Raw genomic sequence first — 57,671 nt, 5'->3', positions numbered from 1 at the left:
GTGCGTACTGGTGGTTCTCGATCTGTTCCAGGGTTTGGGTCATGGCGCGCTGCCACTCGTGCGCGGGGACGTCTACCTGGGTTTGGCGCTGTCGTAGATGCTCGACTTCGCTGGTGAGGTGCCTGCCGACATGGTCGAGCGCGAGTGGGGCTACCCGGTCCCACAGTCTCTCGTCTGAGCCGTCGTCGTAGGTTCCCTCGCGGTCAGCGGCGGTGACGCCGTCGTCGAGCTTGGCGATTCCTGGTGGGCGCCGTTCCGGGCGGGCGCTGTAGCCGGCGCCGAAGACCATGACGCCGTCGCGCCATGCCTTCGCGTAGATCTTGGCGTCTGCGACGAGCGCCTCGTGATAGGCAGCCAGTTTGGGCCAGCCTCGGGTGCGGGCTTCTTCTGCTCGCAGGGCGAAGAGAGCCGCCGCGCTGTCGCACTTGGTCGCGTTCTCCTCGTCCGGAACGTACGGGCGGTCATTGATGAGGTCTTTGGTCGCCTGGTAGGTCGGCATGCGCTGAACATCGTTCTGGCGGAAGTAGGTTTTGAGGGCTTCGCGGTGCTCGTCGGTCAGTCGCTCGTACTCGTGATCGCGGGGGCGTCCTTCCTCGTTGAGCAGTCGCGCGAGTTCTTGGACGCTGCGAACAGGGCGTTCGGGCTCGGCTGCGGCCCGCAGTTGTTCGCGCTGTAGGCCGGCGATCCGGTCCTGCATGCGGGTCAAGAAGGCCAGTTGTTTCGATCTGTCAGGGGTGTTCGGTCCGGCGTCGAGGGCGGCCTTCTGCCGATCGAGGGAGTAGCGGGCGCGTTCGGGATCGTGAACTTCAATGCCGCCGTCGAATGGCTCGTAGCCAGCCGACTGGACGTCGGATCCGGCCAGCAGGTACGCGGCAACGACTTGGTCGAAGTTGGCCGCCTTGGACTGCACTCTCGTGGGCGTCCAGGGCCCCTCGTAGGCGCCGGCCGGTTCCGGCATCCGAGCCATGCCGGGTGATGGAGCCGCCGATGTGGCGTCTGCCTCTGCGGGGCGAGTCCCTTGGTCGTCGAGGGAGAAGAGAGTGTCGCTAGCGGCAGCAGCCGTCGTCTCGTCCTCCGCGTCGAGGTGCGGCCCCGGGGCGGGATCCTGCGCGGGCGAGCTATCGTCGGCTCCCGGGTCCGGCGAGGCCGGGTCAGGGTCCTGGTCGGGTTCGTCATCGCGGTTCGAGAGGAACAGCTCCAGGCTGAATCTCCCGTCAGACGTGTGGTTGACGGGGTCGCGGACCGCGTCGGCGATTGCGTTGCGATTGAACGGATGAAGCTCGTCCTGGAGCTGCTCATGGTCGAAGACCGTTGCCCCGTGGGCGTGATACGCCTGCAGCTGTCCGCGGGAGACCTCCCCGAAGACGTCATCCATGATCACGTCGGTGCTGTCAGGCGCCGCCGGCGCGTCAGGCTCGGAGAGCGCTGCTTGTTCCGGCGTGATGGGGTTGCTCTGGTCTCGGTCTTCTGGCTTGGCGGCAGGTTCCGTGGTGGTGGGAACGGGTGGATCGGGGGCGGCAGGGTCGTGGGGTGCGGTGGGTTCTGGGGCGTGCGTGGGCTCTTCGGGCGGTTCTGTCGCGGGGGTGGTGTTGCCTGGGGCTTGTGTCGTCTCGGGTTCGTCCGCTGAGGTGAATTGCAGTGCGAAGGAATTCGGGGTGCTTCCGATGTTCTCTTCTGCTTCTTCGCTTTCCGGTTGTTGGTCGCGTGCAGCTGCCGCGCTCTGGCGGTGTTCGGTCGTGATGCGCCCGTATTCCGCTCGTAGGGCTTCTTTGTCGAGCGGCTCGCCGGCCTCGTTGGTGGTGCGGTCCTCGTTGAGGATCGTGTCGACGAGTTCCTTGCGCTCACGAATACTGCGGAGGGCGGCTGCATTGCGGAAGGGCTTGGTGCGCGTGTCTTCGGCCCGTTGGATCTCGTCGTTGAGCATGTCGATGTCGCGGGTGCTGCGCTGGACGCGGTCGTCGATGCTCCGGGCACGAGACTCCAGCCGCGTGATGAGGCCGAGTTTGTTCTGGTGGATGTCCGGAAGAAGTACCTCGACCGCGTCGATCGGCAGGGGAGCATCGTTGAGGGAAAGCCGCAGTATGACGGCTTTTCCGCCCTTCTTGGCCGTCGTGGTGCTGGCGTTGATGTTAAACCCGGCGAGGATGGCGATGGTCCCCATGCGCCGTTCCTGGATGCCGAAGTGCCCGGACTCGAAGAGCGCCTGAAGCCGTTTGCCCAGGACTTCGGATGCGTCCTTGCGGCTGGTGAGGGTGGTGCCGAAGTCACGGTCGCTGCTCGTCGTCACGCGCATGCTGAAGGCGTCGCCGGAGGTGTCGACGCGCTGTTGCTGGGCGAGGGTGAGGAGTTCGATGCTGGATTCGGTGCGGCGCAGTCGGCTGCGGTACATCTCTGCTGTGGAGTCTGCGTGGGCTCGCTGGCGGGACCAGGCTCGGTGGGCTCGTTCGAGCTTGCGCAGGTCTGCGTCGAGGGTGCGCTGATCCATGACGAGCGGGTCGCCGGATGCCATGCCGACGAGCGTGTCAAAATCGGTCAGCGGGTCTGAGTCGTCCTCGAATTCGATGCCTTTCATGCTGTAGTCGCCGTGGGCGATGGCGTTCAGGCCGCGCTGCTTGTAGGCGGTCATGTCCCAGGTCTTCTCGTCGTGAGTGCGCTGGGTGAGGTAGACGTGGATCTCGATCTCGGGGTTTTGGTTGCCGCGGCGAAGGATCCGGCCTTCGCGTTGTTCGATGTCGGCCGGCTTCCAGGATCCGTCGGCGTGGTGCAGGGCAATGAGCCGGTTCTGGACGTTGGTCCCGGTCCCCAAGGCGCCGGTGGATCCCATCAAGACGGAGATCTGGCCGTTGCGGGCGCGCTCGAACAGTTCAGCTCGGCGCTCAGGTCCCTTGTAGTCCTGAATCCACTCGATCTGGCCAGCGGGCACCCCGCGATCGGCGAGCTGCTGCTTCAGCTCGGCGTACCCGGACCACTCGCCGGTCTTCTTGGGGGTGCCGGAGTCCATCATGACCATCTGGAGGGCACCAGGGATTGGAGACCAGTCTGCGGTGTCGTCCTCAGCTTTGACCCGGTAGCGGGTGTCTTTCATCCGCTGGTAGATGGCGGTGATCTCGTCAGCCATCCGTTCCAGCTTGGGTGAGGTCAGGCTGGAGTCGTCGCGGTCCAGGCCGGCCCAGCTCAGGCCACGCTCGGAGACCATGCGGGGCGAGATTGCGTTGGCCCGGCCGTCGCCGATGATGGCGACGTCGTTGTCGGCGCCCTTCGCCATGCGGTCACGGCCCCGGGGCATGTTCTGGAAGCGACGCAGGAAGGATGCCAGGACCAGTTCTTGCCCCTCGCTGGGCTGGACCACGTGGTGGTTGCGTGATCCGCCTTTGAGCTGAGGGCGGGGGAGATTGAGCATGTCGGCGGTCTTGGTGTCGGTGAAGGTGCGCCAGATCCGCAGGCCGTCGCCGAGAGCTTCGCTGAAGCCCCGCATGCGGACCTTGGATGTGTAGCCCGACGCGGCGGTGTTGACCTCCAGCTTGGCCGAGGCGCGGGCGAATGTCGCGGCCCACTCGTCGAACGTGGCCACACCGTGCTCGTCGAGTAGGTCGGGGCGCAGGAACCGGGTGAACGTGTACATCTCGGCCAGGCTGTTGCTGATCGGGGTGCCGGTGGCAAAGGCTGCGATCCGCGGGTTGGCCTGCCCGGCCTTGATCGAGCGCAGGTACTCCAGTTTCATGTGCATGTCTTGCGCTCGCCCCGAACCTTCGGGCGATGAAACTGCCTGCGAGGTGGTGAAGAAGGACAGGTTTTTGTAGACGTGTGCTTCGTCTGTCATGACGTAGTCGAAGCCGAGACGGGCGAAGTTGATCCCGTCGTCGTCCTTGCGCCGTTCGATCTGGTCGGCGATGGTCTCCTGGGCCTGGGCGAGGTCACGCTCGATCTGCTTGATGGTGCGCTCGTCCTGGCCGTCGGCGAGGGCGGCCTGTTTCTGCTTCTCCAGGAACTCGATCTCCCGGGAGAGGTACTCGACCGCCCAGGCCTCGTCCACGGGAATCGACTCGAAGGACTCATGGGTCATCAGCACCAGGTCCCAGTCCGATGCCGTAGCGCGAGCTGCGAAGGCCTGGCGGCCGTTCTTGGTCAGAGACTCGCTGTCCGCGGCCAGCACCCGGGCACCGGGATACAGCTCACGGATCTCACGAATCCACTGACCCATCAAAGGGTTCGGGACAGCAAGCACCGGCTTGTTGACCAGGCCGAGCCGTTTGAGTTCCATGGCTGTGGCGGCCAGCGTGAAGGTCTTCCCGGCGCCCACCACGTGGTCGAACAGCACCGACGGCTCGCCGAGGGCGCGGCTGACGGCTGCGTTCTGGTGCGGGAGCAGAGTGATGTGCGGGGTCATGCCCGGCAGCGACCGCGCCGGGGCGTCGTCGTAGCTGCGGGGCACCAGCGAACGAAAACGGTCGGTGTACTGAGCGCAGATCTCCGTGGCGATGTCGGAGTTGGACCAGACCCAGTCGACGAACTCGTCGACGATCTCGGCTGCTTTGTCGGTCGCTGCTGCGGAGGCTTCCTCGTCCACCCAGGAGGAGCCGTCCGTCTCCCGGCGGACGATCTTGATCACGTGGTGCTGGTTCTTGAGAATGCGCTCCAGGAGGGCGTAGAAGGAGCGATCGTCTGTGCCCCAGGTCTGATGTTCCAGCACGTGTGAGCGACCGTTACCGCTCTTGGGGGTCTGTACCTGCCAGGTGCGGCCATCGAAACGTACGCGCATCTGGTTGTCTTCGCTGGCCATCAAGCGGCGCCCGAAGCGCTCGACCAGCTCCGTTGAGATCCACGAGGCACCCAGCGTCAGCGGAACATCCGCAATGGTGGCTGTCGGAGGCAGGACGGCCGTCAGTGCCTCGACATTGACGGCGAAGGCAGGATCCGTCTCCAGAGCTTCCTGGGCCTCCCACAGTTTGACCCGGACGTTCCCGGACAGGTACTCCGCGCGAGGCATATTCGTTCCGTCAGGGCTGAGGAAGATGTGACCGGCGAGCTGCTGGCGAGCCTCGTCCACCGGCAACTGCATGATCCGGGCGAGAGTCTCCACGGACGGGTCTTCACCGCGTTCTGCGGCCAGAGCGATCGCGGCCAACGGGTCGCCGGCGTGCTCGGCCACGACCCGATCGCGGTCAATCTGGCGGGTGGTGAAGATGTCGGCCGGCACAGCGGTATTGGTGGCGGGGTCGTAGGTCTTTTCCAGCGCCAGGACGTAGACACTGCCCTCGTCGGTCCGGAACCCTCCCAGACCCGGTCGCCGCCGTGTCGGCTGTCCTCCGGCTTTGCGGGGCGCCGACAGGGTGTAGCGCGTGATCGGCCCGTACTCGTTCACGTAGCCTTCGTAGGCGAGCTTCAGCGCCGCACGGGTGGCCTGGATGCCGTAGTCGTCGTCTCCGTTCTCGCTCTCCTGGTCCAGAAGCGAGGTAACCAGGTCCCGCATGACCAGGAGCTGGCGCAGCTCGGGAGCCTGCTTCGGTGGCACCGGCAGCTCGACGTCGAAGCCGTTACTGATCTGCGAGAAGACCAGCTTGGTGTGGCTCTGCCCATCGTCGCCGATGAAGGTGCTTTCACCGGCGAACTCGATCCGTCCCTCGCGGGTATTGCCCGAAGCCCGCTTGCTGCGTACCAGCACCGCTTCTGCGCCGAGGCTCCCAGCTTCACCCACATCGGGGCCCGGGCCGCTTCCGATGCCGGGCTCGATTCGCTGGGCCGGTTCGGCCCAGACCCTGCCCGATGAGCGGGCAGCATCCGTAATGGTGGACAGGTGGGATCGCAGTCCGATGGTGAAGGCCGGGCCGATGGGCATGTCCGCAAGCGGGGCCACGCGGATCCCGGCATACCCGCCGTCCCGGATCTCTCCCAGGACATGGTCGGGATGCTCCCGGAAGTAGTTGTTGATGTTGTACTGCTCCGGGGGTGACTCGCCACGGGTGATCCCCAGCACCGGGCTGCCGTCCGGGTGTTCGGCAGGGCTCGCGTAGAGCCAGATGGCGTCGGCGGGGGCCTCGTCGGGCAAGCGCTTACGCAGCAGGAGAATGTCGGTCACGACATCGGTGCCGGCGACCGCTCGGTGCGCACTGCCGGGCAGGCGCAGTGCGCCCAACAGGTCGGCCTCTTGGAAGAGCCGTTCCCGCCAGCTGCTGGACGCGGCATCCAGAGTCCAGGACGACGTCACCACAGCGGCAATGCCGCCTGGGCGGGTGAACGCCATGGCCTTGGCGATGAAGTGATTGTGGATCGAGTCCTGACGGCCGGGATTGAACTGAGGATCCCGCAGGGCGAAGCTGCCGAAGGGGACGTTGCCTACGAAGCCGTCGAAGACGTCTGTCCGGAAGGGTGAGCGGGCGAAAGACTCGTGATAGATGTCGGCCTGCGGGTAGAGATGCTTGCTGATGGCCGCGGTGATGGGCTCGACCTCGACGCCCGTCATCGAGATGCCTTCGGGTGCTCTGCCAATGAAGTTGCCCACCCCGGAGCCGGGCTCCAGGACATCGCCCTCGGTCAGGCCGAGGTCGGTGACGGCCTGCCACATGGCCTCGACAATGGCCGCGCCGGTGTAGTGGGCGTTGAGGGTGTTTTTGCGGGCTGCGCGGTACTCGACCGGAGACAGCAGTCGCTGCAGTTCGGAGCGTTGCTGGGCGTACCGCTGGTCTGTTTCGTCGAACACCTTCGGGAGGGCGCCCCAGCCTGACCAGCGGGCCAGTATCTTCTGCTCCGGAGCGAGGGCTCGGCGTCCTTCAGCCTGGATCGTACGAAGAGTTTGCAACGCCTCCAGGTTGGCTTCGACCTTGTCGCCTTCGCGGCTGGGCGGCAGGTCCTGACCCGGGGGCGGCTGGAAGCTTCGAAGACGGGCTGCCGTCCGCGTCGATCCCCGACCGGACCTGGAGGCCCCCTGTCGGCTGCCGCTCACCGGCCCGGCAGGATCCCCCGGGATCGGTGTCGCGACAGCCGTCGCGGCCGATGCAAGGTGCGGCTCTACCTCGCCGGCGTTGTGTGCGGGAGCGGTTCCCAACCCGGCAGGTCCAGGCCCGGGACTCGCAGGTGTTCGGTCCCCGGCTCCGGTTCCAGGTAGACCAGCTCCTGGAGCGCCTGCGTCTCCGCCGTCAGGCGAGCGGTCTTGCGGGCCTCCACCGTCTGCAGGTAGCTGGCTTCCGGCTCCATCGGTGCGGTCTCCTGCCCGGCCACCACCTGATCCGTCACCTGCTGCCCCACCTGCGTGGCCCACGCCTGCGGGTCGCTCATCTGCGCGAACTCCGTCGGGCGATAGGTCCGGTAGTAGCTCAGGGCGATCTGCCCGTACTGATTCATCGCGGTTCCCCATTCCGTGGACGTCGAACTCTGACAGTTGCGCGGTCGGGTAGGAGCTGCCTGCATCCGAGGGCACCGAGTACGGGCTCGCCCCGGTCTGAGCGTCAGAGTCATGAGCACCTGCTGTCGCCTGCGTGCTTGCAGGAACCAGCGTAGGCCCATCCACCGGCTCCTGAGCGCCCGGCCCGGCGCTCACGGCGTCCTCCCGCGACCGGATCCGTTCAGGACGTCAGAAAGGCTGGAATGCTGCTCCGAGTCAGTAGCTTTGGTGGGCGAAAGGTTCTGGTACGGGTTGGGGGTATCGGTGTCGGCCGCGAAATGCTCACCGCGCTGAAACATCGCCGCCGGGGACTGGAACGACTGCTGCCGGGCACGCCCCGGCCAGTCCATGTGCTTACCGTCGCGGCACGAGGAATCCCCCAGCCGATCCCGCAGCCTGTCCAGGAAATACGCGAGGGTGTAGCGATGCCACTCCTCCAGAGCCGCCGGATCAAAGCTCTTTTCGGCGTTGAGCCGCTGGCAGGCCAGCAGCGGCAGCTCATGGGCGATGTGCGGGTGGGCGGGCCAGCAGGCCGGAATCATCTGGGTCGGTCGCCACAGCAGCTGGGCGTTGATCCAGCCGGCGACCAGGTCGCACCAGTGCCAGATCTGTGCACGCAACGGAGCCGGGCACGTACCGGGATCCCAGGGCCGGGGCAGCTGGTGCACGTCGCCGAGGGCTTCGATGACGTCCTGGTCGCCCGCGGCCACCATGGCCATGGCCGCGGCCGTGCGCTCCACGTCCTGGGGCGGTCGGGGGAAGGGCCAGACCATCGGGTCCAGTGCCGGCGGTCGTGAGGGAGTCATGACTTACCTCCATCCCTGGTGGGTGGGTGGGTCGTCTGTGAGGGCTTGTGTTCCTGGCTCGGGTTCCGCTGGAACGCTTGGTGTCAGGCGGGCCTCGCGGGAGTAGGCCAGAGCGCGGGCTGTTTCGACGGCGACGTCGACCTGGACTCGTCGGGCCTGGCCGACTCGCTCTCGTGCGTCGCCGAGCTCGGACAGGAGACGCTGCCCGGAGGATCCGTCGATGCAGCGCGTCAGGCGGGCCACGATCGGTGCGGCGTTCTCGGCGATGACGAGCGCCTGGCGCTCGGGCAGGGTGCGGATCTGCTCTGGCCGCAGGACGGGGACATCCTCACCGGCGTGGGACGTGCCCACTCCTCCCGGTCCGTCCGTGAGGGTCTGCCGGGAGATCCTGGTCGTCCCAACAAGATCGGACACTTCGCGATTGAAGGCGTAATCCTTGCCTCCACCGAAAATGACCAGCACATTGGTCAACCCGAACAGCGATCGGGCTTCGTCCTCACCGTAGGAGACCACCAGCTGCCGCCAGGTCTGAGAGGCGTAGATGAACGACAGTCCGAGCGCCCGTTCGTTCGCCATCCGCACGCGCAGCGTCGGCAACGGCGTCGTCGACGGCAGTTCGTCCAGACAGGCCAGGAAGCTCGGGGCCAGGCGCCCATAGGGGCTGGCGGTAGCCATCGCCAGGGCCGTGTCCAGGACGTGCTCAGCCACGGCGGTCATCAGCGGGGAAGCGGAGGCGTACGGATCCTCTCTGCCCAGAAGGTATATCGTGCCGTTGTTCTCGATCAGCGAGCGGACATCGGTAGCCGGGTTACGGGTTGAGGGAACACACCGCTGCCGGATCGCTGGCTGAAAGAACAGCGACATCGCCTGCTGGGTGGTCGTGATGGTGTTCCCGACCGTGTCCGGCGACCCGTGCAACGCGCCTGCCAACAAGCCGTCCCAGAACCTGGCGGACGCCGGGTGCTGTCGCAAGATTTCCATCGGCTCTTCGGCGGCGACGGGATTGGCCACCCAGGACAGGACGTGCTCGACAGAGCGTCCGGTCAAGGCTGCGGCGTGAAAGAAGCCTTGGAGGACTTTGGCGCTTTCGGCGGCATAGAAGCGGGCGGCGTTGTCGGCTTTTCCGCCACTGACAGCTCCGGACACCGTTCCCGCGGTGAACGCTTTCGCTCGACGTTCGGCGACCGCTGGGTCAACGCATCCGGCGACCGGATCCCACACCAGGGCCGGCAGTCCCGGAGCTTGACCGAACGGGTCCAACACAGCGACCGGGCCGCGACGCTGACGGCGCCCCACGCTCAGCAGAAGATCATCCAGCTTGGTCAACGTCGTGATGGCCGGACCGGGATGATCCAACAGCGCCGGAACCAGCAAGTCCAAGGTCTTGCCCGACCCCTGGGCTCCGAAAACCCCTGCAGTGCGGTCGTAGGGAACCCACAAGTCCACACCGCGGGGAAAGCGGGAACGACCCAGATGCCATCCGACCTGATTCGGCTTCCAGCCCTTGCTGGCCGACCTGCGCACCGTGAGCCTCATGATCGGGAACTCCTCCTCCCAGTTGCACTTCGCGGATCGAGGTCAGACGTGCGGATGGTCGGTTGTTGCGCGTGTCGTGGTGCCTTGGACCGCACGGTCCTGGCGGGGGAATCGCGTGCTGGGCGCTTGCCGGTGAGGTCCGGGCGGATCACCGGGGCGACCTTGCGCAGTCGGGCCAAGCCGAGGACCTGGGCCGCTTCGTGCCGGCTGGCCAGTCCGCGCCGTCCGTCGTTGGGCAGCCGAACCCGAAAGACCACCCAGGCGAATAAACAGGCGGCTGTCGCTGCGAAGAGCTGCCCGAGAATCGCCCCGGTGTAGATCGCTGCGGGCCCCGGCAGCTGGCTGGCCTGGTGCACCTGCCAGCCTTGGTCCGGGTTACCGGTCGCCAGGCCTCGGACAACCTGGACCCCCGCAGCTGAGGTTTCGGGCCAGATCCAGGTTCCGGACGCCAGAAGCGTGACTGCGCTGACTCCCGCCACCGCGCACCACGCACAGGTCAGGACGATGCAGGCGAACACGATCAGGGCCAACTCGCCCTGGCGACCGATCGGGGAAGGGTCACGAGATGGTCGTGCACTCATGAGCGTCCGCCTTTCATGCGATCCGCCGAACGGCCAGGGGCTGCGCCCATTCGCCCGCGATGTCGCTAACTTTGACCACGTCTCCGCTCTTGGGCGCTTGAACAAGGAGGCCGTCGCCGAGGGCCATGCCGACGTGGCGGGGATCGTTCGGGCCGCTGCCGTCGCCCAGGATGAAAATCAGATCTCCAGGGCGGACCTGATCGATCGAGACGGCGGATCCGCTGACTCGTTGCCCGACCGTCGTTCGGGGGATGGTGATCCCTGCGTGTGCGTACGCCTGCTGGAGAAGGGAGCTGCAATCGCAGCGCCCCCAGGGATCACTGCCGTGAGGGTCAGTGCAGTGACCGCCGTACTTGTACGGAGTTCCGAGCTGCTGCAACGCCCAGCCGATCGCCGTCCGCACCGGGGCCGACGTTGACGGCGGAAGCTCATACCCCTCGGGAAGAGCCACGCTCTGACCGAGGTCACTGATGACGGCGGGACAAGCATCCTGACCACTCAGCCGCGCCTGGATCGCCTCGCCCGTGGTGGCACCCTCGGCGGGCCACATGTCGGCTACGAGCTCGGATGCCTGGTCCTGCCACGCGCTGTAGGCCGAAGGGAATGCTGAGCGCTGGACGGCCTGTGCCGCTTGAGCGAGGGGCATGTCCTGCCAGCCAGCGATGTCCATCAGCCCTGGCTGACCGGCCTGACCACCGTGAAAGAACATGTGCGCCGCCGTTGCTGGGTCGGTGCGCTGCTCGGCGGGCGCCCAGGCTCCACGCTGCTGGAACAGCCCCAGACTGTCCCGGTCCCCGTACGTCAGATTGCGCAGACTGGACTCCTGGAGCGCCGTGGCTATGGCGATCCGGGCGGCCAACTGCTGGTCTCGCTCGGGCAGCGGCAGCGCCGACGCAACGCTCACGATCGTCGCGACGTGCGCGCGGACCGTCTGATCGACGCGGATCGACTTCTGCCTGTCCGCGGTACCTCGTGCAGCGGCAGCGTTGGTGATGGCCACATCGCTGGTGCAATTGGCGGTGTTGACGCCCAACGCGACGCCAGCCGCCGTGACGATCAGGAACAGCAGGAACGGGACGGCCAGCACCGGGATCAGGAGCACCGTGGAGGTGGCTCCGGCATCGCTGCTCGGCGGGTACCGTCGATCGGAACGAGCCGGGCGGAGGCCAGTGATGTCAAGGTGGGTCATCGGCGAATCGCCTCGTTGGTGTCGGTGAGGACGATCTCGCTGGCGGAGCGGACGGCGGCGACTTTGAAGGCTCGCTGGCCGACGATCCACAGGGCACGGCCGGGTGCGCCGGTGGCCCAGTGGGTGACGACCTGTTCGGCCATCAGGGAGAGGCCGAGCATGCCGGCGAGGTCTTCGCCGATGCGTTCATCTTGTCCCAGAAGAACTTTGGTGGAGCACAGGTGAATGAGGTCGCGGGCGATCGCCACGGCCTGGGAACCTGCGTCCCCGACGGTGAGCAGGTCGCTGGGCTTGTGGGCGACGATGATCTGGACGCAGCCGTCGCGGCGGGACAATCGCAGGTCGCCATCGAGGGCTTTGACGGCATCGACGCCCAATCGCATGACTTTCCAGGCTTCGTCGCGCACGACGATCATGGGAGCGGAGCCGGGTTCTGCGGCGTCGGTCATGGCGCGACCCCAACTGTTGAGCGCGGCCAAGCCGATGCCGATGGCCTCGTCCCCCAGCGGCTCCAGCCGGGCCAAGGACAGCGACTGCACCGGCGCATCCCAATCGACATCGATGGTGGTGGGTGCGTCGAAAAGGCCGGCCAGGTGTCCTTTGACCAGGGATCCCAGCGCGTCGCGCAACGAGCGGGTCTCGTCGAGCATGTGCTGGCGGTTGCGGTAGCGGGCTGCGTGGATCATGGCGTCGTCGGGATTGTCCAGGGCGTGCCAGACGTGGGGGATGGTGACCTCGCGCAGGTGGGTGCTGCCGTCGGTGTACCCGGTGAGCTGGCGAAGGATGTGCGCGATGGCGTTGGCGATGGATGGCCCGCACACCACGCCCTGGGATCCGATCAAGCCCTGGAGCAGCATCTGCCATCGGGAAAAGATGATCGCTGCCCGGCGCTGTGCCTCTGAGGCGGTGAGGTTTTCCCACCCGGTGGCCAGCGGTCCGGCATCGAGGGGGTTGATCCGTGCGGGCAGTCCAGGGCCGATGGCATGAGGAGCCACGCCGAGGGCCCGGCACATCGGTTCGTATTCGTCCTTGACGTCTCCGAGGACCAATGTGCGGTACCCGTAAGCCATCATGCGCAAGCAGAACGTCTTGATGAGAGAAGACTTTCCGCGGCCGGGTGATCCGAAGACTGACATGTTTGGGTTGGTGACGCCTGCTTCGCCGCTGAGGGTCCAGCCGATCGGGTCAGCGTGAAAGGCTCCCCCCGACAGCCAGTCGATACCCACGAGAGCACCGGTCGCCGGCATCGCGTCGGAGGCGATGAGCGGCCATACGCCGGGGGTTTGGTCGCTGGTCATCTGCCACACCGGTAGCGGGGCGGGTACGGGTGCCCACCCTGCCCCGGCGCGGCGGTGGCCGCGCAGCGGAATCAGCCCGCCGAACATCGACGTCGGCGCTGGTGCCATCGGTGCGCTGGGGAGTGAGGGCAGGTGGTGTCCGAAATCTTCGGCCAGGGCGCTCAGGTCGCGTCCACCATGGCGTCCAAGGTGGCGGCCGGGGCCGTGCCGGCGGTTCGAGCGGGTCATAGCAGGCTCCTGCCGGGAAGGCCGATCCCGAGCGGGATCGCAGCGGCGGCGAAGCCGCTGTCCTGGGCCAGATCCAGGCGAAGGGCGGTGAAACCGGCCGCACGCACAGAGGCTTCCAATCGGCGTCCGTGGTCCTCCACCGGCCAGGTTGAAGGCACGGTCACGCACGCAACGGCTGCGGTTCGAACCAGCGCCCTGCCCCCGGCCAACTGGGCATCGGTATCGGCCACGCGGGAGGCGTCGCGGTGGTGAGCGGCGCGGCTGGTGAAGCCGAGTCGGTGGCGGACTTCTGCGGCGGATGTGGAGGACATGGCGGCTCGGCCGACGAGTCGGTCGGCGTGCTGAGCCTGGATGGGCGCGAAGAAGATGGTGACGCAGCGGCGTTCGCCGATGCTGGTGGGTGTGAGCACCGGCGCGAGTGCTCCCATGACGGCGCCGCGCTGGGGCAGGAGCAGCGCGGACGTCACGCTGGACCAGGCGTCGTGGGTGTAGGAGCGCCACCCCGGTGCCGGGGCATGGGTGGGTCCGGCCGCGCTGATCGGAAACGCTGTCGCTTGATCGTTGAGGCCGGCGCGGTCGCCGGGAGCAAATCCGGTGCGGATCACCGCTGCCAGGGTCGGCGATTCCAGCCATTCGACCTGGGTGCAGCCGATCGCGCCCATGAGCCCGGCTTCCAGTTCGTTCATCAGGGAGGCCAGGACTCGCGCTGTGCCGTCGATGCCGCCGCCGGCGGATTTGACCTGACGGGCGATCTTGCGGTCCTCGACGCGCACGGACACGTAGGTCTCGGTGCGCACGCCGGTGGCCAGCACGCCTGCGCTCAGTTCCCGGTCGATCTGCAAGGCCAGGGCGGGGGCGCTGCGGCGAAGGTTGGAGCGTTGCCACGCGGCACGTTCGGAACCGTCGTCCGGCACCGTCCTCACGTGCAGAGCGATGACCGAGACCAGGTCGGCGGTCATAGCGCCTTCGAGGAGCCCCGCCAGTCCCTCACCCATCCGCTCCCGAGTGCCGGCCTCAGCCATGCCGATCCCGGGGTGGCTGATGCGAGCCACCACGCACCAGGTACGCGCGGCAAGGTCCTGGACCAAGGCCGGACGCCGCAGCATCGGCCCGAACGGTGGGCCGTCATGGACCCTGATGCCGGCCAGGACACCGGGCAGGTCGGCCTGTTCACCGGCCTGTCCGGCGGCGGCCGACGAGCGCCAACTGCTCCAACCCATGGATCCTCCGATCTGATGAAGGGCGACGTCCCGCAACCACTTCGCTGTCACTCGTCCCCGAACGGGAACGCCGATGCCGGTGACCACCGTGAGCCAGCCGAGTAGGCAGAGGGCCGCGGCGCCCCAGTTGCTGGCGCTGATCGCAAGCAACAGCGGGGAGGCGCTGAGCACGGTCAGGACCCACGCCGGGCCGGATAGCCCGAACAACCAACCCCCGCGTTCGGGAGCCCAATCGCCGTACCGAACAACCGGGTTCATTTCCCGCTGCCCTTCTGGCCCGATCCGGTCGAGCCGCGTGAGCCGTGCTGACCACCTGATCCGGGAGCAGGGTTCTGGCCACCCGCTCCGGGAGTTCCCGGGCGCGGTGCGCCGCTGGACTGCGGGCTGACCGCACCACCCGGCGCAGCCGTGGGCGAGCTCGTTCCGCCGGTATCAGGCGCTGGAGGACGCGGCTGCGCGGGAGTGGTCTGGGCCTGCTGGGGTGGGGTGCGGCGGCGGGGTGTGCCGGTGTCGGTGGACGTGGCGGCCTGGTCGGCTGGGCTCATGCTGTAGCCGGGTGAGCCGATTCCGGTCCCGCCGTAGATATCCGCGCTCAGGTCGGCCATCCGCATGCCAGCTCCGGCGACGGTCTTCACTCCGGCGCCGAAACTGCCCAGGGCCGAGGTAATCCGGGACTGCGTGGCGGAGTCGGCTTGGTGTTCGCCACCGGAGCGGCCATCACCGGCAACTGCGGTAGCGGCTCCCGTAGGACCGCCCACGGCTGCCCCAGCTGCTGCCTTACCCAGGGAGGAAGCGTTCTGCGAACCCTCCCCTCCGCCTCCTCCGCCGCTGGCACCGGCGACGGGGTTGCCCAGGATGCGTCCGCTGGCCGATCCCCATGCCTGGCGCAGAGCGGCGCCGGAGGGGGTGCCGGGATCGACCCAGGCCAGGAGCCTGTAGAGCGCCAGTGGGGAGGCTGCGGCGACTACGACGACCCCGGCGGCGATGATGCCGGTCCCGATGGCCTTGGGAGTGCTGGATCCTGCGCCGGCGATGTCGGCGTTGGCGACTTGGACTCCGACGCCCAGGACGAGCGCCTCCGTGGGTGCCATGAGGACGGCGGCCAGACCCCAACGTGCTTGCTTGGCGAAGATCGGGGCGCCCACCTGGGCCAGGAGCCCGGCGGCCGTAATGGGGGTGACCGCGGCCAGCACGATGAGGGCCGCGCCGCGGAACACGGCCATCGTGATGATCATGAAGGTGGCCGGGATGATCAGAAAGACGCTGGTGATGGCCAGGATCGTGGCGAGGGTGGCGTCGGTGATGTCGCGGGGCCAGCTGACCTCGGTGGTGAATCCGGCCAGTCCGTCGGCGTGGAGGGTCTGCTGGAGGATCGCCTTCTGCAGGGAGCTGGCCGAGACCACCAGGGCGGCCCAGACGCTGGTGAAGCTTCCCCACACCAGTGCGTACTGGACGATGCCGAGGAAGATCCGGCCCAGCGACTGGCCGTCCCGGCGGATCAGCGCGACGGTGAGCTGGACCAATGCCAGCAGCGTCGCCAGTGATGCCGACAGCCACAGGGTGGTTCCAAGGATCGAGCGCAGCGGGCCTTCCTGGGACAGGTCCGGGGAAGCGAAGGTGTCACTGATCCGGAGGGCCAGCTCCAGCAGCGTCAGGCTGGCGTTCCACAGCAGCGTCATGACCCAGATGACGGCTTCGGAGACACCCTTCACCAGGCCCTTTCCCAGGATGGAGAGCGGGTTCAGGTCCATCGCCGACCTCCTCGGTGGGTCAGGCGGCGCCTGCGCTCAGGCATCGGCCAAGTCCTTCCAGCCGGCGTCTAGGGCGGCGTCGGTGTCCGGCCAGACGGACTGCGGCACGGCGGGCTCTGGGCCGGGTCCGATCTGCCAGCGGCCCTGGGACCAGACCATGCGCTGGCAGTCCGCGACGGCTGCGGTGGCGTTGCCGTACAGGGCTGTTTCGACGGCGAAGTTCACGCACGCCACGACGTAGTCGTCACCCACCGTTCCCTTGACCATCCCCATCGCCGGGGTGAAGCGCACCGATAGGCGTGGCGAACCCGTGCTGGGAAGCTCAGCGCCGGAGAGCAGTTCGGCCATGGCCTTGCTCGTGGACCAGGACTCGGGCGTTGGCCCGCCCTTCATCGCCCACCCACTGATGACAGCTCGTACGCCTGGCAGGGAGGCGGACTCCATGGCCGCCTGATCGATGGCGGCCAGCTGCGCCACCGCACCTTCGGGGGTCTGTGGGTACCCGGTGCGCACCCCGGTGGCGTCGATGCCGGTCGGTCGGGGCAGCACCATCAAGGGCGCCTGCCGCGTGGTCAGTTCCGAGGGTTCGTGAGCGTAGGGATTGCCGTTGTCCGGCATGGGCCGCTGCGCCAACTCGTCCCGCTGCTTCTGCACGTCCGGCGCGAGTCCGGCGTCCTGAGCAGGATCGGGTTCGATACTCAGCGGCGCCGCGGCGGCGGCCGGTGTGCTGGAGTCGGAGCCGATGTCCTGGAGGGTCTGGACGATGAAGAGGCCAAGGCCCCACAGGAGCATCCCCGCGATGATCAGGACCGAGGCGATGAAGGCCAGCAGGCGAAGTTTGTTGCTGTGCGGCTGATCGCGGTGCAGGCGGCGCACCCGGATGTGTCGGCGCGCCATCACACGCACCCCTTACCGGTGATCCCGGAAACGATCCCGGGCAAGATCACGAAGAGGACAGCCCCGCCGATCACGGCCATGATCACTTCCAGGCCCAGACGCGCACCCTTGGGGTGGCCGGTCAGGCGGCCGAAGACGAGCATTCCGGCGCCGGCCACGGCCGCGATCGCCAGGATCACCAGCACGGCCCACAACGTCCAGGACGTGAAGTCGTCGGCGTATTCCTGCACTCCGGTCGGGGCTTCGGGACACACCTGCGCCGCACGCAAGGCGGCACTAGTGACACGGGTGGACAGCATTAACGGATCTCCTCGGTGAAAGTGGTTGATGAAACGACGGTCTGGCTGGCAGTGCCCGGAAACGGCGATGCTGGGAAAAGGAAGGAAGGCGGAGAGCCGTCGAGCTGGTTTGTCGGCCGCTCCGCCAGGAGTTCCCACACGTGGCGGCCAGCGGCGGAGACGGCGCGCGGGAGCGGCGCTGTGCTCGGCCCGTCGGAGAGGCTGCGTGTGATCGGGAGCCCGATCACACGCTGATCGGCCAGCATCCGGGCCATCACCGGTTCTGCCGCCGCAGCCACCGGCCCGCGCCAGCGCGTTCCCCCCACGCTCACGACGGCCGTGACGAGCTCGAGGTCTACTTCGCTCTGCCGAGCCGTCACGGCGACTGTCGCCATGGGGTGGAGCTGCTGGAGGGTCCGGATGGCTTCCTGCGCGGCGGTGATGCTGGCGACGGTGGGCCGGCAGACGAGAACCACGGCGTTGGGCCACCCGCTCTGGACGGTGGCGGACCACCACGGTGATGTGGTCGTGAGCGCGCCGCCGTCCACGACCAGCAGCCCCTGGGCGGACAGGAGGGTGGTGGCCGGCGCGGCGGGCGGCCAGTGCTCGGGGACGGTCGTGCTCACCGGAACCCGGTCGACGATCACGTCGCCACGGCGTCCGCGCTGCCAGCCGTCCCCGACGATCCCGAGCTCGTGCTCGGTCACAGCGAGCAACCCCGGCACGTGATGTGACGGCCGCAGGCCGTCACTGTGACGTGGAGCCTCGACGAGATGGACCTGGTGTGACTGTGACGCCGCTTCGGCCAAGGCCAACGCTGTGACGGAACACCCGTCACCGGGCTGGGCCCCGATCACCAACACGTAGGGGCGAGGCAATGGCCCGGGACCGGCTGTGATGTGCGAGCTGTGACGAGGCGTTGCGGTCGCCGACGTGCTGCTCGCGCTCGGCCAGGACTCGGTGCCGTCCGCTCTGTCACGCCCGACGCCGTTGCTGAGGCGTGGTGTGATGTCCGAGGAGGCCTCGTCCGATTCGCCGTTCGGGCCCGGGGCGCCGTCCTGCATCTGCGCGCGGAGGACCTGCTGGAGCTGGGCGATGGACATCAGCCGGCCGGTGATCGGGTGAACGTCCCGGCCGTCCAGCCATGGCCCTCGGGCGCCTCCACGTTCCTCGTGCCCGTCCGTCGCGCTCACCTCGATCACGTCCCATCCCGGTCCCCGGCGGCGCAGGTCGCTGCCTGCAACGACGTTCCAGCGGGCGTGTCCCACGGGCCGTCAGCACGAACCGGGGTGACGTCACCCCGGCCAGGGGTGACAAGGCGAGGGACGGGGTGACACCGCGAAGGAGGGAACCGTCAGCCGGGTGACGGACTGGGGTGACGGCCGGGGTGACGAGCCCGGAACCGCCGACCGCCGGGGTGACGGCCAGGGGCGAGGACCACCAGGAGGGGCTACCTGGTGACCGAGAGATGGTGGGTCGAGGTGACCGGCGGCTGTCGTTGTCCTGTTCCAGCTGTGACCGGTGGTCGGCGTCGCGGCTGTGACCGACCGGGTGGCCTTGTCGCGTCACTGGCGGGGCGCCCGGTCACACCATCTCCGTCACGGGAAGGTCCGTGTCACGGTCACAGACCGCCCGGTCGTGCTCTCCACCGTCGTGGCGACGTGACGTCACAGGAGCGGTCACAAGGGCTGTGACGTGCTTACACGTCTGGTGTGACGTCAGGCGGCCGAAGGCAGCGGGGGTGTGACGGCTCCCGACGTGGTTCCCAGCGAGCCGGGACGGGGTGATGACGGACAGGACCGGCGGAGAGTCAGCGTCGGACAGGTGTGACGGCGGCCGGTCGTGAGGTTGGTGGTGCGGGCCGTGGCGTTCGGTTGGACGCGATGGCTGGAGCGCTGTGGGCGTGGGGGGCTGCCTCGCGCAGCAGGGACGTGACGCTCTCCGGGACGAGGTCCAGGTCACGGCCCAGCTGATCGGCGAGGCGTGGCCAGTGGGCTCGTGGTTGGCGGGTGATCAGGCGGGCTGCGATACGTCCCACCCTCGCGCGTTCCTCGATGAACTGGCGATCGATCTCGCTCATGTTGGTGGCCAGCGCGGTGATCAGGTGGCTGGCCAAGTCGTGGTGGTGATCCATGCGGTTGCGCAGCGCTGATGCTCCGTCGCTGGCCAGGAGCTGGGCGGGGTCGGTGCCGGGGTCCAGGACAACGCGTCCGAGATCGGAGACGCCGACGTCGGTGAGGAGGTTGTAGACGTGTTCGGCGGCATGGTCGCCGGCGGAGTCGGCGTCGGTGGCCACCAGGAGCCGGTGTTCTGGCGGTGGCGCTTGCTGTTCGTGGCCGTGGCTGTCTTCGGCCATGACCCGGGCGCTGGCGGCGATCGGGCGCTGCAGCTCGGTGGGGTACTGGGCGAGGCTGGCGGCCAGGAGGTGGGCCTGGTGCGGGGTGAGGGCTGTGCCGAGGCTGGCGATCCCGAGGTAGCGGCCTTGACCGGCCAGGGTGACGGCGAGGGCGTCCAGCGGTCCCTCGGTCAGGACGAGGGTGGCGCCGTTGCGGATGGCTTGATCGCTCCCTGCCAGTCCGAAGAGACTGCGGCCCTTGCTGTAGAGCGTGCTCTGGGCCGTGTTCAGGTACTTGGGGCCGGCCTTGTCCCGGAGATGCTCGGGGGCGGCGTCGTGGCGGGGGTGGCGTCGGGCAACGAAGCCGACCACATCCATGGTGTCCGGCTGCGATGGGCTCTGGGCGTGGATGGCGAGCACGAGGCGGTCCCGGAAGGCATCGATCAGGTTTCCGGTGCGAGCTCGCTTGGCCAGCCCTGAGGTCACGAGTTCTTCGTCCGTTGCGTGGTGTTCGGCCTTGAGATGGTCGATGAGCGTGGTCCAGCCAGCTGGGGCATAGCCCGCCCGGTGGCCGGACGGCAGAGCCTGTTCCGGCATCAGGCCCAGGCGCTCGCGCAGGTACGCCTGTGCCCATGAACCTTCCAGCTGGTGGCTGTAGAAGTCAGCAGCCGCAGCGCTCAGCAGCCGGGCACGCTCGACGTCGGGACCGGGCTCCTGGTGGGATGGTTCGACGGGGTGCGGCGTTTGAGCGGCGGGGTGATGCTCGCCGGTGGGTGATGCCGCAGGGGCGAGGTAGAAGGCGTCGGCCGGTGGCTGGGTTTCCTCGTCCAGGGGATCAGGTGGTGTATCCGGGTCGTCATCGGGCTGCGTTGGTTCGTGCAGAGCGGTGAGCGGGAAGCGATGCGCGCCCTCGTCCGGCGTGGTGCTGTCGGTCAGCAGCGCCAGAATGTGCCTGGTCAGGCCAGGGGTGACATGGGACCGCGGCACTGCCCTCAAGGGGTTATCCGTGGTGTCACCCTGCGGAGTCGACGGCGGGTACACGTCGCGGAGGTGCTCCACCGCGACGGTGAGTATCTGCACCGTGTTCCAGCCAGCGCAGGTGGCGGCGTGAACGGCCTCCTCGAGTGCGTCGAAGCTGCGCGCATGCAGCACCTGCCTGACGAGGTCTTCGCCCAGCAGAGGGATCAGCTCCAGCCACCAGGGATCGCGCAGCGCTTCCATTGCATCGACGGCATCAGCGGCCGGCTCCGTGCTGGGGAGGGATGCGTGGTGGACGGTCTCGTGGATGCGCCACCACAGGGCGGAGGCTGGGTGTTCATCGGGCAGGGGATCACCTGCGTCGTCGGCTGGTAGGACGTGGTGGAGGACGGCTCGAACGTCGGTGCCTGCCTGGTGGAGTTCGCTCAGTCGTGCGGCGAGTTGCGGCCACCAGGGGTCTTTCAGCACCCGCGTGTGTGGTTCGGGGATCAGGAGCGACCAGTGATGCGAGCGGGACTTGGGATGGTTCAGCAGCTGCTGAAGTCGCCGACGTAGGGCCTGGTGGTGACGGCGTTCGTCGGCCCAGAGCGGCTGCGGCCCGATAGCGGAGGCGTCGCTGTCCGGGATGTCTTGGCTGGCCCGCCAGACGGCCAGGTCGCCCAGGAGTTCGCGGGCCTGCTGGGCAAGGCCAGAATGCTGGTCGTCCCGCGGGAGTTCCTCGTCTGCGGTCGTGATCAGGGCAACCAGAGGGGTGGCCCAGGCAGGCGTGGTATCTGCGCTCCAGATGTCAGCGAGAGCGTGCACCTCTCGTGAGGCTTCCACGGTCAACTGGGCACGGGCCCGCAGGTATGGCCCCCACAAGGGATCCTCGTCCAGGGCAGGCGGCAGGTCGGGATGCCACGGCATGCCGGGTGATCCCGCTCGTGGGTTCGCGGCGGTGCGTGCATCGGCCTGGGCCAGGCGCCAGTCGAGCACGGCGGCCACGTCGCGGGCTGAGTCCAGTTCCTTGTCGTTGGCCGCGTCCGTGAGGCGGGCGATGGCGTCGTCAGTGCTGGTCAGGGCGTAGCGGGCGAGACGGTTGGCCAAGGTCGGCCACGCTGGCGCCAACGTGAGCTCCGGAACGACAAGATCGGCGGCTTCGGCCAGGTCCTGGATCCGCTCGGTGCCCAGGGCTTGCTCGATGCCGGCGTGGAGCGCGTCGTAGTACCTGGCGGCCAGGTCGCGTAGCCGTGTCCCCGGGTCACGAAGTTGGTGGATCGTTGTGGTGGCGGAGACCTGGGCGCCGTCGCGGCGCAGGATTCTGGCGATGAGGTCGGCAGCGGTCGGGGGCAGGAGCGTGTCGCGATAGATCAGGGAGTGCTCGTCCCCGTCGCTCGCGCTCGCCAGGTACAGGTCGTTGCGCAGTCGCCCGCGGGTCATCGCCACATACAGCAGCTGGCAAGTCAGCTCTGCCGCCCGGGCGACCAGGTGCGCGGTGTCCACCGAAAGCCCCTGCCCGGCGTGGACGGTCGCCGCGTAGCCGAGCCGGACGTGTTCGCGGACGTACTCGGCGGGCAGCAGGGCTTGGCCGCCGGTGCGGTGATGTCTGACCAGCAGTCCCCCGTCGGGGGTGACGGACTCCACCAGCCAGCGATCACCGTTCATCACCCACCGCTCGTCACCCTGACCGGTGCCGGCTGGGACGCCGGTGCTCGGCGGCGGTTGGTAGCGCAGCGCTCGGGCGTTCCTGGTGGTCAGCACGGTGTCACCCGCGCTGGCCTGCGTGGTGTCGGCCAGCGTCACCTCCTCGACACCGGCGTTTGTGTCGCTCAAATGGTTCTGGTTCAGACGGTCCTGGCGGGCTTGCAGGTTCAGGGCGGTGACGAGGTCGTGCGTGGGTGCCAGAAGGATCGAGTCCAGGCCCGCGGCGAGATCTTGCTGCCAGGCCCGGTACGCGTGTCCTGGGGCGGTGGCGTCGTCGCCGACGTGGACACGCTGGTGGTCCAGGTACCAGCCGATGGACGCCTCGTCCCCGGCACGCAGCGCCAGGCTCGCGGCTCCTTCGACGGGGTCGGCGAAGCGGACGACCTGGTCGAGGGTGGCCGCGCCGTACCGGCGGACCACGTCCTGGAGCACGCCACCGGCACCGACTGCCGCGAGCTGCTGGTCGTCCCCGATCAACCGGACCGACGCGCCCGTCTCGACGGCGATCCGGGCCACCGCCGCCAGGTCTGCGGTCGAGGCCATCCCGGCCTCGTCGATCACGATCAGCGTGTCCGGCCCGATCCGCCGCGCCCACTCCTCATCGTCGGCGCCACCTGGCACAGCGGTGGAAAGCTGCGCGCTGGTGCGGACATGCAGGAGCTTGGCGATCGTGTCCGTCCGCCCGTCCAGGCGTCCTCGCAGGACGTCCGCAGCCGCTGCCGACGGCGTCAACCCCAGCACCCGGCCACCGGCGGACGTCCAGGCCTGCGACACCAGGCCCAGGGCCGTGGTCTTGCCCGTACCGGCCGGGGCCAACCCCACCTGCAACCGTGCCCCGGACAACGTCAGCTCCCGAACCAGGCCGGCCTGGCCCTCGTTCAGCTCGAACCCGGCCTCAATCTGGCCGATGGGCGTGTTGGCCATGCCCTCCAACAGGGCCAGCTCGACCTCCACCGGGTCCAGCCGAACCCCATCCGCGCGGCCGGCCAGCTCGATCAGCGCCTGCTCGTCATCCAGAACCTGCCGTGACGTCCAGCGCCGATCCTGCACATGCCGGTACACCGACGTCCTGTCCGCACGCAGCAACACCTCCGGTACCGCTGCACCACCCCGCCCCTCGTGCCCGGCCGAAAGAGCCCTCTCGACACCCGTCGCGTGCTGGTCGACGTCGTCCGTGTCCCCGGGGTCAAGACGTATACACAGCTCCAGAGCCCGTATCTCCAGCTGATTGATCAGCTGGTCGAGTTCGCTGATGCTCCAGTTGTTCTCGCTCGTGGACCGGATCTGCCGCTCGGCCTCTGCTCGCAGGTGCGTCTGGCTCCACGTGGCGCGGCTGGTCGCCACGATGTCCACCACCCGGCCTGCCAGGTCCTCGACGCCGTTCTCCAGGCTCGACCTGAAATCGTTCACGGGCTCCGACGGAGATGCTCCGCTGAGGGCGTCGGTCGTGACCTGGTCCAGGGCCTCGGGCGAGCCGAGTTCGTCGATGGCTTCCTGCCGCCAGGCGGCGCGTTGCTCAGCGAGCGAGCGGAGCGCGTGCTTGCTTGGGCGGGTTTCCAAGGTGGCCTGCTGGGCCAGCCGGACGGCTTCCACCGAGCTTGGGGGGCGACCGTGCTTGGCCTGAAATCCCGAGGACAGCTCTGCTCGGCGTTCGTCGATGGCTGCCCGTCGAGCCGACCACCGCTGTAACAGGGCTGCCGGGACGCCGATGATCTCTCGCACGACTCGCTTGCCCGGCGTGGCCGATCGGGCGGCGAACCGCAAGCCCAGGCGCTGCCCCAGCTGGCCCTCCAGACGGGTGTTGTAGCGCTCGGAGGCCGCTACCGCCATGGCGTGGATCGGGCGTCCGTCCAGTGCGCGCCAGCGCCCGTCCAACGTCTGCACCTTGTTCGAGATCGCGACGTGGGTGTGGAGATCCGGGTCCCCCGAGCGGGAATCGCGGTGCACGAAGACCGCGGCGATGAGCCCACGCACCGGGACCTGGCGGATACCGTCGCGGCCCAGCCGGGTGAACGCGGCCTCGTCCTCCAGCCACGACATGACATCCCGCACGGCGGCCTCGTGCGCCTGGCGGATCTGCTTGGCCACCTCGGGCGGGGCAATCGCCCACAGGGCGCTCACACTCTTGACCGGCGAGAACGACAGGTCGTAGCCCGCCACTGACGTTGTGCGCTGGCGGGTCAGCCGGGCCATCCACCCGGCCCGTTCCCGATCATCCAGCGACCGGCGTCCGTATTGCTCGACGAACATCGCCTCGGCGACCTCGCTGCGAATCCGGGCACGTACCGGCTCAGGCACCGCCGATCTCTCCGGCTTGCCACGAATCCGGTTGTGCCGGGCGAACGCCGCCCGCATCCGCTGGCGAAACTGGGACTCCTCCTTGTACACGCGGTAGCGAGCGCCGAGCTTGCCCATCGCGTCTACCTGCTTGCGGGGCAGCCCGGCAGTCTCCAGTTCCTTGCGCAGGCGAGCTGCGTCGGGATGAAGGCCATGCCCGAACAGCGCCAGCATCTGCTGCTCCGTGACGATCGAGCCCTCGACCGGAGAGACGCCGCTGACACCGTCCGGGAGCGAGCTCAACGCGTCATCCAGACCAGCCAGACCGCGTCCCATCCACACGCCGGGAGCCTCACCCCGGGCGCTGTAGTACGCCTCCAAAGACGAGAACCCGCGCTCGCTGACATCGTGCGCAGCCACCTGCCGCGTCAAGTAGCGATAGCCATCTCCAGCGGTGAGCTTGTGCAGCGACATCACCGGACCACCGTGCGCCGTGAGTGTCTACCGCAGCGTCACCCTGGCCCGTAGCTCTCGTGGATGAGGGTTTGATCGTCGTCATCGGGTCAGTACAGATGCCTGGGTTAGTGTTTGGCGGGAGGACAGGTCAGCGCGAGACCACGGCAGCGGCTGAGGCTCCGAGGATGGGGAGGAGTCCGGGTCTGCGCTGGTGAGGATGATGGTCTCCTCGCCGCGGAGGTAGACCAACGGGCGGGTCGTTCAGGGTGAAGACTGGGAATGGGAGATTTCGTCTAGGCCCAGGTGCAGGGTGTCGCCGTGTGCCAGCACATGGACGCGGGTGTCGGTGCCGTCTGGTTCGAGGAATGCGAACCCTTACACGGCCTGGAATGGCCGTCGTGTTGCTGCGGATGCAAGGCGACGGTGTCGATCGTTTCTGGCGGGGTTCCGGCAGGGATGGGGTCGATGAACGCTCGCAGGGCTTCGGCGACCCTGATCGGCGCGGGCTCATCAAATCTGACCCAGCGCAACTGGCCTGCCGCCGGGGGTCCTGTCAAGCAGCAGCGGTAGTTGCTGCAATCCCTACAGTAGGCCGGGACTGGTAGGGCTTGCGGTCGCGGAGCACGGCGAACAGGACGTCGGTTCGTCTGCGTGCGAGACAGACGATTGCGACGTTGTGACGCTTGCCCTCGGCTCGTTTGTGGTCGTAGTAGGCACGGCTCTCCGGGTCCTTGAGGCTGGCGAATGTCGACAAGGACAGAGCGTTATTCAGGGCCTGGTTGCCTCGCCGCGAAGGGATTGTCCGCGGATGGAGGAGCCGGAGCAGCGGGTGACGGGGGCCAGACCGGCGTAGGCGGCCAGGTGTGCGGCGGTGGGGAACGCGGAGCCGGCGCCGATGGTGGTGAGGATCTTGGTGGCGGTCCTGAGGCCGATGCCGGGCATCGAGCTCAGAAGCGAGGCAAGAGGGTGGGCCTCCAGGCGGGCCTCGAGTTCCTTGGCCGGCTCGGCTCGCTCGGCCCGGACGTCTCGCGGTTGGGCGGCGACTTCGGCGATGACCCGTCCGAACTTGGCGGTGGCCGGGATGGTCCGGGTCTGCCCGGCCAGAGCGGTGACGATCTGTGCGCAGGGTCTTGGCAAGCAGAGGCAATCCGGGCTAGGCGCTGATCGCGCTTTGGTCGAGGTGACGCAGGTCGGCCGGGGTCGGTGTTGCGGCCAGCGGCGCGATTACCCCGGCCGGTCAATATGCTTGCCGAGCAACCGTTCCAGCGCTGGATGAACGTGCGGCAGGGCATCACGCAGTCGGGTGGAATGAGCGGTGAGGTCGTCGTATCCGGCCAGGACACTCAGACCGGCGATGGGTTCGTCGGTGCCGACCCGGCGCAGGGTGTGGGGCATGGTGCGGGCGGCATCGGCGATGACGTAGGCGTCGCGGGCGTTGGTTTTGCTCTCGCCTGGATACAGGTCGGCCATGCGGCGCATGGCCAGGCCGGGCAAGTAGGCAACGTCGATGCTCGGAAGGCGGGTTACCGCAATCACGAGTGCTCCGATCGAGGCCGGCTGATCCACGATTACCAGGACCCGGCCGTGGGCCTGCAGGCCGGTCAGGACATGCGACGACGGCCTGCTCGTTCGGCAACGCCCGATCGTGGATCTTCTTGCCGGACGGGTCCAGGGCGCAAGCGTGGTGGTCGGACTTGCCGACGTTCACTCCGCTAGACGTCGTATCTGCCTGTCTCGTTCTTGTTAGTTCCCGACAAAGTCGCCCCCGTGATCGCCCCGATGCAGACCAGCCTGGCGCCCGTGCCGACAGCCACGTTACGACAGACCTCTACGTTCGGGCCGGAGGTCTATCAGCGGTCACTTGGCGCCTCCGGCCCCGGTGACAATAGCCCCCGGATCATGAGTGATAGGGGAAGTAAGCCATGCCGGGCCTAGCGGCCCGCAACGCCGTCTGGGGTCGATCTAGAAGGTAACGGGGTCGTCCGTCGAGCCTGGTGCGGACGGCATCTGAGGACTGCGCACCGGGACGAGTTCCTCTAGTCTTGAGCTGATGTCCGTGATGAGGGAACGACGAGGTGGGGGCCCAAGCGCCCGGCTTCGACCTCTGGCGTACCTGCGCGGGCACGTCATCGGCAGGCTGCTCTTGCTGGTGGCCCTCATGGCCGGGCTGCTGGCCATGCATGCCCTCAGCAGCGGCCATGGCAAGCATGTTGTCTCGCCGATTGCTTCCCCTGACGGCGATGAGCACGTGCACAGCCGAGACCACCATGGCAGTGACACTGCCGGTGTGGGTGACGCGGGCGATGCTCTGACGGAGGTCGCATCCATAGGGGTTGCCGTCCTGGGCCCGCCCTCTGGTGAGGGCGAGCCGGCGGCTCTGAATGTGGAACAGCCCGACAACGCGGTCTTGGCTGTGCCGTTGGCTGATCATGCGGACCCGGCGACGTCTCATGAGCTGTGTCCGGATTGGCTGCCAGGACATTGCCCGTCTGTGCTTTCTATGGCGCCGATGTGCCAGGCCGTTCTGACCGGTGCAGGCCTATCCGTGCTGTTGGTCCTGTTGCTCGCGTTGGCAGTTGAAGTGTCGGGGTGGGTCCTGACCGTATGGGAAGTGCTGGCTCAGGCCGGACGAACCCGCTGGAAACCGCCCCGAAACGACCTTCGGGCTGCGGGCCCCTGCCTAACGGAACTCTGTATCAGTCGCACCTGAGATGCCCCGGCGCACGTTTCTGCCGCCTTTGTGCAAGAGCCGGTGATGGGTTCGTTCGCCTTCGCACTTCAGTTTCAGCAGACTTTCGATACGAGGGGCTTCTTTATCATGCGCGCAACGCCAACCAATAAATTCTGTATTGCTCTGCCGGTCGCCGTCGCCCTTCTTCTGGGTGGCTGTGGCGGCGAGGACGAACCGGCTGCCGGCTCGAGCAGTGCCGCCAGTTCCAGTGACGCCACCGGCACGGCGCAAGCCGAGCCGTCGTTCAACACCGCTGACATCGACTTCGCCAAGAGCATGATTCCGCATCACGCTCAAGCGGTCGAAATGGCGGACCTGGCCGCGGACAAGGCCACCAATGCCAAGGTCAAGCAGCTCGCGGCCCAGATCAAGGCCGCTCAGGCGCCCGAGATCGAGACTTTGTCGGGGCTGCTGTCGAGCTGGGGTGAACCCGTGCCCAGTTCCCAGGACAGCGAGGCCATGGATGGTATGGACCATGAAGCGGCCGGCCACTCCGGGATGATGATGTCGGAGCAGATGAAGGAGCTCGAAGCGGCTAGTGGCGCTGAGTTCGACCAGATGTGGGTGGACATGATGATCGAGCATCATGAGGGCGCCGTCACGATGAGCGAGGCACAGCTGCGAGAGGGCTCCAGCACTGAGGCCAAGCAGCTGGCCCAGACCATCGCCGACACCCAGGCCAAGGAAATCACCGAGCTTCAGAGCATCGACCTGGCCTGACATTCCGTCCCGCACCGCACTCGGTGCGCGAATCTGACTGATGTCTGGCTCATCGGCTGGGCAGGACTTCATCCTGTTGGTGAGGTCCTGCCCGGTCGCTTCACGCACGGATGCGCCTTGCACTGCAGGCGCCAGCAAGCGCATGAAGGCACGCGTGCTGTGTGGGGTTTGCTTTGCGACGCGACCATAGCCTTGGCCCCCGGCAAGGAGCGACATGATCAAACAAACTGCGTCCCAGCGTTCACAGTGGCTTCGTCGGCTGCTGCTGGTGGTACTCGTGCTTATCGGCAGTCTGATGGTGGCCTACCCTGCTGCCGCCCACCTGAAGCTGGTGTCCACATCCCCTGGCGACGGCGGGATCTTGAAGAACCCAGCGGCCGGTGTGAGCGTCACCTTCAGCCAGAAGGCCACTCCTCATGGGGACGGGTTCGCCCTTTACGATTCGGCTGGGCAGTCGGTGCCGGTGCAGACCCGTACGACGGACGACGGTCTCACCTGGAAGGTCAAGCCCACCAAGGCACTTGAGTCAGACGGTCGCTACGGCCTGACGTGGAGTGTGGCCGCCGGCGATGCCCACCCCATGTCGGGCACGATCACGTTCCGGGTAGCGCAGACGTCTCCGACGACGCCGCTACAAGAGGCTGCGCCGGAGGTATCCACGGGCAGTTCCCCCCATACTTCCCCGTATACCTCTCCTCATACCGCGGGCAGTCAGCATTCGCCCTCAGATTCCGATGCTCATGAGCAGATGCCCGGGCATGCGAGCGGTGAGCACGGCGCAGACGAGGACGGGGCGGCGTTGGATGCGTTGTTGGCCTCTCAGGAAGAGGAAGGCTCGTCGCTCGTGGCTGCCGGCGCCGCTGGGGCTCGCTGGTTGTGCTTCGCTGGGGTCTTGATCTCTGTCGGGGCTCTGATCGTTGTCGTGACGACTCTGGTCGGGTCCTCAGGGGACGTGCGGCTGGCCGAACGTGTCGTGCGAGCGGCGGCGGGTCTGGCGGTTGTGGGCGCTCTGGGGGAAGGAGCCTGCCTGCTGTGGGAGAGCGGTCCGCAGGTGCCGTGGTCGCCGGCCCTGGCTGTTGGATTGCGTTTGATCGCTGGGATGGCTCTGCTCGTCACCCTCCGCCTGGTGCCGCACGGTGCAGGTGGACGTCGTTCTCACGATGTGCCGGCTCTGCCAGGAACTCCTAAGACAGGCAGATACGTTCCGGTCGACGGTTGGCAGCGGCAGCCAGGCAACAGAACTCAAGATGTCAGAGGCCGCTCCGCGCAGCTGCTTCTGACGCCCCCGGTGCGAACGGGGCGGGTACGCGGGGTCCCGAGTGCGCCCGGGACAACAGCGATTATCTGTCTGCTCATGCTGTTGTCCTTCGTGTTCGATGGGCACACCGTGAGCGTCGGTCCGAGGCTGGTCACCGCGGCGGCTGATCTGGCGCACACTGCTGCTGCTGCGGTGTGGGTGGGAGGCGTTGTCCTGCTGGCTGTTCTTCTCCTGGTGCGAGCCCGTGCCGGGGTGCCGACCGGGGCGGGGGAATTGGCGGTGCGGTTCTCTGTGCCGGCTACCGCCGCCGTTGTCGTGGCCGGTGTTGCCGGCACCGCCTTGGCCCTCCTGATCCTCGAGAGCCCTGGGGACCTGTTCAGTACCGCCTGGGGACGCGTCATGATCATCAAGCTGGTGCTTGTCGCGATCGTCGCCGTCATGGGTTACGTCAACAACCGTTATGCCCTGCCCGCTCTGGATGCCTGGCGGCCCGGCACGGCTCGTCTGCTCAGACGTACGGTCGCAATGGAGGCGATGGTCATGACCGCGGTCCTGCTGGTCACAGCGGTCCTGGTGGGCTCGCAATCGTGAGCCGAGCCCGGCAACCGTCTTGGCGTGCCGGGCTCGTCACCTCGTTCTCGGCCCCAGGCACGTCAGATCGGGAAAGACGGGTCCGCTTGCGGACATGGCTCCATCCGCCGAACACTTGGGCCTGAAGGCGTTTATCGCACGAGCCGGGCGATGGCTGCGCTGGCTTCCTTAATCTTGACGTCTGCGGCTTCTTCGTCGTCCGAGCGGGCGGCGTCTAGTACGCAGTGTTTGAGGTGGTCGTCCAGGAGGCCGAGGGCCACGGCCTGCAAGGCGCTGTTCAGGGCGCTGATCTGGGTGAGGATGTCGATGCAGTACTTCTCCTCCTCGACCATCTTGGAGATACCGCGGGCCTGGCCCTCGATGCGTTTGAGCCGGTTGAGGTAGCGGCGCTTGTCAGTGATGTAACCGTGCTGGTGCCCCTGGGAGGCGTCAAGTTCGGGCTGGTCATCCGGGGTCGAGGGCATGCGGCGGTCCTTCGCGGGTTCTAGCGGTCCAGGACCGCGCGGGTGCTGGCTTGGGGGCTCAGGTCGATGCGTCGCAGCAACTGGGCGTTGAGGGCGACCACGACCGTGGAGGCTGACATCAGGATCGCACCCACCGACATCGGCAGGACAAACCCGATCCCGGCCAGGGCCCCGGCCGCCAGCGGCACGGACAGGAGGTTGTAGCCGGCGGCCCACCACAGGTTCTGCTTCATCTTGCGGTAGGCAGCCCGTGAGAGCTGGATGACCGACAGGACCGACCGGGGGTCGGAACTGGCCAGGATGACCCCGGCCGAAGCGATCGCGACGTCAGTGCCGGCGCCGATCGCGATGCCGACGTCGGCCTGAGCCAGAGCGGGGGCGTCGTTGACGCCATCACCGACCATGGCCACCTTCTTGCCTTCCTGCTGCAACTGGGCGACCTTGGCGGCCTTGTCCTCGGGCCGAACTCCGGCGAAGACCCGGCTGATGCCCAGGTCGCCGGCCACGCTGTCGGCCACGGCCGGGGCGTCCCCGGTGACCATGACCACCTCAACACCCAGCTTGTGCAAGGCGGTAACGGCTTCACGGGACTCCGGCCGGATCTCGTCGGCCAGCTTCAGCCCGCCGACGACCTGGCCGTCGCGGACCACGTGCAGCACGATCGCTCCCTCGCTGTGCCAGGTCCCGGCCTCGGGTACCTCCTGGGCGTTGACCTCCCGCAGCATGCGGGGCCCACCCACGCGGACCTGCGAGCCCTGAACGGTGGCCGTGACCCCCACAGCCGGAGAGGACGAGAACCCTCGCGCTGAAGGCAGGCTGGGCTGCTTCTGCTGGGCCGCCCTCACGATGGCCTTGGCCAGCGGATGTTCACTGTCGGCCTCTGCTGCCGCGGCCAAGACCAGCACCTCGTCCGCGGTCAGATCATGGGAGGGTGCGACGGAGGCAACGGTGGGCTCGCCCTTGGTCAGGGTGCCGGTCTTGTCGAACAGGACCGTGTCCACGGTCCGCATGCTTTCCAGAGCCAGGCGGTCCTTCACCAGTGCACCGCCGCGTGCTGCTCTTTCGGTGGCGATCGCGACCACCAGTGGAATGGCCAGGCCCAGGGCGTGGGGGCAGGCGATGACCAGAACCGTGATGGTCCGAACGATGGCTGATTCGGTCTCACCTGCAAGGCTCCACACGAGGGCGGCCAGCGCAGCGGAGGCAAGGGCGAACCAGAACAGAAGAGCAGCTGCCCGGTCGGCGATGCGCTGGGCCCGCGAGGAGGAGTTCTGAGCCTGGAGCACCAGACGCTGGATGCCCGCAAGGGTGGTGTCCTGGCCAGTGGCGGTGATCTGCACCCGAAGCCCAGAGTCGGTCGCCACGGTACCGGCGGTGACCGTGTCACCCACGCTCCTGGCAACGGTCCGCGATTCCCCGGTGACCATGGACTCGTCCATGTCCGCACGGCCGTCCGTGATCACCCCGTCGGCCGGGACACTTCCCCCGGGGCGGACGACGACCACGTCCCCGACCCGTAGCTCGGACGGGGGGACGCTCACTATCCTCTCGCCCTCCACCCGCTCGGCCTCATCCGGCAGCAGGGCCGCCAGAGAGTCCAGTGCGGACGTCGTCTGCGCCAAGGAACGCATCTCGATCCAATGACCCAAAAGCATGATCACGATCAGCAGAGCCAGCTCCCACCAGAACTCCAGCTCATGGTGGATCAGCTCGGTCGTGGCCGCCCAGGAAGCGAAGAAGGCCACGCTGATGGCCAGAGCGATCAGCAGCATCATGCCCGGCCGGCGGGTACGAAGCTCTTCGGCGGCGCCGGTCAGGAACGGCCGGCCGCCCCAGCTGTACATCAGTGTTCCCAGCGAAGCGGCAATCCAGCCGCTGAACTCGGGAACGTCGTACCCGATGAGCATGGCGAACATGGGCGAGAACCCGACCACCGGCACGGCCAGAACAAGGTTGAACCAGAACAGCCGACGGAACTGACCCACATGATCGCCGTGGCCTGCATGTCCGCTATGGCCTGCATGGCCGCCGGAACCCTCATGCCCTTCGTGGTCCGGGGGAGAGCCGTGGCCACTGTCGTGGCCGTCAACGGCGCCGTGCGCAGCTGGATGGCCAGCGTGGTGGGTGGCCGGTGTGTCGGGTTGAAGGTCGTGTTGGGTCTTGGGTCTGGTCATGGGTTCATTCCCTACGGTCTATCGGGTAGGCAAAGTGCATGGCGGAGTTTCAGCGGGTGATGCTTTGAAAAGTGCGCAGGCGCAAGCTGTTTCCTACGACGAATACGCTGGACAGGGCCATGGCGGCTCCGGCGAGCATGGGGTTGAGCAGGCCGGTCGCGGCGACCGGGATCGCGGCCACGTTGTAGGCGAAGGCCCAGAACAGGTTGGACAGGATGGTGCTGAGGGTCTTGCGGGACAAGGCGATGGCGTCGGCGGCGCTGCGCAGGTCGCCGCGCACCAGGGTGATGTCGGAAGCTTGGATCGCGACGTCGGTCCCGGTCCCCATGGCCAGGCCGAGGTCGGCCTGGGCCAGGGCGGGAGCGTCGTTGATCCCGTCACCGACCATGGCGACCGTCTTGCCTTCCTTCTGCAGGCGGGCGACGACGTCGAGCTTGTCCTGGGGCATGACCTCGGCTACGACCTCCTCGATGCCGACCTCGGTGGCGATCTGCTGGGCGACGGCCTGGTTGTCACCCGTCAGCAGGATCGGGGTCAGACCCAGGGCCTTGAGTTGGCGGACGGCTTCGGCGCTGGTGGGCTTGAGGGTGTCGGCAACCACGAGAATGCCTCGCGCGTGGCCGTCCCAGCCGACCGTGACCACGGTCTTCCCCTCGGCTTCGGCTCGTGCCTTGGCAGTGCGGAGGTCGGCGCTCAGATGCTGTGACCAGTCGGCTACCAGCGATTCCCGGCCGACGACAACGGCCTTGCCCTCGACAACACCGTGTACGCCTTGACCATCGACGTTCACGAACTGCTCGGCACTCGGCAGGCTGCCGATCTCCTGGGTGGCGGCCTTGGCGATGGCCTGGGCGATCGGGTGCTCGGAAGCATCCTCCAGCGCCCCGGCCAGGCGCAGCAGGCTTGCCCGATCGATGCCGGGTTCGGGAACGGCCTCGACGAGGGTCATCCTGCCGGTGGTCACGGTGCCGGTCTTGTCCAGGACGACGGTGTCCACCCTGCGGGTCGACTCCAGGACCTCGGGTCCCTTGATGAGGATCCCCATCTGCGCGCCGCGGCCGGTTCCGACCAGCAAGGCGGTCGGCGTGGCCAGGCCCAGGGCACAGGGGCAGGCAATGACAAGGACGGCGACCGCGGCCGTGAACGCTGCGCTCGCCGGGAACCCGGCCCCCAGCCAGGCACCCAGCGTGACGACCGCCAGGCCGATGACGATGGGTACGAAGACTCCGGAGATGCGGTCGGCCAGGCGCTGCACCTCGGCCTTGCCGGTCTGCGCGTCCTCGACGAGCTGGGCCATCTGGGCCAACTGCGTGTCCGAGCCCACCCTCGTGGCTCGCACCACCAGTCGTCCGCCGGCGTTGACGGTGGCCCCGGTCACCGCATCACCGGCACCGACCTCGACCGGTACGGATTCACCGGTCAGCATGGAGGCGTCCACGGCCGAGGTGCCCGAGACGACGACGCCGTCGGTGGCGATCTTCTCCCCGGGACGAACCACGAACTCGTCGCCGACGACGAGGTCCGCAACAGCAATCCTGGTTTCCTTTCCGCCTCGCAGGATCGAGACGTCCTTGGCGCCCAGGTGCAGCAGTGCCCGCAGCGCGGCGCCGGCCTGACGCTTGGAGCGCTTCTCGAAGTAGCGGCCGGCAAGGATGAACATGGTCACCCCGGCCGCGACCTCGAGGTAGAGGTTCGAGGCGCCGTCGGTGGGTGCCAGCGACAACTCGAACGGGTGGGTCATGCCTGCTTCTCCGGCACTGCCGAAGAACAGGGCGTACAGCGACCAGCCGAACGCGGCGCCGGTGCCCAGTGAGATCAGCGTGTCCATGGTGGCGGCGCCGTGTCTGAGGTTGGTCCAGGCGGATCGGTGGAAGGGCCAGGCACCCCAGACGATGACCGGGGCGGCCAGGGTCAGCGAAGCCCACTGCCAGTTGATGAACTGCAGAGCCGGGGCCATCGCCATGACGATCACCGGCAGACTCAGCGCGACCGACACCAGCAACCGCCGGCGCAAAGTCGCCAACTCCGGATCCTCCACGACGTCCCCGGCCCCGCCGACCTCATCCTTCTCGGTGACCGGCAGCGCGGCGGTGTAACCGGTCTTCTCCACCTCGGCGATCAGCGCCGCAGGGTCGTAACCCTCCGGGACGATCACCCTTGCCTTCTCCGTCGCATAGTTCACGCTCGCTGCGACACCCTCGAGCTTGTTCAGCTTCTTCTCAATCCGCATCGCGCAGGACGCACAGGTCATCCCCCCGATGTCCAGTTCGACGGACGCGCCCACGGTCGGCGGCGTTGATGCGCTCATCAAAATTCCTCCTTCACTGCCGTCAGGGTGCGGACCACGGATCAGTGGCCGTGTCCCTCGTCCGTATGCGTGCCGTCGTAATCGGGGCTCTTGCCGCCACTGGGGGGCTCAGCATCCGTGACCTGGCCGCGGTCGTCGTCCTTAGAGGGCACATCCAGGACGAATTGCGCGGTGTGGACTCGACCATCGACCTGGAAGTCCAAATAGAACAGATACCGGCCACCGGTAGGTGCCTGGGCCGCGAACGAAATATCCGGCCCCGTCGTGCTCTTCGGTTCGGGAGCTTCGCCTTCGGCATGCACGTGCAGGTACGCCAGATCACCCTCACGCAGCGCAACCAGATGCCCATAGGCGCCTAAGTACGGCTCCAGGGCCGTGACTGGTTCTCCGTCACGACTGACCGTCATGGTCAGCGTCCGCGATGTCCCGACAGCAAGGTCCCCGGTAACCGCCACGTCGAAACCGTCCACGTGGACGGTACGGGTCGCCACCGGGGAAGGTTGCGGCGTGAAAGAGCCGGCCACATCGAAAGTTCGCCGCACAGCCACCTTGTCCGGTGCGCCCGGCATCGCAGGAACGAAGTCGGTCAGGACGCTGTACGTTCCGGCCTGGGCCCACTGCCAGGGAATGGACCAGGCGCCGGTCGCTGGATCGAGCGCGGGGTGCACGTGTCGGAACCCAGTTCCGTCGTTGCGCACCACGATCAGGTGCAGATCCTTGTCGTGCGAAGTCTCGAACGCCGTCAGAGGCAATCCCTTGGCGTCCAGAACGGTGAACCTCAGCGTCCCTTTCTCGCCCGCCTGGCCCGGAGCGCTGATCGCCCCGAGGGTGTAGCCGTCCTGAGACAGTGACAATCCCGCCACAGCCGTACTCGCAGATGCCTGGCCCCCAGTCGGCGCCTGGGTCTGGTCGCCGCCATGACTATCGCCCTGGTCAGGGTCGGCTTTGTCCTGCCAGGAGTCCACCGCGTTCTCTGGTACAACGAGGGCCGCAATGCCGAACGCGGCGGCGAAGGCTGCAACAAGGCCCGCCGCGTACAGGCCGAATCGCCCCGCGAGGCTCACGAGACGAGCTCGGCTGTGTAGCCGGCCTCGTCCACGGCCGCCAGCACGGCCGCGTTGTCGACACCCCCTGATGCAGTCAACACGAGCCTGCCGGTCTGCGCGCTGACCTCTACCCCATCGAGGTCACTGATCCGGCCGACTTCCTGAGCTACAGCCGTCTCGCAGTGCCCGCAGGTCATCCCGGTCACCTTGTACTCGATCGCGGTCATGATCACTCCGTTCGCTCAAATACCCCCCGTGGGTACTTTGCCAATGTAACAGAGGTACCCCATAGGGGTATTTCCTAGTTGCGTGGACGATTGGTCGCCAGCGGGTCGGACATTCGGTGCTCAAAGCGGACCTGCCTATTGATCACGCGGCCCGGGATCGCCACCCGAGAACAGTTGGACTTCCGAGGGCACCTTGATCACCAAGCCAAGGCCGACCCGATCAGGGTGCCGGAGGATGCGGCCGAGACGGCCTGCAGCGCAACGAATGCTTCGATCGGGTTGTAAGTGGTGGTCGCGACGACGAGCATCCAGCTTGGCGGACCAGGAAGGCCTGCCGTGCTGAGGAGGGGCTCAGTCGAGGAGGCTCATCGGCAGCAGTCCTGCTCGGTCGCCGCGGCACAGACTCCGGCATCAACGGCCAGGACCATGTCAGCACATCGGTTGGGCGGCAGCCAGGCGGGGCTGTTGCCGGCTGAGCGGACGACTGGCGGGTACCGCGTGTACGACGAGGCTGCGATCGAGCGGTTGGGTTTCATCAGCTCGGCCAAGCATCTCGGGCTGCCTTTGGAGGAGATCGCTGAACTGCTGGGGGTGTGGGCGTCGGGTGCCTGCCGGGACGTGAAGGCAGATCTTCGGCCGCGGGTCATGGCACGGATCGCTGATGCTCAGGAGCGTGCTGCTGAGCTGGCTGCCTTCACGGCGGTGCTGCATCGGGCGCTGGAGCATCTGGATGCGCTGCCGGATCGCCTGGATCGCTGTGATCCGCAGTGCGCGTTCTTGGCGCAGGACGTCCAGGAGCCCTCCGCTGCGAAGGCGGAGCCTGCCCCGGAGCCGGTTACCGAGGTGGAGCCGGAGCGGTGGCGTACCGCGCCGGTGGCCTGCTCCTTGAGTGGTTCCGATGTGCGGGAGCGGGCTGGGCAGTGGCGGGATCTCCTGGCTGGTGCGAGGCGCGATGTCATTGCGGACGGTGTCCGGTTGAGGGTGCCGGTTGAGCGGACCGGAGCGGTCGCTGCCCTGGCCGCTGGCGAGCAGCAGTGCTGCGCCTTCTTCGACTTCCGGATGCACCTGGACGGCCCGGTCTTGACGCTGGAGGTCCGGGCTCCGCAGGCCGCGCAGGACCTGCTCGCCGAGCTGTTCATTTCCACCAGCTGATCTGCCCTGCCCTCAAGTCCTGGACCTGGCGTCGGTGCTGGTCGGTGGAACCGTCTTGTGTAAGGAGAATTTCGTTGTCATCGCCTTCTGGTCTGGTCGCGCGCATGGAACACCATCAGGTGGCGATCTACGTCGCGGCTCTGGCTGCCGGGGCGCTGCTGGGCTGGGTGGTGCCGGCGGCCGGGCCTGGGCTGGAGCACGCGATCAACCCGGTCCTGGCGGTGCTGTTGTACGTGACGTTCTTGCAGGTGCCGGCGATCGAGCTGGGGCGGTCTGTGCGTAGCGGTCGTTTCCTGGGCGCTGCGCTGGCGGTGAACTTCCTCGTGGTTCCGGTGGTGGTCGCTGCGATGTTTCCCCTGCTGCCGGATGACCGTGCCGTGCGGTTGGGGGTGCTGCTGGTCCTGCTGGCTCCCTGCGTGGACTATGTCATCGTCTTCAGCGGGCTGGCCGGGGGCAGCAGCCGGCGCCTGCTGGCGGCCACGCCGCTGCTGCTGCTCGCGCAGATGGTGCTGCTGCCGGTGTTCCTGCTGCTGTTCCTCGGGCGTGACCTGGCCGAGGTGGTGGAGCCTGGCCCGTTCGTCGAGGCGTTCGTGGTGCTCTTCGTGATCCCGTTGAGTCTGGCCTGGCTCACCCAGGCCTGGGCCGCCCGGCGGGAGAGTGGGCAGAAGGTCGCTGCCGCGATGGGCACGACGATGGTGCCGCTGATGGTGGCGACCCTGCTGACCGTGGTGGCGTCCCAGATTCCCAAGATCGGTGAGGGCCTGAGCCAGGTGGCCCAGGTGGTCCCGTTCTACGTCGTCTTCCTGATCGTCATGGCGTTCGCCGGAGTGGCGGTGATGCGTCTGTTCCGGCTCGATGTGCCCGCCGGCCGCGCGATCGTGTTCAGCGGCGCCACCCGCAACTCGCTGGTCGTGCTCCCGCTGGCTCTGGCCCTGCCCGATACTCTGGCGGTGGCCGCGCTCGTCGTGGTCACCCAGACCCTGGTCGAGGTCATCGGCATGGTCATCTATGTGCGGATCGTCCCCCGCCTTCTGCCCCTACAGCCGCAGCCGGTGTCAGCAGCTGTGCAGGAGTAGGTATCACCGATTCGGCGCACACCTCATGAGATCCATCGGCGGATAAGGCGCTGTTGGGGGGGTGGGCATCGTGATCCCTGTGCCGCTCCTGCTGGTGCTGAAGCGATGGCCATTCGGTTCAGTTGATGCGGGGGCTGCGGCGTTCGATCAGGGTGACGTCGCGCCAGGCGCCGTGGTGGCACCCGATGCGTTCGCGGGTGCCGATGACGCGGAACCCGAGCCGCTGGTGGAGGGTCAGGCTGGCGATGTTCTCGGGGAAGATCCCGGACTGGATGGTCCAGATCCCGGCGGCTTCGGTGGAGTCGATGAGGGCCGTGAGCAGGCTGGTGGCGACCCCGCGGCCCCGTGCGGTGGGGGCGACGTAGACGGAGTGCTCGACCACGCCGCCGTAGACGCAGCGGTCGGAGACCTTGCTGGCCGCGACCCAGCCCAGGACCGCGCCGGCTTCGACGGCCGTGAACCGGTGCTCGGGGAGTTTGGCCTCATCGAAGGTGGGCCATTCGGGTGCGGCGGTCTCGAAGGTGGCGTTGCCCTCGTCGATCCCGGCCTGGTAGATGGCCAGGACCTGCCCGGAGTGGGCGGCCGTCATCGGCACGATCATTGAGCGGGCTGCGTTGTCGTGGCCGTGGTGAAGTCGCCCAGGGCCGCGGCGATCTGGCTCACCCGCTCGGGCACGAGCGTGTAATAGGCCCACACGCCGCGCTTTTCGCGGGTGAGCAGCCCGGCGTCGACCAGGATCTTCAGGTGGTGCGAGACGGTGGGCTGGGACAGCCCGACCGGTTCGGTCAGGTCACACACGCAGGCCTCGCCGCCCTCGTGCGCGGCGACCAGCGACAGCAGCTGCAGCCGGGTCGGCTCGGCCAGGGCCTTGAGCAGGCCCGCCAGTCTCTGCGCCTGCTCGGCGCTGTGAATCGGGCCGCTGCCGGTGGGGGTGCAGCACGCCGCGTCCTGAGCCGTGGCCTCAACTGTGGGGGCGGCGAGGTCGACCTGTGGGCGGGCGATCTGCACGGACGTCATGCACGACAGTCTGAGCCCGGACATTGACGTTTGTCGATCCCTGGGCCACGATCAGGACATCGACAGTCATCTATCTTTAGGAGTGGTGATCATGACGACGCCGACCACAACGTCCGATGACCTGCGCGAACAGGTCCGGGCCGGGTACGCCGCAGCCGCCATCGCCGTGACTGGTACCGGCGCACAGAACCCTTCCGCGTCGTGTTGTGGCCCGGAGGCTACTGCGGACTCCATGGCACTGGATGGTTCGTTCGGGGCCGGGCTCTACGGGGCGCAGGAGGTGGAAGGGCTGCCCGCTGAGGCGCTGGCCGCGTCCCTGGGCTGCGGGAACCCGATGGCGGTGGCATCCCTGCAGGAGGGCGACCGGGTCCTAGACCTGGGCTCGGGCGGCGGGATCGACGTGCTGCTGTCCGCGCGCCGGGTCGGCCCGACCGGCCGTGCGTACGGGCTCGACATGACCGAGGAGATGCTGGCCCTGGCCCGCGCCAACGCCGCCAAGGCCGGCGCCACCAACGTCGACTTCCTCAAGGGCCAGATCGAGGCCATCCCGCTCCCGGCGTCCTCCATCAACGTCGTGATCAGCAACTGCGTGGTCAACCTGTCCACCGACAAGAGCGCCGTCCTGGCCGAGATGTTCCGGGTCCTGGTCCCCGGCGGGCGCATCGGGATCAGCGACGTCGTGGCCGAGGACCACATCACCCCGGCCGAACGGGCCGAACGCGGTAGCTACGTCGGCTGCATCGCCGGAGCCCTGTCCCGCGCCGAGTACCTCGACGGGCTCGCCGCGGCCGGTTTCACCGGTGCCGAGGTCGAGTTCACCCACGAGGCCGTCCCCGGCATGCACGGCGCCATCATCCGGGCCACCAAGCCCGCCGACGCGCCCCAGCTTCTGCCGGTCGCCGGCCAGGACGAGTCCCAGGCCTGCGGGCCCTTCGGCTGCTGCTGAGCCCCCAGACGCCCACCCCGTTCCCGGCCGGCGACGCCTGAGACCTCAAGGTCTCAGGCGCCGCCCCGGCCGGCTCGCCCTCACTCTGATCAAGGAATCTTTCGTGAGCTCTAACCGCATCCCCGTTCCCGCGCCTGCCGTACATGATGAGGCGCCGGTGATGGCGCGGCTGTCCGTCCTGGACCGGTTCCTGCCGGTCTGGATTCTTGCGGCCATGCTGCTCGGGCTGGCCCTCGGCCGGGTCGTGCCTGGCCTGAACGAGGCCCTGGACGCGATCAAGGTCGGCTCGGTCAGCCTGCCGATCGCGATCGGGCTGCTGCTGATGATGTACCCGGTCCTGGCGAAGGTCCGCTACAACCAGACCGCCGCCGTCACGGGCGACCGGCGCCTGCTGGCCGCGTCCCTGGTGCTGAACTGGCTGATCGGCCCTGCGGTCATGTTCGTGCTGGCCTGGCTGCTGCTGCCGGACCTGCCCGAGTACCGCACCGGCCTGATCATCGTCGGGTTGGCCCGCTGCATCGCCATGGTCCTGATCTGGAACGACCTGGCCTGCGGCGACTCCGAGGCCGCGGCTGTCCTGGTGGCGCTGAACAGCGTCTTCCAGATCATCGCGTTCGCCGGCCTGGGCTGGTTCTACCTGCAGGTCCTGCCCGGCTGGCTGGGCCTGTCCACCACCAGCATCACCTTCTCCGTCGGCGCGATCGCCCTGAGCGTCCTGGTCTTCCTCGGCATCCCGCTGCTGGCCGGCTACCTGACCCGCACCATCGGCGAACGCCGCAAGGGCCGCACCTGGTACGAGACCCGCTTCCTGCCCAGGATCGGGCCGATCGCCCTGTACGGGCTGCTGTTCACCATCGTCATGCTCTTCGCCCTGCAGGGCGAAGCCATCACCAGCCAACCGCTGGACGTCGTGCGCATCGCTCTGCCGCTGCTGGCCTACTTCCTGCTCATGTTCGGCGGATCCTTCGCCCTCGGACACGCCCTGGGTCTCGGGTACGCCAAGACCACCACCTTGTCGTTCACCGCAGCGGGCAACAACTTCGAGCTGGCCATCGCCGTGGCGATCGGCACCTTCGGCGTCACCTCAGGGCAAGCCCTGGCCGGAGTCGTGGGCCCGCTGATCGAGGTCCCCGTCCTGGTCGCCCTGGTCTACGTCGCGCTATGGCTCCGCCGCCGCTACTACCCAAACGTCCTTCCCACCTCCTGAAACACGTCCCGAAAGGCAGGCCCGACCGTGACCAAGGTTCTGTTCGTCTGCGTCCGCAACGGCGGAAAGTCCCAGATGGCCGCCGCCCTCCTGCGCCAACACGCCGGCCCCGGCATCTACGTCGACTCCGCCGGCACCGACCCGGGCACGAAACTCAACGCCCAGTCCATCCAGGCCCTGGCCGAGGTCGGCGCCGACATGAGCGGCGGCGCACCCAAAGCCCTGACCGAAGACATGATCGCCACCGCTGACCTGGTCGTCATCCTGGGCAGCGAGGCTCACGTCGAGCCCGTGGCCGGCACACCCGTCATCACGTGGGAGACCGACGAGCCGTCCCTGCGCGGTATCGAGGGCATGGAACGCATGCGCCTGATCCGAGACGACATCACCACCCGGGTCCTGGGCCTGGCCCATCACTTCGGGGCCCTGGCCACCACTCCGGAACCGGTCACCGGCGTGGATGTCTCGGCGATCGCCGATGAGCTGCTCTACCGATTCGACGGGGTCTTCACCAAGGACGAGATCAGCGAAGCCGTTCAGCAGGCGCGGGCGGCGTTGCAGCCGCAGGCCCGGGTGACGATCTTCCTGCCGGTCCTGATCACCCGGTACGCGCGAGAGCTGCTGACCGCTGCGGCTCAGGCCGACGGGCGAGTCGCCAAGACCGTCCCCGAGATCCTCTTCGTCTGCGTCCACAACGCCGGCCGATCCCAGATGGCCGCCGCGATCGCCGCGCACCTGGCCCCCGGACGCATCCACGTGCGATCCGCGGGCTCCCAGCCCACCGGAGACCTCAACCAGGTCGCGGTGCAGGCCCTGCACGAACGCGGCATCGACCTGTCCACCGCCTACCCCAAACCCCTCTCCGACAGCGTCATCCACGCCGCCGACGTCATCGTCACCATGGGCTGCGACGACGCCTGCCCCGTCTACCCCGGCAAACGCTACGAAGAGTGGGACATCACCGACCCCGCCGGGCAACCCCTGGACAGCATCCGCGACATCCGCGACGACATCACCACCCGCGTCAGCACGTTGCTTCGCGAACTCGGCATCTGAGCCACAACACCAACCCCTCTCCACCTACCCGTGTGATCAGCCGACACCAGGCGAGTGCGGCTGCCCGCGCATGGCCCCGTAACCGGACCAGTCGCGGGCAGCCAGAGCTGAGTACCTGATGGCTGTGGGTTCCGCGATACCGGCAAGCTCAGCCAGCACCAGCATCCGGGCCGGTAGCGGCGCAGCGAAGCTGAACAGGGCGGCGTGGCGGGACTGTCCGGGTCGGATGCCGTGACTGACGAGGTGCTTCTGGATGGTCTCCCTGCTCAGGTGTCTGCCTGGGGTGCGGCCAGGGTGGCTGGTGATGGCCGGCCTGCCGGACCCGAGTCAGGCGCTCAAGAGGCAGCGTCAGGTTCGGCTCCCCGATGCGTCACTATTTTCTGACGTCAGCCGAAGATGTAATGTCGTGTGGGTGGAGACGCTGACGCACATCGAGGTCCTGGCCCGGTTCGGCCACGCTCTTTCTGATCCGACCCGGGCTCGGGTGCTCGTGGAACTGCGTGTCGCCGGTGCGTACCCCACGGAGCTGGCAGAACGCCTGGGAGTGACGCGCACCAGCCTGTCGAACCACCTTGCCTGTCTGCGAGGCTGCGGCCTGGTCGTGGCCGTGCCCGAGGGCAAGCGGATGCGCTACGAATTGGCTGACGGCGGTCTGCGAAAGGCTCTGGACGATCTGCTGGGCGCGGTTCTGGCTCCCGACGCGAGCGCCTGTACCGCGGGCCGGGCTGGAGAGGACTGCTGCTGATGGACCAGTTGCCCATCATCACTTCTAAGCCGGCCTCCCCTGCTTCGGGGACGATCCCGGCTTCTGCTCCGGCTGGAGCGGATGAAGCGGCTGGCCGGCAGCGTCGCGAGGTCCTGGCGCGGCGGATCAGACTCCTGGTTGGCGCCACCATCGCCTACAACGTCGTTGAAGCTATTGTGGCGATCACCGCCGGTCACCGGGCGGACTCGACGGCGCTGATCGGTTTCGGGCTGGACTCGGTCATTGAGGTGTCCTCGGCCGCGGCCGTCGCTTGGCAGTTCTCCGCACGCGAGCACGCCCGGCGTGAGGCGCGTGAACACCTTGCCCTGCGAATCATCGCCGTATCGTTCTTCGCCTTGGCCGCTTACGTGAGCGTCGAATCCGTGCGGGCGCTGCTGAGCGGCGGGCATGCCCAGGAGTCCAGCGTGGGTATCGCTCTGGCTGCCTTGAGCCTGCTCATCATGCCGTTCCTGTCTGCCGCGCAGCGCCGTGCCGGACGCGAACTGGGTTCGGCGACTGCTGTCGCTGATTCCAAGCAGACCCTGCTATGCACCTACCTCTCGGCGATCCTCCTGATCGGCCTGTTGCTCAACGCGGTCGTGGGCTGGTCGTGGGCAGACCCCATTGCGGGACTGGCCATCGCTGTCATTGCGGTCAGGGAAGGGCGCCAGGCATGGCGAGGAGAAGGCTGCTGCGCCCCAGCCGGCGGCCGGTTCAGCGCCGCCTCCCCAGATGAAGCCGCATCGGCAAACGCGTGTAGCTGTGGAGACGACTGCTGCCGCTAGCCGCTAGATCCTCACCCCGAAAACCACGTGCGACCCCGTGCTTCGCCAGCGATGAAATCTCGCTCCGTACCAGGATGCACGATATCCGATGCGACCAACGAGCAGATACCGGACGCTCCGGGCCAGGGCAAGATCAGGTGTGCCATGCTCCAGTGGTCGCTAGCTGAGCAGGTGGAGTTCTTGTGGGGTGCGGTGAGATGGCAAGGCTGGGCCGGCCCGATCCTGGCTGCTGCTCTCCTGATCTATTTCGTGACGCCAAACCTGAGCCCAGTCAGTCCATCGCCTTCCGTGAAGACGGGCGCTGACGGCGCGTCGCGGACCTGTTGCTCTGAGGTGTCGGTTGCCAGCCCGGGGCCGGCAGGTTCCGATGTCCTGACCTCGGATGAAGTAAGTGCGCCGCCGCGAAGCGCGCAGGTGCTGGCGGCCCCCTCGATCGGCCATCAGCTTCCGGCCAGCTTGATCAGCGACTTTCCGCTGCTGAGATCGGGCGGCTGGTGCAGCGGCGTGCGTCAGGGCCCGGGCCTTCACCTGACACACCTGGCCTCGGGCCCTGACCTCAGTGATCTCCAGATCCTTCGCTGCTGACAGGACCTCACCGGATTCCCCGTGATGTCCCTGGACCTCAGTAAGCACTCACCGAAGGATTAGTTCATCGTGGCAGCACAAAGGCGCCTTCTTGCCATCATCTCGCTCCGTGACCGGCCCTGTCGCCGCTCGAGCGCTCCGACCGACGACGCAGGACAGGTGCGGGCGTGAACGCCGGGATCATCGCCCAGGCCGCCGGGCTGTTCGCGGTCACGAACATCGACGACATCCTCGTCCTGGCCCTCTTCTTCGCCCAGGGCGCCGGGCAGCGCGGCATCACCCGCACCATCGCGATCGGCCAGTACCTGGGCTTCGCGGCCATCCTGGTCGTCGCGGTCGCTGCTTCACTCGGCGCCACCTTCTTGCCCGAGTCGTTCATCCCCTACCTGGGGCTTCTGCCGCTGGCGCTAGGAATCCGGGCCGGCGTTCACGCCTGGCGCCACCGTCACGATCCCGACGACGAAGAGACGAGCAAGGCCCAGGGGCCACATGCACTGGAAGTGGCGGCGGTGACGTTCGCCAACGGCGGCGACAACATCGGCGTCTATGTGCCGGTCTTCGCCACCGCCGGCGCAGGTGGGATGAGTGTCTACGTGGTGATCTTCCTGATTCTGCTGGCCGTGTGGATCGCCGCGGGCCGCTACTTCGCCACCCGGCCAGCCATCGCTCAGGCATTGTCCCGGTGGGGGCACATCCTGCTGCCCATCGTCCTGATCGGAATCGGTGTGCTCATCCTTGCGGAGGGCGGCGCCTTCGGCCTATAAACACGCTGGCGGCAGGTCTGACTGCACGACACCCATTGTCGTCGATTCGCCCAAAATGCAAGAGGTGTGTCACGGGTGACGAAAGGTAAAGATTTCGTCGGAGCGGTCGTTCAGCTGTCCGGTCCGGCGGAAGGTGGCATAGTCCGGGGAACTTGGCACGACTGTTGGCATGGCGTCCGGAAAACGTGGCATGACTGTCGTTCGAGGGACGGATGAGAAGGTTGTTGCTCGCGCGGGGCCTACGGGCCTCCGCTGGAAGGCGATCGACCTCGGAAGTGGCCATCTCCGGCCGGACGCTCGTGAGCCAAACTGTCCGGGCAACTTGGCCACGCCGCAGGTGACGCCGCAGCGCCGGGCCACCCGGGGCCGGACCGGACATCAGCGGCGTGATCAGGATTGAGCTGGCCGGCGCGGTGAACGCGATGGTCTCGTCGACGGTGATGCGGGATTGAAGGCGAACGAGAGCGCGCTTCTTGTCAGCGAACGTGGTCCGCGCGCTGACGCAGCCGCCTGGCCGGTGCGGCTTTCATGGCCGGACCCGGTGCCGCCGGCGCGGTGGCCGGGGCCGTGCCCCAGTCGGCGGGCTGGGCTGGGTAGCGTCTGGCACGTGGCTGATGATGACCTGTGGGGCTGGGATTCCGGGGAGCTGGAGATGATCGCGCGCTGGCACCTGGTGCGCGGGCTGGGGCTGCCGGCAGAGGCATTGGACGACCAGTGGTCGATCAGCGTGACCAGAGAGGGCGTGAGCTGTCCTCAGGCGACCAAGCGGGACGAGGCCCGGATCGCGGAGGCTCAGCGCCTGTTGGAACGGGCATACCCCGACCGAGATCTGAATGTCCGCCGCCGCAGTCTCACCGAGGTGCCGCGAACGCGGCAGGCCCGGTAGCAGTGCGGATCCGCGGGGGTCGCTCACGCCTCGGGAGACGAGAACCGCAGGTCTGCCTGGCTGCGCAGGGGCGCGTCGGCGCGGATGCGAAACACATGGCGGCGTCGACATTGCGAAGAATGTGCGGGGCAAGGTGCCCGCCTCTGTCTGCGTAGTTGAACCATCGTCGATGAAAATGGTCTCCCCCACGGGTGGGTATACGGCTGCTGGCGGGGCCTGGACGGCACACGGTTGCGTCGGCGCTCGCCGTACGGTGCCCGGCGTTCCGGCTTTCACGCGGGCATTGAAGGTCTGGCTGGGGCCCGAAGGCCGGCATGGTCGCGCGCACACGCTTGCCGTTCCTATCGGCCGCACGCTCGTCCCGCTTGGGACGTGTCGGACTCGCAAAGTGTTTGCGGAAAATAGGTTTTCGGCTTGACGGAGTGGTTGACCCGCACCTAAAAACAAGGCAGAATTGATTATGTCGAAAGGGAATAGCGGCCCGGACGGCAAGTCGTTGGTCCCCAAGATCACCGGAAGGAACCTTCAGTGCGGCATGTCACGATCACCATGGCCCCCGTGCTTCTTGTGCCGGATGGCATCGAAGCTCGCCCGATCCAGGAGCTTTTCGAGAAGGCATTGATGAATGTCGACCTGGGACAGGGGCCCGGTGTCCTCATCGAAAGGATCGAGCTCGGTCGCATCCGGGAGCTCCCGGCCCGCGAGTCGATCTGCCGGGTGGGCGGGCACCCCTTCTATCCGCAGGACTGGCGCACCCAGAACCTGGATATCTGCTCCGAGCACGCTCAGGAGGAGTGGTGGGACACGGCCATCGCCAATCATCGCCCTCTGTTCGATGCCATCACCCAGATGACTGGCCTGGTCCCTCGCATCTCCTACCAGGGCGGAACAGCCACGTTCGAGATTTCCCTGGGCGGTGACGCCGGTCCGCGCTTCCCGCTCTACCAGGGGCTGGTCCAGCACCGGGCCATTTCCGGGCACTGGCTCGGGACCGTCGGGTACTACGCCACCGAGGATGACGACGAAAACAAGGACGTCATCGACTCCCACGTCAGCAGTCCCCTCTACCCCCGTGAATGGGCGGGCAGGCTGGCCGAGCACTTCTTCGCTCTCACCCGGCCCCGGTGACGGCTGTGGTGGGCCTGATTCGCCCTGGATCAGGCCCACCACGACGTCGCACGTGACCTCGGGTCGCTCGATGGCTGGGCCGCCCGTCCACCACAAGGTGTCCGACGGCGGCCCGGCGCACAGACAAACGGAGGAAGATACATGCAGCGTGTCACCCTGCCCGTCACCCCCGTCGTGCTCGTTCAGGACGAGATCGACGTTGGGCAGCTCATGTTCACCCTGAGCGCGACGATCATGGGGCTGGATCTCGAACTGGCGCCGGGAGCGAAGGTCGAGCGCGTCGAAGTGGGCAAAGCCGCCACAGCGCCTGCGCCGAGCGCCACCTGCCGGTTCGGTCCTCACGAGTTCTACCCGACGTCGCAGCCCGCCGTGGACCCAGATGTCTGCCCCCGGCACCGGGCCGCCCGAGGGTGGGACCGAGCCCGGACCGAGCATCGCGACCTCTTCAAGGCCATCACCAACCTGACCGGGCTGGTGCCCGAACTGGAGCACGGCGGTAGCGGCAACATCGTCTTCGAGATCGCCGTGGATGTCAGCCGCGAGCAGGACTACCCCCGCTACCGGGGGATGCAGGAAAGCCGAGAGGCGAACGGAGGCCTCAACGGCGGGATCGAGTACTTCGCCACCGAAAAAGAGGAACAGGAAGGCGAAGGAACGCTGATCGTCTCGTCTTGGGGAGAAGAGGCCCTGCCTGCCTCGGTCTGGGCGGCTCGCCTTGCCGAGCACCACCGCACCCTCACCACCTGACAGGCACCCGTTCGTCGCAGGTGCGCGGCCCCACCCGGGGACCGCGCACCCCTTGCTGTCTGCGCTGATCCCTTCAGTTCAAGGCAGGGTCTTCGTGGAGGGCTGCGGCCTACAGGACGTGAGGGTTGGACGCGGCTCGGACGGGCCGATGGGGGCGCCCATTACGATGGGCGCTGGCGTCGACAACTGTGGATTCCCTTCCGGATCCCGGGGACCAACGGCGCCAAGGGGTGGCCGGGACCGCTAAGAACCACCTCCCGGCCGCCCCGCCGATCGCACACGAGGTGCCAGCGGACGAGGGTTGGGTTGGATGAGCGAGTTGGCCGGTCGCCCGGTGTACACCCGGGCCGATCTCGTCGCTCTCCATGGGGTAAGCCTGTCCAGCCTTGAGACCTGGTACCGGGAACGCGCCGAGACCGGACATCCGGAGGCCGTGGGGAAGGTCGGACGTTCGCTGGCCTGGGACACCCACGAATGGGACACCTGGTATGCGGATTGGATCGACACCACGGGGCTGGCGGCCATCGACACCCTGACCGAGCTGGTCGCCCGGAGCAGGTCCACGCTCGCGCGTCTGTGGGACGAGCGGGACGCCAACGGCCACCCGTTGCTGCGCAAGAAGATCGGTAACGTCCAGTATTGGGACGCCGATGAGTACGTTCGCTGGTTTCGTCACTACGAACAGGGTGCTGACGATGCGCGTCGATCGCGGGTCGACCGCAGTGGACGGCCCGATGATCAGCTCACGCTCGCGGAGTTCGCCCGGGTCCTGGGGATCCCGCCGAACACGGCCACGACCTATGCGCGCCGCCCGCCGGCCGGGTGGCCGGAACCGGTCATCGCCGAGGAACTGCCGTCAGGCCGGTTCCGTCGGCGCTACACCCGCCAGCAAGCGTGGGACTACGCGCGTGACTACCTCGGCCGTCGACACCCCGGCGGTGGCCGGCCGAGTGGTCCGGTTGTTTCGCGGTCGCATCCATACCAGGCCGATCCGCGGCTTGCCCTGGCCCAAGATGCGCTCTCCAGTGCTTCGGCGGATGAACGAGGACGGCTTGCCAAGCGGCTCGCCGACGAACATGGGGGTGCTCCGGGCACTTGGGCACGAATCATCACCGCTGCGCGCCATCACCCGGTCGGCGCTGGTCAAGAGGATGCCTCGGAGGCGTAGCCCTGCCCTGGATCCAACGAGATAACCCGGGTCAGTTTGGGCGTGGTGGCACGCTTCGCATTCTTGCCCCAGTCCTGGATGTTGAACCAGGTACGCGAAAGGTCTACCGGTGCTAGCCTGCTTGCGCGGTCCGGTCGCTTGCTCAGACACGAGATGCTTGGGCAGTACTGATAGGTTGCGATGTTTCGTTCGCATTTGCTGAGGCTGCCTGGATATCAGGCGGTGATTGATGTTGTTCCGTGGCCCTAAAAGGTCAGTGACCGGATCGTCCGCCCTTCCCCGGACCGTCGACCCCAGCGATGAGATCGAGCTAGCGCGACTGGTGAAGCTGCTGGAAAAACGCAGCTTTAAAACATATCAAGCCAGACTTCGGGCGAGTGAAAGACTGGCTGCTCGCAGTGGTGCTTGGAACGCATCGATGATTGCTTTGTCGACGTCGACAGCTTTAGCGTCCATTGGGATACTTTTCAAAAGGGACATGTATGGGCACCAAGGAGACGCCCTGCTGGCCATAATTTCCATTCTTACACTGGTCGCTTCGCTTGTGGTATCGAACATGAACTACGGTGGCAGAGCTGAATCTATGAGGGCGAGCTACAAGCGGATCCAGCAGATCTCCCTACAGGCGGAAAGTTTCTTCGCCGACAAGGCAGACTCCGACGCGCGGCGCTATCGCGAACTCTGTCATGCCTATGAAGTCGCGCTGGAGAATTCCGAGAATCACACGACAGCTGATTTTAAGCGCTCAGAGAACTGTCGGTGGTGGAAGGTTCTGCCCGACACGGCGTGCAGCTCTTTCCCGTGGATTACATTGATAATTCCAGTGCTGCTCATGTGGCCAATCGCTGCTTGGCTAATCGATGGCTAGCGAATCCCCGCTGTCGATTTTTCACAGGTTCACTGAGGTGGATCATTTAGTAGGCATATATGAGACGCGCGTTTCCAAGGGTGGCGCGAGGGGGCGGGATGGTACGCCACCCGAAGCGTTGCGTGCCGACATCGAACTGACCTGCCAGGCTATGTCACAGAAAATGCGCGCGGGCAAGTATCGCTTTACCCAGTACCGCGAGAACCTGCAACTCAAGGGTGCCGACCGCAACCCGCGCGTAATTTCGATTCCGACGGCGCGTGATCGAATTGCACTCAGAGCCATGACGGAATTTCTCATGGAGCTCTATCCCTACGCTGCCGGGATTATTCCTCAAGTGAAGGTCAGGGAACTAGCGGAAGCAATCGGGGCTGGAAGATTCGATACATACGTTCGGCTCGACATTCGCGATTTCTACCCTTCAATCTCACATGAGCTTGTCCGGAAGGCGATCCGCCGAAGGGTGGGCGAGCCAGTGATAGAAGCTTTGTTCATCGACGCAATCCAGACGCCCACCGTGCCTGACCGAATGAAGCGCCGTCCGCCCAACAACTTGGGCGTCCCCCAGGGATTGTCCATCTCCAACGTCCTAGCCGAACTGGTCGTGAGCCCTATCGACCGCACCTTCGAAGAAGATGATAGGTGTGATTACTACCGCTTCGTCGATGACGTCGCCATTCTGTGTAGTGGAGAGGATGCTAGCGGGATTGCCGCCGAGGCAACGAGCGCATTCAGCGGACGCGGCCTTCAGCTCCATGAAATGAAGGACTCCAGTTCCAAGTCAAGCATTGGCCCTTTGAAGTCAAGCTTTGGCTATCTTGGCTATGTTTTTGATGGCGACAAAATCTCGGTGCGGCCGTCTAGTATTCTTGGCGTCGAATCCGCACTGGCGAGAGCCTTCACACGTCACAAGGCGGCCACTAAACGAGGATCTTGGTCCAAGTCTGAGATTGCCCAGTGCCAGTGGTACGTAAATCTAGTTGTCACTGGTGCGGTGCATAACGGCGCCGCTTGGGGGTGGCTTCACTACTTCCGCCAGATGAACGATTTGGTCTTGCTGAAGAAACTCGATGCAACTGTCCAGGGGTTCGCGCGAAGGTTTGGAGCTCCGAGAAGCTTTGCCCCCAAGACATTTATGCGCGCCTACTGGTCTATTCAACATCCCGATGGCAGGCATCGTGGGTATGTGCCAGATTTTGATTCGTTCGGTCCGCGTGAAATGCGGGAGCATCTAGTAGCGATCTTCGAAGAATCGGATGTTGAGAAGATGTCCGATGCCGAAGTGGGTAGAAAGTTTGGTCAACACATTTCGCGCGCTGTCCGCACCTTGGAGCGTGACATAGGGGCTATCTCTTAGAGCTTGTCTCATTTGGAAATTTTCTTGAAGCAGGTGATGGCTGCTGCGAGGGTGAGAAAGGCTGCGAAGTGCGAGGACTTGCGTTCGTAGCGGATGGTCAGGCGGCGATAGTCAGTGAACCAGGCCATGGTTCGCTCGATGACCCATCGGACGCGGCCGAGGCGTTCTTTGGACTCGATACCCTTGCGGGCGATGCGGGGGACGATCCCGCGTTGGCGCAGCCAGGAGCGGGTCTCGGCGGAGTCGTAGGCCTTGTCGGCATGCAGCTTGGTCGGCTTGCGTCGGCGAGGGCCTCGGCGGGACCTGATCGCAGGAACCGCCCGGACCAGGGGCTTAAGGGCTTGGTTGTCATTGGTGTTCGCGGCGCTGACGGCCACCGCCAGGGGCAGGCCATTGCGGTCGGATAAGGCGTGGATCTTCGAGCCGGGCTTGCCCCGGTCGACCGGGCTCGGGCCGGTCAGAGATCCCCCTTTTAGCCCGCACGCTCGCGGCATCCACCACAGCGCGGGACCAGTCGATCTCACCGGCCGCTCCGAGCTCGTCCAGCACGGCCCTGTGGATCCGTGGCCATAACCCGGCAGCCGTCCACTCGCTGAAACGGCGATGCGCCGTCTGATACTTGACCCCGAACGACGGCGGAAGGTACCGCCAGGCAACACCGCTGGTCAGCACGAACACGATTGCCGTGAACATCGCTCGGTCCTCCACCCGAGGCCGGCCGCCACCTTGTGGACGCGTCGGCGCCTCCGGAATCAACGACTCCACGATCGCCCACAACTCATCCGGGACCAGCCGGCGAGACAGTTCATCCACAGAACCCGATCATGCCGAACCGGGCGTTCCATTCCTAATGAGACACGCTCTTAGGAACGTTTGCGGTTGATGATCTGTGTCACCGCACCGGGAGTGAGCCCTGCTAGCTGAGCAATACGCGCGATGCCGATATTTCTGCCACCAGTGCTGCCGGCTAGGGCCAGGATCGCTTGGTCACGGTGTTCCCGTGCACACCGGATCGTGCTCGCTGCCGCAACTGTTCGTCGAGTTGCTTCGTTGAACAGTCGATCGGCGTCGTCTTGAGGCTGGATGCCGCGCTCCCGAGCGAGAGCGGCTAGTTGCCGGGTGTCGAGCTGGCCGAATTCCTTAGAGGTGAGCCCCAACGCCTCGTTGCGTGCCCGGGTGAACTGCGAGGGTGGCCAGTGGCCGGCCTCGGCGATTCCGGTGCGGCCTTCGTAGCAGATGAGCGACCAGGCCGTCGTCGCGCGCTCCGCGGCGGCGTGCTCCTTGGCGGCCTCGGCTTCTCTCATCAGGTGCGTGGCGTGAATGAGAATGGCCTCGTGGGCGTCCGCGCCGGCCTTGGCCACGACCGCGCGCAGCTCGGCATCCACACGTTCGGAAGCATCACGCCGAAGCTCTTCCAGATTGAGTGCGGCGGCCTTGCCCTCGACCTTGCGGGGGGTGGCGGCCCTGCCTGGCCCCCGTGTGACGGGCAGTCGCGGGTAGAGCTGTTCGAAGGTGGGTTCGTACTGGGCGAGCCAGGCTCGTCCTCGGCGGACCTTCTGGGCGACGTTCTGCTGGCTGGTCTGAAGCGCTTCAGCAATGGTCGGTTGCATCCAACCGTGCTGGTTCAGGACGGCGCAGTAGGCGTTGAGCGCGGTGTGGTCGCCGTCTGCATGCAAGCGGCTGAGGGTGCGGGCGACCTCGGCCTGGCGCTCGCTCAGGCTGCTTGACGACAACGGCGCTCCATCCGCTTCTTCCCGGGTGCCGGGTTCCTCCGACCCTAACAACATCCCTGGGTGCCCAGGGATGTTGCGGGTCATAGCGGAAGGTCGAGCGCGGCTGGCCCGTAGAGCGGGTCAGGAAGGTGCGGTGATCGGCGTGACGGCGGAGGTCAGGACGTCGCGGCGGACGCCCTCGGGTGAGTCGGCCGGTTTGTCGGCCAGGATGGCGCTGGCCCGGTCAACGACGGCTTGCGGGGTGACGCTGCCGGCGCGGAGTTGCCGGGCGATGACTTTCCTGGTGCGGCGGCCCTGGCGTCCCGGGATGGCCATGCGTAGGAGTTCCAGTGCGGCGTCGTGTTCGCCGACGTGGGCGCGAGTGGCGGCGTGGGCTGCTTGCCTGCGTAGGCGTAGCCAGGTGGCGGCGGATTCCCTGGGCGCGGTGAGCCAGAGGGCAAGGGGGATCTTGCTGAAGGTTTGCTGCGTGGCGGCGATGTGATCGCCCAGGAGATCGCGGGCGATCAGCTCGACGAGGATCGACCAGACGGCTGGTCCAGCAACGTGCCAGGGCACTCCTGCCCAGCTGTCGGCGGCCAGCGCGTTCAGGGTGATGGTGGCTGCCACGCCCGCGTGGGCGGTCAGTCTCCAGCCGGGGCGTCCGTGGCCGATCATGGCACCCCCCAAGTAGGCCAGGGACGCGCCAACGATGAGCAGGTCGACAGCAACCGGAAACCCATAGGCCAGGGGGTATCCGAAGATCTGAGCTGCCTTCTGCCGCAAGCTCTCGTAGCTGAGGATTGCCCCAGCTGCGGCGACGACAGCGAGAATCCCGTAGCCGATGGTGCGGACCACCATGGCCTTCTGGCGGCGGTTGACGGTGATGGCCTCGGGAGTGGACGGACGGTCCGGGGCGACTGAGCTACGAGTGTCCTGGGACGAGGAGTCCTGCGAGGGGGGCTTCGCTTGCGGTGTGCTCTGATCGTGGCTGGCCGAATCGCCTGGTCTCGACTGAAGAGTCGCCTCTCTCGGCTCAGGGTCTGGTTCCGTGGCGCCAGCAGCCTCAGGGGTGGAGCTGGCTGGAGAGGTTGCGCTGTTCCGGCGTGCCTCCGAGAAGGGAGCGTCGAAACCGGCCGCGTGGTCGTGGCTGGGATCTTGGACTGGTTCTGCTGTCCTGGCACGTTCGGGCAGCGTCGGCTTGGCCGGTTCTGACTCGGTGTCGGCTGGGCTGGTCGCCGCTGATGGCGGCTGGTCCCGGTCGCGCTTCCACTTGGCGACGGTTCGGCTGATGGTTTCGCGGGCCGGGAACGGATCCACCTGGTAGTCCAGGAGTTTCTCGCGGACGTCGGCCGCGTCGACCACGCTGTCTGGCGAGGCTTTCAGCAGGAGTTCGCAGATGTACTGGATCCGGGCGGTCGCGGTAGGGAGTCCGGAAACGATGGCGAGATGGTCGGGCTGACCCGGAAGCTCATCCAGGCTGCGCAGCCATTGACGGCGCGCGATCTTGTCCTCTGTGCTGGCGTCCGGGCTCGTGGGGTGGCTTGCGGTTGAGGTCTCGGCCAGAGTCACCGGCCACCGCCATTGCCAGCGGGCTGGCGTATCGGCGAAGACCCAACCACGGATCCGGGCGGCCAGGTTCCAGCGCCGAGTGCTCTTACGGCGGCGGCGGATTTCATGGACTGGCTCCTTCGTCCGGGTCGAGCGGACCTTGGATGGGGGCCCCGTACGGGAGGGAACTCGATCCGGGACATGGCGCACCGATCCCGTCCGAGGCGGTTGGGGCGAACGACTGTTCTCCACGTCAGCAAGCTAGGGCAGACCGGACCTAATAAACAACTCAATTGCTTGTTTATTTTGCTAAACAAGCGGATGTAGTCCGGTCTGGGCATCAGCTGACCTGCCCAAGTCGACGGCGGTGCAGAATCTCGGCGGTGCGCGGAGGGAGGTCCTCCTCGACCTCGGCGTCATGGGCTTGCAGGAGCCGGGTGACCCAGCTGTCGGCCTCGGCCCGCAGGCCGAGCTGGTCGCAGGCTGCTACGAGATCCAGGAGGGCGATGTCGCTGTTGTGGTCGGCCTTCAGTGCGGTCTGAGCTGCGCGGATGGCATCCGCGGGGCGGTTGGCGGAGATGTGGGCGGTAGCGACGAGGTGCGCGGTGTCGATGATCATCGCGGAGAATTCGTGGTCGAGCGGGATATCGCTCAGCCACGAGTAGCCTCCCGGACGCCGGTGCTCGAACGGGACCCCAGTCACCAAGGTGAGGGCGCGCTCAAGGTCCGAGAGCCCTGGGGCGCCGCGGGCCACGCCGCGGAGCCTGAGCCGTCGGAAGAGTTCGGCATCGCTCAGCAGCCCGTGCACCCGGTACAGGCCGGGGCCACCGGCGACGGCCGGCGTGGCGTGGGGCAGGAACAGCTCGCCGTCCTGGTCGCGGCCGAGCCAGCCACGGAGCAGGTAGAGCGCGTTGCGCAGCCGGGAGGTGGACGAGCCGAGATCGTGCGGCCAGAGGTCGGTTTCCATCTGCTCGCCGGTGACGCCCCGGGGGTGCGCGGTCAGGTAGCAGAGGACTTCGGTGTGCCAGGCGACGCGCTTGGCTAGTGGCTGGCCGCTGGCTCGTACCTGAATCGGGCCAAGGATCGCCAGCCGGGGCCGCAGGGTGCTTCCGTGCCAAGCCTCCAGATCGGCGTCCAAGTCGGGGTCGGCGTTCTCGACCCTTTGCCTGGCCGGAGCCGCAACGGATGGGGAAAGCCTCTGGATGTCGCCGGCGGTGGTTGCGGTCACAGCGAGCAGCTCAGGGCTGGCAGGCAGAACAACCGTTCTGACCTCAGGGTCTGCTGCCGCCGGCCCCGGGCCGGGCGGTCCTGGACTGAATGGCTCTTCAGAGGGCTCGGACTCGGGTCGAGATGTAGCGGGCAGGAAGGGCACGAGTCCGCCGCCAGCTGCGGTGTCCCCTTCTGGGGCAGGCGAAGCCGCAGCTTGAGCATCGGCGTCGAGAAACGTTCCCCTCACGGACTCCTCGAAGCTCGACCCGCCGCTCAGGTCCGGGATGAACGGTTCTGCTGCTTCGGCATCGTCGTGCGAGCCGGATACCCGCTCCGATTGCGGCGTAGCGTGCTCATCCGGGCTGGCCGCAGTCGGCAGATCCTGCAGATCGGGGAACGGTTGCAGTCCCAGGCTGGTGGGGTCCTGTGCGGCCTGGGTGGGAATGATCTGTAGGGGGATGCGGTGGCCCAGAGCGTCGGTGACGGTATGCAGTCCAGGTCGCAGACCTCCCGAGACGTCGGAGATGAGGTCCCAGGGTTGGTCACCTCTGCTGTCCGGCATCGGGACGTCGTCCAGGCGATCGGTGCTGGCCAGCAGTTCGCCGATGCGAGCGGCTTCGATGTCGCTGAGGTGGTGGGCCTGAGCAGTGATGCCGAGAGCCGGAATGCTCAGACGGCCGGCGGAGTCCACGTGCAACCACCAGTCGCTGCTGTGCTCGTGGAGGTCAGCGGCGTGTTCGGGCGCGTCGTCGCCGACGAGAACCAGGGAGATGCCGGTCCGGCGTCGCTGCTTCAAAGCGTGGATGAGGGCGTGAACGGTCGGTGGCCATAAAGGGGCCGCTCCCGGGAGAGCTGGGCTGAGGGGCGTCAGCATGGCGATCTGTGGCATCCAGGCATCGCCGTTGCGCTCGTCCTGCCGGCCGTTCAAGGAGTTGCTGAGGCCAAGCTCGTCCAGGACATCGGTGTGCTCTCGCAGATCGCGATGAAGCTCAGTGACGGCCGTTGACGGGTCTGGAATGTGTTGCAGTCGATCAGGATTGATGCTGACGACCCCGCTACCGATCCCCGAGATGCTGGCTCGAAGCTGTTCGGACCACGTGTTGTTCGCCAGTTCCGCGGCCATGAACCGGGCCAGCCCCGTCGCGGCCTCCGGGTCGCCGATCAGGTGGGTCACGGCGGCGTGCTCCAGGTCCACCAGGACGTATTGGCCCTCCTCATGTCCTACCCCCACCAGCGCGGGGAATGGAGGCGCGGTGGATCTAGCTCGAAGGCCTGCGTCTGGTTCACGGAGGGGTCCGGGTTCAG

At 67.0% G+C, this 57,671-nt stretch carries 40 protein-coding genes and 1 pseudogene (2 of these 41 only partly in view); 17 read left to right on the top strand and 24 right to left on the bottom strand.

The window, feature by feature from the left end; translation table 11 throughout:
- The 13 genes and pseudogenes from LWF15_RS11370 to LWF15_RS11310 all read right to left on the bottom strand — a co-directional run.
- Positions 1 to 6,697, bottom strand: partial view of a DEAD/DEAH box helicase family protein gene (locus LWF15_RS11370; protein WP_232810407.1) — the 5' portion only. The gene continues 2,207 nt to the left of window position 1, outside the view; 6,697 of the gene's 8,904 nt are visible here — the first part of the coding sequence; its start codon is at positions 6,695 to 6,697; the stop codon falls past the left edge of the window.
- 308 nt (positions 6,698 to 7,005) lie between these two features.
- Entirely contained in the window at positions 7,006 to 7,338 is a 333-nt protein-coding gene (locus LWF15_RS11365) for a hypothetical protein (RefSeq protein ID WP_232810406.1), read from the bottom strand.
- A gap of 192 nt (positions 7,339 to 7,530) precedes the next feature.
- Positions 7,531 to 8,118, bottom strand: coding sequence for a hypothetical protein (locus LWF15_RS11360; protein WP_232810405.1), 588 nt, complete (start codon positions 8,116 to 8,118; stop codon positions 7,531 to 7,533).
- Between the two features lie 69 nt (positions 8,119 to 8,187).
- Positions 8,188 to 9,720 carry a type IV secretory system conjugative DNA transfer family protein gene (locus LWF15_RS11355; RefSeq protein WP_232810404.1) on the bottom strand — a complete coding sequence of 511 codons (1,533 nt, stop codon included), beginning with the start codon at positions 9,718 to 9,720 and terminating at the stop codon, positions 8,188 to 8,190.
- A 594-nt stretch (positions 9,721 to 10,314) separates the two neighbouring features.
- Positions 10,315 to 11,403, bottom strand: a complete 1,089-nt coding sequence (locus LWF15_RS11350) for a C40 family peptidase (protein ID WP_232810403.1) — start codon at positions 11,401 to 11,403, stop codon at positions 10,315 to 10,317.
- Between the two features lie 83 nt (positions 11,404 to 11,486).
- Complete coding sequence (locus LWF15_RS11345; protein ID WP_232810402.1) at positions 11,487 to 13,016, bottom strand: hypothetical protein; 1,530 nt, start codon at positions 13,014 to 13,016, stop codon at positions 11,487 to 11,489.
- Complete coding sequence (locus LWF15_RS11340) at positions 13,013 to 14,494, bottom strand: SCO6880 family protein (protein ID WP_332879891.1); 1,482 nt, start codon at positions 14,492 to 14,494, stop codon at positions 13,013 to 13,015. Before LWF15_RS11340 ends, LWF15_RS11345 begins: the two co-directional genes overlap by 4 nt.
- The gene (locus LWF15_RS11335; RefSeq protein ID WP_232810400.1) at positions 14,491 to 15,987 is read right to left on the bottom strand and encodes a hypothetical protein; all 1,497 of its coding nucleotides are present in this window, start codon (positions 15,985 to 15,987) and stop codon (positions 14,491 to 14,493) included. Before LWF15_RS11335 ends, LWF15_RS11340 begins: the two co-directional genes overlap by 4 nt.
- Before the next feature lie 36 nt (positions 15,988 to 16,023).
- On the bottom strand, positions 16,024 to 16,884 hold the full coding sequence (locus tag LWF15_RS11330) for a hypothetical protein (RefSeq protein ID WP_232810399.1): 861 nt from the start codon (positions 16,882 to 16,884) through the stop codon (positions 16,024 to 16,026).
- Positions 16,884 to 17,183, bottom strand: coding sequence for a hypothetical protein (locus tag LWF15_RS11325; protein WP_232810398.1), 300 nt, complete (start codon positions 17,181 to 17,183; stop codon positions 16,884 to 16,886). The genes LWF15_RS11330 and LWF15_RS11325 overlap by 1 nt, the downstream gene beginning before the upstream one ends.
- The gene (locus LWF15_RS11320) at positions 17,183 to 18,364 is read right to left on the bottom strand and encodes a hypothetical protein (RefSeq protein ID WP_232810397.1); all 1,182 of its coding nucleotides are present in this window, start codon (positions 18,362 to 18,364) and stop codon (positions 17,183 to 17,185) included. Before LWF15_RS11320 ends, LWF15_RS11325 begins: the two co-directional genes overlap by 1 nt.
- A 608-nt stretch (positions 18,365 to 18,972) precedes the next feature.
- Positions 18,973 to 24,909: a MobF family relaxase gene (gene mobF, locus LWF15_RS11315; RefSeq protein ID WP_232810446.1), complete on the bottom strand. Its 5,937-nt coding sequence runs from the start codon at positions 24,907 to 24,909 to the stop codon at positions 18,973 to 18,975.
- A gap of 535 nt (positions 24,910 to 25,444) precedes the next feature.
- Positions 25,445 to 26,599: pseudogene (locus LWF15_RS11310) on the bottom strand (IS110 family RNA-guided transposase).
- 450 nt (positions 26,600 to 27,049) lie between these two features.
- Between LWF15_RS11310 and LWF15_RS11305 the strand changes: the two are divergent.
- From LWF15_RS11305 to LWF15_RS11295, 3 genes are all read left to right on the top strand, one after another.
- Positions 27,050 to 27,601, top strand: coding sequence for a hypothetical protein (locus tag LWF15_RS11305; protein ID WP_232810396.1), 552 nt, complete (start codon positions 27,050 to 27,052; stop codon positions 27,599 to 27,601).
- 45 nt (positions 27,602 to 27,646) lie between these two features.
- Complete coding sequence (locus LWF15_RS11300) at positions 27,647 to 28,342, top strand: DUF305 domain-containing protein (RefSeq protein ID WP_232810395.1); 696 nt, start codon at positions 27,647 to 27,649, stop codon at positions 28,340 to 28,342.
- A gap of 214 nt (positions 28,343 to 28,556) precedes the next feature.
- A complete protein-coding gene (locus tag LWF15_RS11295; RefSeq protein ID WP_232810394.1) occupies positions 28,557 to 30,191 on the top strand; it encodes a copper resistance CopC/CopD family protein in 1,635 nt (544 codons plus the stop codon).
- Positions 30,192 to 30,322: 131 nt separating this feature from the next.
- Here LWF15_RS11295 and LWF15_RS11290 read toward each other — a convergent pair whose 3' ends face one another.
- The 5 genes from LWF15_RS11290 to LWF15_RS11270 are packed head-to-tail and all read right to left on the bottom strand — an operon-like array spanning position 30,323 to position 36,410.
- The gene (locus LWF15_RS11290) at positions 30,323 to 30,655 is read right to left on the bottom strand and encodes a metal-sensitive transcriptional regulator (protein WP_232810393.1); all 333 of its coding nucleotides are present in this window, start codon (positions 30,653 to 30,655) and stop codon (positions 30,323 to 30,325) included.
- A gap of 20 nt (positions 30,656 to 30,675) precedes the next feature.
- The gene (locus LWF15_RS11285) at positions 30,676 to 32,829 is read right to left on the bottom strand and encodes a heavy metal translocating P-type ATPase (RefSeq protein ID WP_408623026.1); all 2,154 of its coding nucleotides are present in this window, start codon (positions 32,827 to 32,829) and stop codon (positions 30,676 to 30,678) included.
- A 49-nt stretch (positions 32,830 to 32,878) separates the two neighbouring features.
- A complete protein-coding gene (locus LWF15_RS11280) occupies positions 32,879 to 35,137 on the bottom strand; it encodes a heavy metal translocating P-type ATPase (protein ID WP_232810391.1) in 2,259 nt (752 codons plus the stop codon).
- Between the two features lie 41 nt (positions 35,138 to 35,178).
- A complete protein-coding gene (locus LWF15_RS11275; RefSeq protein WP_232810390.1) occupies positions 35,179 to 36,201 on the bottom strand; it encodes a heavy-metal-associated domain-containing protein in 1,023 nt (340 codons plus the stop codon).
- Positions 36,198 to 36,410, bottom strand: coding sequence for a heavy-metal-associated domain-containing protein (locus LWF15_RS11270; RefSeq protein ID WP_232810389.1), 213 nt, complete (start codon positions 36,408 to 36,410; stop codon positions 36,198 to 36,200). The genes LWF15_RS11275 and LWF15_RS11270 overlap by 4 nt, the downstream gene beginning before the upstream one ends.
- Before the next feature lie 426 nt (positions 36,411 to 36,836).
- On the opposite strand from LWF15_RS11270, the gene LWF15_RS11265 reads away from it, so the two are divergent.
- Complete coding sequence (locus LWF15_RS11265) at positions 36,837 to 37,562, top strand: MerR family DNA-binding protein (protein ID WP_269809956.1); 726 nt, start codon at positions 36,837 to 36,839, stop codon at positions 37,560 to 37,562.
- A 104-nt stretch (positions 37,563 to 37,666) separates the two neighbouring features.
- Positions 37,667 to 38,638 carry a bile acid:sodium symporter gene (locus tag LWF15_RS11260; protein WP_232810387.1) on the top strand — a complete coding sequence of 324 codons (972 nt, stop codon included), beginning with the start codon at positions 37,667 to 37,669 and terminating at the stop codon, positions 38,636 to 38,638.
- Between the two features lie 118 nt (positions 38,639 to 38,756).
- On the opposite strand, the gene LWF15_RS11255 is transcribed toward LWF15_RS11260, so the two are convergent.
- On the bottom strand, positions 38,757 to 39,227 hold the full coding sequence (locus LWF15_RS11255; RefSeq protein WP_232810386.1) for a GNAT family N-acetyltransferase: 471 nt from the start codon (positions 39,225 to 39,227) through the stop codon (positions 38,757 to 38,759).
- 8 nt (positions 39,228 to 39,235) lie between these two features.
- Positions 39,236 to 39,655 carry an ArsR/SmtB family transcription factor gene (locus LWF15_RS11250; protein WP_232810385.1) on the bottom strand — a complete coding sequence of 140 codons (420 nt, stop codon included), beginning with the start codon at positions 39,653 to 39,655 and terminating at the stop codon, positions 39,236 to 39,238.
- Positions 39,656 to 39,746: 91 nt separating this feature from the next.
- On the opposite strand from LWF15_RS11250, the gene arsM reads away from it, so the two are divergent.
- The 12 genes from arsM to LWF15_RS11190 all read left to right on the top strand — a co-directional run bounded on the left by arsM (position 39,747) and on the right by LWF15_RS11190 (position 51,897).
- On the top strand, positions 39,747 to 40,601 hold the full coding sequence (gene arsM / locus LWF15_RS11245; protein WP_232810384.1) for an arsenite methyltransferase: 855 nt from the start codon (positions 39,747 to 39,749) through the stop codon (positions 40,599 to 40,601).
- Positions 40,602 to 40,761: 160 nt separating this feature from the next.
- Positions 40,762 to 41,808: an ACR3 family arsenite efflux transporter gene (gene arsB / locus LWF15_RS11240; RefSeq protein WP_232810445.1), complete on the top strand. Its 1,047-nt coding sequence runs from the start codon at positions 40,762 to 40,764 to the stop codon at positions 41,806 to 41,808.
- Between the two features lie 27 nt (positions 41,809 to 41,835).
- Positions 41,836 to 42,864 carry an arsenate reductase/protein-tyrosine-phosphatase family protein gene (locus LWF15_RS11235; RefSeq protein ID WP_232810383.1) on the top strand — a complete coding sequence of 343 codons (1,029 nt, stop codon included), beginning with the start codon at positions 41,836 to 41,838 and terminating at the stop codon, positions 42,862 to 42,864.
- Between the two features lie 412 nt (positions 42,865 to 43,276).
- Positions 43,277 to 43,609: an ArsR/SmtB family transcription factor gene (locus tag LWF15_RS11230; protein ID WP_232810382.1), complete on the top strand. Its 333-nt coding sequence runs from the start codon at positions 43,277 to 43,279 to the stop codon at positions 43,607 to 43,609.
- Positions 43,609 to 44,394, top strand: a complete 786-nt coding sequence (locus LWF15_RS11225) for a cation diffusion facilitator family transporter (protein WP_232810381.1) — start codon at positions 43,609 to 43,611, stop codon at positions 44,392 to 44,394. The genes LWF15_RS11230 and LWF15_RS11225 overlap by 1 nt, the downstream gene beginning before the upstream one ends.
- 752 nt (positions 44,395 to 45,146) lie before the next feature.
- The gene (locus LWF15_RS11220; protein WP_232810380.1) at positions 45,147 to 45,743 is read left to right on the top strand and encodes a cadmium resistance transporter; all 597 of its coding nucleotides are present in this window, start codon (positions 45,147 to 45,149) and stop codon (positions 45,741 to 45,743) included.
- Positions 45,744 to 46,350: 607 nt separating this feature from the next.
- Positions 46,351 to 46,629 carry a hypothetical protein gene (locus LWF15_RS11215; protein ID WP_232810379.1) on the top strand — a complete coding sequence of 93 codons (279 nt, stop codon included), beginning with the start codon at positions 46,351 to 46,353 and terminating at the stop codon, positions 46,627 to 46,629.
- A gap of 528 nt (positions 46,630 to 47,157) precedes the next feature.
- Entirely contained in the window at positions 47,158 to 47,757 is a 600-nt protein-coding gene (locus LWF15_RS11210; protein WP_232810378.1) for a hypothetical protein, read from the top strand.
- 141 nt (positions 47,758 to 47,898) lie between these two features.
- Entirely contained in the window at positions 47,899 to 48,504 is a 606-nt protein-coding gene (locus tag LWF15_RS11205; protein WP_232810377.1) for a hypothetical protein, read from the top strand.
- A 310-nt stretch (positions 48,505 to 48,814) separates the two neighbouring features.
- On the top strand, positions 48,815 to 49,672 hold the full coding sequence (locus LWF15_RS11200; RefSeq protein WP_232810376.1) for a hypothetical protein: 858 nt from the start codon (positions 48,815 to 48,817) through the stop codon (positions 49,670 to 49,672).
- A gap of 322 nt (positions 49,673 to 49,994) precedes the next feature.
- The gene (locus tag LWF15_RS11195) at positions 49,995 to 50,540 is read left to right on the top strand and encodes an SLATT domain-containing protein (protein ID WP_232810375.1); all 546 of its coding nucleotides are present in this window, start codon (positions 49,995 to 49,997) and stop codon (positions 50,538 to 50,540) included.
- A gap of 37 nt (positions 50,541 to 50,577) precedes the next feature.
- A complete protein-coding gene (locus LWF15_RS11190) occupies positions 50,578 to 51,897 on the top strand; it encodes an RNA-directed DNA polymerase (RefSeq protein WP_232810374.1) in 1,320 nt (439 codons plus the stop codon).
- An 8-nt stretch (positions 51,898 to 51,905) separates the two neighbouring features.
- Here LWF15_RS11190 and LWF15_RS11185 read toward each other — a convergent pair.
- The 4 genes from LWF15_RS11185 to LWF15_RS11170 all read right to left on the bottom strand — a co-directional run.
- Positions 51,906 to 52,701, bottom strand: a protein-coding gene (locus LWF15_RS11185; protein ID WP_232810444.1) for an IS5 family transposase whose coding sequence is annotated in 2 segments (ribosomal slippage) — positions 51,906 to 52,371 and positions 52,370 to 52,701 — 798 coding nt in all. Because the reading frame shifts where the segments join, the coding sequence is not laid out codon by codon here.
- A 59-nt stretch (positions 52,702 to 52,760) separates the two neighbouring features.
- Positions 52,761 to 53,714, bottom strand: coding sequence for a hypothetical protein (locus LWF15_RS11180; protein ID WP_232810373.1), 954 nt, complete (start codon positions 53,712 to 53,714; stop codon positions 52,761 to 52,763).
- A gap of 36 nt (positions 53,715 to 53,750) precedes the next feature.
- Positions 53,751 to 55,178 (bottom strand): DUF2637 domain-containing protein, encoded by a 1,428-nt coding sequence (locus LWF15_RS11175; protein WP_232810372.1) that lies wholly within the window; start codon positions 55,176 to 55,178, stop codon positions 53,751 to 53,753.
- Between the two features lie 319 nt (positions 55,179 to 55,497).
- Positions 55,498 to 57,671, bottom strand: partial view of a LysM peptidoglycan-binding domain-containing protein gene (locus LWF15_RS11170; protein WP_232810371.1) — the 3' portion only. 1,672 nt of this gene lie beyond the right edge of the window; 2,174 of the gene's 3,846 nt are visible here — the last part of the coding sequence; the start codon falls outside the window, past its right edge; the stop codon is at positions 55,498 to 55,500.

Source organism: Kineosporia rhizophila, from assembly GCF_021277265.1.
GTDB classification, from domain to species: domain Bacteria; phylum Actinomycetota; class Actinomycetes; order Actinomycetales; family Kineosporiaceae; genus Kineosporia; species Kineosporia rhizophila.
Note: the sequence above shows the minus strand (reverse complement) of the source record. Positions and strands in the feature narration are given on the sequence as shown.

Bases quoted from the DNA above. Each gene is read 5' to 3' on its own strand.
- LWF15_RS11345 (WP_232810402.1), bottom strand. From the start codon at position 13,016: ATGACCCGCTCGAACCGCCGGCACGGCCCCGGCCGCCACCTTGGACGC.
- arsM (WP_232810384.1), top strand. From the start codon at position 39,747: ATGACGACGCCGACCACAACGTCCGATGACCTGCGCGAACAGGTCCGG.
- LWF15_RS11300 (WP_232810395.1), top strand. From the start codon at position 27,647: ATGGGTTCGTTCGCCTTCGCACTTCAGTTTCAGCAGACTTTCGATACG.
- LWF15_RS11255 (WP_232810386.1), bottom strand. From the start codon at position 39,227: ATGACGGCCGCCCACTCCGGGCAGGTCCTGGCCATCTACCAGGCCGGG.
- LWF15_RS11260 (WP_232810387.1), top strand. From the start codon at position 37,667: ATGGAACACCATCAGGTGGCGATCTACGTCGCGGCTCTGGCTGCCGGG.
- LWF15_RS11225 (WP_232810381.1), top strand. From the start codon at position 43,609: ATGGACCAGTTGCCCATCATCACTTCTAAGCCGGCCTCCCCTGCTTCG.
- LWF15_RS11305 (WP_232810396.1), top strand. From the start codon at position 27,050: ATGGCCGGGCTGCTGGCCATGCATGCCCTCAGCAGCGGCCATGGCAAG.
- LWF15_RS11205 (WP_232810377.1), top strand. From the start codon at position 47,899: ATGCAGCGTGTCACCCTGCCCGTCACCCCCGTCGTGCTCGTTCAGGAC.
- LWF15_RS11295 (WP_232810394.1), top strand. From the start codon at position 28,557: ATGATCAAACAAACTGCGTCCCAGCGTTCACAGTGGCTTCGTCGGCTG.
- LWF15_RS11365 (WP_232810406.1), bottom strand. From the start codon at position 7,338: ATGAATCAGTACGGGCAGATCGCCCTGAGCTACTACCGGACCTATCGC.
- mobF (WP_232810446.1), bottom strand. From the start codon at position 24,909: ATGTCGCTGCACAAGCTCACCGCTGGAGATGGCTATCGCTACTTGACG.
- LWF15_RS11280 (WP_232810391.1), bottom strand. From the start codon at position 35,137: ATGAGCGCATCAACGCCGCCGACCGTGGGCGCGTCCGTCGAACTGGAC.
- LWF15_RS11180 (WP_232810373.1), bottom strand. From the start codon at position 53,714: ATGACCCGCAACATCCCTGGGCACCCAGGGATGTTGTTAGGGTCGGAG.
- LWF15_RS11325 (WP_232810398.1), bottom strand. From the start codon at position 17,183: ATGCTGTCCACCCGTGTCACTAGTGCCGCCTTGCGTGCGGCGCAGGTG.
- LWF15_RS11200 (WP_232810376.1), top strand. From the start codon at position 48,815: ATGAGCGAGTTGGCCGGTCGCCCGGTGTACACCCGGGCCGATCTCGTC.
- LWF15_RS11340 (WP_332879891.1), bottom strand. From the start codon at position 14,494: ATGAACCCGGTTGTTCGGTACGGCGATTGGGCTCCCGAACGCGGGGGT.
- arsB (WP_232810445.1), top strand. From the start codon at position 40,762: ATGGCGCGGCTGTCCGTCCTGGACCGGTTCCTGCCGGTCTGGATTCTT.
- LWF15_RS11335 (WP_232810400.1), bottom strand. From the start codon at position 15,987: ATGGACCTGAACCCGCTCTCCATCCTGGGAAAGGGCCTGGTGAAGGGT.
- LWF15_RS11330 (WP_232810399.1), bottom strand. From the start codon at position 16,884: ATGGCGCGCCGACACATCCGGGTGCGCCGCCTGCACCGCGATCAGCCG.
- LWF15_RS11290 (WP_232810393.1), bottom strand. From the start codon at position 30,655: ATGCCCTCGACCCCGGATGACCAGCCCGAACTTGACGCCTCCCAGGGG.
- LWF15_RS11285 (WP_408623026.1), bottom strand. From the start codon at position 32,829: ATGACCAGACCCAAGACCCAACACGACCTTCAACCCGACACACCGGCC.
- LWF15_RS11250 (WP_232810385.1), bottom strand. From the start codon at position 39,655: ATGACGTCCGTGCAGATCGCCCGCCCACAGGTCGACCTCGCCGCCCCC.
- LWF15_RS11355 (WP_232810404.1), bottom strand. From the start codon at position 9,720: ATGAGGCTCACGGTGCGCAGGTCGGCCAGCAAGGGCTGGAAGCCGAAT.
- LWF15_RS11270 (WP_232810389.1), bottom strand. From the start codon at position 36,410: ATGACCGCGATCGAGTACAAGGTGACCGGGATGACCTGCGGGCACTGC.
- LWF15_RS11265 (WP_269809956.1), top strand. From the start codon at position 36,837: ATGTCAGCACATCGGTTGGGCGGCAGCCAGGCGGGGCTGTTGCCGGCT.